The sequence below is a fragment of the Burkholderia semiarida genome, assembly GCF_029268935.1.
GTDB classification, from domain to species: Bacteria; Pseudomonadota; Gammaproteobacteria; order Burkholderiales; family Burkholderiaceae; genus Burkholderia; species Burkholderia semiarida.
In genome coordinates this window covers 573806-628715 of sequence record NZ_JAHLCL010000005.1, presented here as the reverse complement: position 1 = coordinate 628715, position 54910 = coordinate 573806, and the positions used below count along the sequence as shown (strand labels likewise).

The 54910-nt window shown below is 66.5% G+C and carries 57 protein-coding genes (2 of these 57 cut by a window edge); 35 read left to right on the top strand and 22 right to left on the bottom strand.

Features of this window, described 5'->3' with window-relative positions; genetic code table 11:
• The 5 genes from uca to KPB06_RS09595 form a co-directional block, all read left to right on the top strand.
• Positions 1 to 185, top strand: partial view of an urea carboxylase gene (uca, locus tag KPB06_RS09615; RefSeq protein ID WP_275905512.1) — the final stretch only. Its footprint begins 3436 nt before the window's first position; 185 of the gene's 3621 nt are visible here — the last part of the coding sequence; the start codon falls outside the window, past its left edge; its stop codon occupies positions 183 to 185.
• Positions 182 to 2053 (top strand): allophanate hydrolase, encoded by a 1872-nt coding sequence (gene atzF, locus KPB06_RS09610; RefSeq protein WP_089466212.1) that lies wholly within the window; start codon positions 182 to 184, stop codon positions 2051 to 2053. Before uca ends, atzF begins: the two co-directional genes overlap by 4 nt.
• 64 nt (positions 2054 to 2117) lie before the next feature.
• Complete coding sequence (locus KPB06_RS09605) at positions 2118 to 3092, top strand: ABC transporter permease (protein ID WP_226226034.1); 975 nt, start codon at positions 2118 to 2120, stop codon at positions 3090 to 3092.
• Between the two features lie 45 nt (positions 3093 to 3137).
• Positions 3138 to 4049 (top strand): ABC transporter ATP-binding protein, encoded by a 912-nt coding sequence (locus KPB06_RS09600; RefSeq protein WP_226226033.1) that lies wholly within the window; start codon positions 3138 to 3140, stop codon positions 4047 to 4049.
• Between the two features lie 159 nt (positions 4050 to 4208).
• Complete coding sequence (locus KPB06_RS09595; RefSeq protein ID WP_060010626.1) at positions 4209 to 4946, top strand: transporter substrate-binding domain-containing protein; 738 nt, start codon at positions 4209 to 4211, stop codon at positions 4944 to 4946.
• Between the two features lie 50 nt (positions 4947 to 4996).
• Here KPB06_RS09595 and KPB06_RS09590 read toward each other — a convergent pair whose 3' ends face one another.
• Entirely contained in the window at positions 4997 to 5929 is a 933-nt protein-coding gene (locus KPB06_RS09590) for a LysR family transcriptional regulator (RefSeq protein ID WP_104012676.1), read from the bottom strand.
• Positions 5930 to 6138: 209 nt separating this feature from the next.
• On the opposite strand from KPB06_RS09590, the gene KPB06_RS09585 reads away from it, so the two are divergent.
• Positions 6139 to 7005, top strand: a complete 867-nt coding sequence (locus tag KPB06_RS09585) for an NmrA family NAD(P)-binding protein (protein WP_059577522.1) — start codon at positions 6139 to 6141, stop codon at positions 7003 to 7005.
• A gap of 218 nt (positions 7006 to 7223) precedes the next feature.
• Here KPB06_RS09585 and KPB06_RS09580 read toward each other — a convergent pair whose 3' ends face one another.
• Positions 7224 to 8141, bottom strand: coding sequence for a LysR family transcriptional regulator (locus tag KPB06_RS09580; protein WP_059577525.1), 918 nt, complete (start codon positions 8139 to 8141; stop codon positions 7224 to 7226).
• 139 nt (positions 8142 to 8280) lie between these two features.
• On the opposite strand from KPB06_RS09580, the gene KPB06_RS09575 reads away from it, so the two are divergent.
• Positions 8281 to 9045, top strand: a complete 765-nt coding sequence (locus KPB06_RS09575) for an SDR family NAD(P)-dependent oxidoreductase (protein WP_060010618.1) — start codon at positions 8281 to 8283, stop codon at positions 9043 to 9045.
• 68 nt (positions 9046 to 9113) lie between these two features.
• On the opposite strand, the gene KPB06_RS09570 is transcribed toward KPB06_RS09575, so the two are convergent.
• The 6 genes from KPB06_RS09570 to KPB06_RS09545 form a co-directional block, all read right to left on the bottom strand.
• Positions 9114 to 10346: an MFS transporter gene (locus tag KPB06_RS09570; RefSeq protein WP_060010614.1), complete on the bottom strand. Its 1233-nt coding sequence runs from the start codon at positions 10344 to 10346 to the stop codon at positions 9114 to 9116.
• 340 nt (positions 10347 to 10686) lie between these two features.
• Positions 10687 to 11520, bottom strand: a complete 834-nt coding sequence (gene aroE, locus KPB06_RS09565) for a shikimate dehydrogenase (RefSeq protein WP_089466209.1) — start codon at positions 11518 to 11520, stop codon at positions 10687 to 10689.
• Positions 11517 to 12740: a CaiB/BaiF CoA transferase family protein gene (locus KPB06_RS09560; protein ID WP_060010608.1), complete on the bottom strand. Its 1224-nt coding sequence runs from the start codon at positions 12738 to 12740 to the stop codon at positions 11517 to 11519. Before KPB06_RS09560 ends, aroE begins: the two co-directional genes overlap by 4 nt.
• Complete coding sequence (locus KPB06_RS09555) at positions 12740 to 13198, bottom strand: MaoC family dehydratase (RefSeq protein ID WP_059577540.1); 459 nt, start codon at positions 13196 to 13198, stop codon at positions 12740 to 12742. The genes KPB06_RS09560 and KPB06_RS09555 overlap by 1 nt, the downstream gene beginning before the upstream one ends.
• Positions 13199 to 13200: 2 nt before the next feature.
• The gene (locus tag KPB06_RS09550; protein WP_059577543.1) at positions 13201 to 13593 is read right to left on the bottom strand and encodes a VOC family protein; all 393 of its coding nucleotides are present in this window, start codon (positions 13591 to 13593) and stop codon (positions 13201 to 13203) included.
• Positions 13590 to 14540 (bottom strand): ketopantoate reductase family protein, encoded by a 951-nt coding sequence (locus tag KPB06_RS09545; RefSeq protein WP_089466208.1) that lies wholly within the window; start codon positions 14538 to 14540, stop codon positions 13590 to 13592. The genes KPB06_RS09550 and KPB06_RS09545 overlap by 4 nt, the downstream gene beginning before the upstream one ends.
• A gap of 81 nt (positions 14541 to 14621) precedes the next feature.
• On the opposite strand from KPB06_RS09545, the gene KPB06_RS09540 reads away from it, so the two are divergent.
• Positions 14622 to 15542, top strand: coding sequence for a LysR family transcriptional regulator (locus tag KPB06_RS09540; protein ID WP_059577547.1), 921 nt, complete (start codon positions 14622 to 14624; stop codon positions 15540 to 15542).
• A gap of 119 nt (positions 15543 to 15661) precedes the next feature.
• On the opposite strand, the gene KPB06_RS09535 is transcribed toward KPB06_RS09540, so the two are convergent.
• Both KPB06_RS09535 and KPB06_RS09530 read right to left on the bottom strand, forming a co-directional pair.
• On the bottom strand, positions 15662 to 16183 hold the full coding sequence (locus KPB06_RS09535; RefSeq protein ID WP_089466207.1) for a DUF2867 domain-containing protein: 522 nt from the start codon (positions 16181 to 16183) through the stop codon (positions 15662 to 15664).
• A 148-nt stretch (positions 16184 to 16331) separates the two neighbouring features.
• On the bottom strand, positions 16332 to 16913 hold the full coding sequence (locus KPB06_RS09530) for a TetR/AcrR family transcriptional regulator (protein ID WP_455429282.1): 582 nt from the start codon (positions 16911 to 16913) through the stop codon (positions 16332 to 16334).
• A gap of 255 nt (positions 16914 to 17168) precedes the next feature.
• Between KPB06_RS09530 and KPB06_RS09525 the strand changes: the two genes are divergently transcribed.
• The 3 genes from KPB06_RS09525 to KPB06_RS09515 all read left to right on the top strand — a co-directional run bounded on the left by KPB06_RS09525 (position 17169) and on the right by KPB06_RS09515 (position 19430).
• Positions 17169 to 18272 carry an alpha/beta fold hydrolase gene (locus KPB06_RS09525; protein WP_089466206.1) on the top strand — a complete coding sequence of 368 codons (1104 nt, stop codon included), beginning with the start codon at positions 17169 to 17171 and terminating at the stop codon, positions 18270 to 18272.
• A gap of 451 nt (positions 18273 to 18723) precedes the next feature.
• A complete protein-coding gene (locus tag KPB06_RS09520; protein ID WP_006485974.1) occupies positions 18724 to 18927 on the top strand; it encodes a cold-shock protein in 204 nt (67 codons plus the stop codon).
• A 278-nt stretch (positions 18928 to 19205) separates the two neighbouring features.
• On the top strand, positions 19206 to 19430 hold the full coding sequence (locus KPB06_RS09515; RefSeq protein WP_059577552.1) for a hypothetical protein: 225 nt from the start codon (positions 19206 to 19208) through the stop codon (positions 19428 to 19430).
• A gap of 183 nt (positions 19431 to 19613) precedes the next feature.
• Here KPB06_RS09515 and KPB06_RS09510 read toward each other — a convergent pair whose 3' ends face one another.
• Entirely contained in the window at positions 19614 to 20534 is a 921-nt protein-coding gene (locus KPB06_RS09510; protein WP_275905514.1) for a LysR family transcriptional regulator, read from the bottom strand.
• Between the two features lie 96 nt (positions 20535 to 20630).
• On the opposite strand from KPB06_RS09510, the gene KPB06_RS09505 reads away from it, so the two are divergent.
• Genes KPB06_RS09505 through KPB06_RS09495 form a run of 3 tightly spaced genes read left to right on the top strand, consistent with a single transcriptional unit; the run spans position 20631 to position 22927 of the window.
• Positions 20631 to 21245 (top strand): NIPSNAP family protein, encoded by a 615-nt coding sequence (locus KPB06_RS09505; protein ID WP_059577558.1) that lies wholly within the window; start codon positions 20631 to 20633, stop codon positions 21243 to 21245.
• A gap of 30 nt (positions 21246 to 21275) precedes the next feature.
• Complete coding sequence (locus KPB06_RS09500) at positions 21276 to 21725, top strand: hypothetical protein (RefSeq protein WP_143328784.1); 450 nt, start codon at positions 21276 to 21278, stop codon at positions 21723 to 21725.
• Positions 21722 to 22927 carry an MFS transporter gene (locus KPB06_RS09495; protein ID WP_089466204.1) on the top strand — a complete coding sequence of 402 codons (1206 nt, stop codon included), beginning with the start codon at positions 21722 to 21724 and terminating at the stop codon, positions 22925 to 22927. Before KPB06_RS09500 ends, KPB06_RS09495 begins: the two co-directional genes overlap by 4 nt.
• A gap of 8 nt (positions 22928 to 22935) precedes the next feature.
• Here KPB06_RS09495 and KPB06_RS09490 read toward each other — a convergent pair whose 3' ends face one another.
• Positions 22936 to 23829: a LysR substrate-binding domain-containing protein gene (locus tag KPB06_RS09490; RefSeq protein ID WP_059577565.1), complete on the bottom strand. Its 894-nt coding sequence runs from the start codon at positions 23827 to 23829 to the stop codon at positions 22936 to 22938.
• Between the two features lie 95 nt (positions 23830 to 23924).
• Between KPB06_RS09490 and KPB06_RS09485 the strand changes: the two genes are divergently transcribed.
• The 5 genes from KPB06_RS09485 (at position 23925) to fumC (ending at position 29832) form a co-directional block, all read left to right on the top strand.
• Entirely contained in the window at positions 23925 to 25121 is a 1197-nt protein-coding gene (locus KPB06_RS09485) for an MFS transporter (RefSeq protein ID WP_089466203.1), read from the top strand.
• Between the two features lie 37 nt (positions 25122 to 25158).
• On the top strand, positions 25159 to 25980 hold the full coding sequence (locus KPB06_RS09480) for a hypothetical protein (protein WP_059577571.1): 822 nt from the start codon (positions 25159 to 25161) through the stop codon (positions 25978 to 25980).
• A 126-nt stretch (positions 25981 to 26106) separates the two neighbouring features.
• Positions 26107 to 27336 (top strand): pyridoxal phosphate-dependent aminotransferase, encoded by a 1230-nt coding sequence (locus tag KPB06_RS09475; RefSeq protein WP_059577574.1) that lies wholly within the window; start codon positions 26107 to 26109, stop codon positions 27334 to 27336.
• A gap of 118 nt (positions 27337 to 27454) precedes the next feature.
• Positions 27455 to 28285 carry a hypothetical protein gene (locus KPB06_RS09470; RefSeq protein WP_059577576.1) on the top strand — a complete coding sequence of 277 codons (831 nt, stop codon included), beginning with the start codon at positions 27455 to 27457 and terminating at the stop codon, positions 28283 to 28285.
• A gap of 161 nt (positions 28286 to 28446) precedes the next feature.
• Complete coding sequence (fumC, locus tag KPB06_RS09465) at positions 28447 to 29832, top strand: class II fumarate hydratase (RefSeq protein ID WP_059577580.1); 1386 nt, start codon at positions 28447 to 28449, stop codon at positions 29830 to 29832.
• Between the two features lie 175 nt (positions 29833 to 30007).
• Here the strand turns inward: fumC and KPB06_RS09460 are convergent, their stop codons facing one another.
• Complete coding sequence (locus KPB06_RS09460; protein WP_059577583.1) at positions 30008 to 31258, bottom strand: ATP-grasp domain-containing protein; 1251 nt, start codon at positions 31256 to 31258, stop codon at positions 30008 to 30010.
• Between the two features lie 28 nt (positions 31259 to 31286).
• Positions 31287 to 32231, bottom strand: a complete 945-nt coding sequence (locus KPB06_RS09455; RefSeq protein WP_059577586.1) for a hypothetical protein — start codon at positions 32229 to 32231, stop codon at positions 31287 to 31289.
• 162 nt (positions 32232 to 32393) lie between these two features.
• Between KPB06_RS09455 and KPB06_RS09450 the strand changes: the two genes are divergently transcribed.
• Complete coding sequence (locus tag KPB06_RS09450) at positions 32394 to 33269, top strand: LysR family transcriptional regulator (RefSeq protein WP_059577589.1); 876 nt, start codon at positions 32394 to 32396, stop codon at positions 33267 to 33269.
• 18 nt (positions 33270 to 33287) lie between these two features.
• On the opposite strand, the gene KPB06_RS09445 is transcribed toward KPB06_RS09450, so the two are convergent.
• Positions 33288 to 34556 (bottom strand): ATP-grasp domain-containing protein, encoded by a 1269-nt coding sequence (locus tag KPB06_RS09445; protein ID WP_059577592.1) that lies wholly within the window; start codon positions 34554 to 34556, stop codon positions 33288 to 33290.
• Between the two features lie 55 nt (positions 34557 to 34611).
• Positions 34612 to 36060 carry an MFS transporter gene (locus KPB06_RS09440; protein WP_059577595.1) on the bottom strand — a complete coding sequence of 483 codons (1449 nt, stop codon included), beginning with the start codon at positions 36058 to 36060 and terminating at the stop codon, positions 34612 to 34614.
• 406 nt (positions 36061 to 36466) lie between these two features.
• Here KPB06_RS09440 and KPB06_RS09435 point away from each other — a divergent pair, with 406 nt between their 5' ends.
• Positions 36467 to 37588, top strand: coding sequence for a TauD/TfdA family dioxygenase (locus tag KPB06_RS09435; RefSeq protein ID WP_059577598.1), 1122 nt, complete (start codon positions 36467 to 36469; stop codon positions 37586 to 37588).
• A gap of 96 nt (positions 37589 to 37684) precedes the next feature.
• On the top strand, positions 37685 to 38635 hold the full coding sequence (locus KPB06_RS09430) for an ABC transporter substrate-binding protein (protein ID WP_059577601.1): 951 nt from the start codon (positions 37685 to 37687) through the stop codon (positions 38633 to 38635).
• 107 nt (positions 38636 to 38742) lie between these two features.
• On the opposite strand, the gene KPB06_RS09425 is transcribed toward KPB06_RS09430, so the two are convergent.
• The 6 genes from KPB06_RS09425 to KPB06_RS09400 all read right to left on the bottom strand — a co-directional run bounded on the left by KPB06_RS09425 (position 38743) and on the right by KPB06_RS09400 (position 44223).
• Positions 38743 to 39282 (bottom strand): AidA/PixA family protein, encoded by a 540-nt coding sequence (locus KPB06_RS09425; RefSeq protein ID WP_059577604.1) that lies wholly within the window; start codon positions 39280 to 39282, stop codon positions 38743 to 38745.
• A gap of 65 nt (positions 39283 to 39347) precedes the next feature.
• A complete protein-coding gene (locus tag KPB06_RS09420) occupies positions 39348 to 39851 on the bottom strand; it encodes an inclusion body family protein (protein ID WP_059577607.1) in 504 nt (167 codons plus the stop codon).
• A 292-nt stretch (positions 39852 to 40143) separates the two neighbouring features.
• On the bottom strand, positions 40144 to 40527 hold the full coding sequence (locus KPB06_RS09415; RefSeq protein WP_089466248.1) for a GtrA family protein: 384 nt from the start codon (positions 40525 to 40527) through the stop codon (positions 40144 to 40146).
• A 13-nt stretch (positions 40528 to 40540) separates the two neighbouring features.
• Complete coding sequence (locus tag KPB06_RS09410) at positions 40541 to 41584, bottom strand: glycosyltransferase family 2 protein (protein WP_089466202.1); 1044 nt, start codon at positions 41582 to 41584, stop codon at positions 40541 to 40543.
• A 24-nt stretch (positions 41585 to 41608) separates the two neighbouring features.
• Positions 41609 to 42988: a glycosyltransferase family 87 protein gene (locus KPB06_RS09405; protein ID WP_089466201.1), complete on the bottom strand. Its 1380-nt coding sequence runs from the start codon at positions 42986 to 42988 to the stop codon at positions 41609 to 41611.
• On the bottom strand, positions 42985 to 44223 hold the full coding sequence (locus tag KPB06_RS09400) for a glycosyltransferase family 87 protein (RefSeq protein ID WP_226094177.1): 1239 nt from the start codon (positions 44221 to 44223) through the stop codon (positions 42985 to 42987). Before KPB06_RS09400 ends, KPB06_RS09405 begins: the two co-directional genes overlap by 4 nt.
• 1052 nt (positions 44224 to 45275) lie before the next feature.
• Between KPB06_RS09400 and KPB06_RS09395 the strand changes: the two genes are divergently transcribed.
• The 13 genes from KPB06_RS09395 to KPB06_RS09335 all read left to right on the top strand — a co-directional run.
• Positions 45276 to 45467 (top strand): Flp family type IVb pilin, encoded by a 192-nt coding sequence (locus KPB06_RS09395; protein WP_006483618.1) that lies wholly within the window; start codon positions 45276 to 45278, stop codon positions 45465 to 45467.
• 149 nt (positions 45468 to 45616) lie between these two features.
• Positions 45617 to 45808: a Flp family type IVb pilin gene (locus KPB06_RS09390; RefSeq protein WP_059577621.1), complete on the top strand. Its 192-nt coding sequence runs from the start codon at positions 45617 to 45619 to the stop codon at positions 45806 to 45808.
• An 82-nt stretch (positions 45809 to 45890) separates the two neighbouring features.
• The gene (locus tag KPB06_RS09385; protein ID WP_060313811.1) at positions 45891 to 46097 is read left to right on the top strand and encodes a Flp family type IVb pilin; all 207 of its coding nucleotides are present in this window, start codon (positions 45891 to 45893) and stop codon (positions 46095 to 46097) included.
• A gap of 28 nt (positions 46098 to 46125) precedes the next feature.
• Positions 46126 to 46665 (top strand): A24 family peptidase, encoded by a 540-nt coding sequence (locus KPB06_RS09380; protein WP_089466199.1) that lies wholly within the window; start codon positions 46126 to 46128, stop codon positions 46663 to 46665.
• A 32-nt stretch (positions 46666 to 46697) separates the two neighbouring features.
• The gene (locus KPB06_RS09375) at positions 46698 to 48098 is read left to right on the top strand and encodes an ATPase (protein WP_089466198.1); all 1401 of its coding nucleotides are present in this window, start codon (positions 46698 to 46700) and stop codon (positions 48096 to 48098) included.
• Positions 48099 to 48133: 35 nt separating this feature from the next.
• Positions 48134 to 48973 (top strand): Flp pilus assembly protein CpaB, encoded by an 840-nt coding sequence (cpaB, locus tag KPB06_RS09370; protein WP_059577632.1) that lies wholly within the window; start codon positions 48134 to 48136, stop codon positions 48971 to 48973.
• A 104-nt stretch (positions 48974 to 49077) separates the two neighbouring features.
• Entirely contained in the window at positions 49078 to 51006 is a 1929-nt protein-coding gene (locus tag KPB06_RS09365; protein ID WP_059577633.1) for a type II and III secretion system protein family protein, read from the top strand.
• Between the two features lie 20 nt (positions 51007 to 51026).
• Complete coding sequence (locus tag KPB06_RS09360) at positions 51027 to 51323, top strand: hypothetical protein (protein WP_059577636.1); 297 nt, start codon at positions 51027 to 51029, stop codon at positions 51321 to 51323.
• Between the two features lie 25 nt (positions 51324 to 51348).
• Positions 51349 to 52620, top strand: coding sequence for a pilus assembly protein TadG-related protein (locus KPB06_RS09355; protein ID WP_059577638.1), 1272 nt, complete (start codon positions 51349 to 51351; stop codon positions 52618 to 52620).
• A 13-nt stretch (positions 52621 to 52633) separates the two neighbouring features.
• Positions 52634 to 53167: a TadE/TadG family type IV pilus assembly protein gene (locus tag KPB06_RS09350; protein ID WP_059577642.1), complete on the top strand. Its 534-nt coding sequence runs from the start codon at positions 52634 to 52636 to the stop codon at positions 53165 to 53167.
• Positions 53164 to 53607, top strand: a complete 444-nt coding sequence (locus KPB06_RS09345; protein WP_059577645.1) for a TadE/TadG family type IV pilus assembly protein — start codon at positions 53164 to 53166, stop codon at positions 53605 to 53607. Before KPB06_RS09350 ends, KPB06_RS09345 begins: the two co-directional genes overlap by 4 nt.
• A 22-nt stretch (positions 53608 to 53629) precedes the next feature.
• Complete coding sequence (locus KPB06_RS09340) at positions 53630 to 54838, top strand: CpaE/TadZ family protein (RefSeq protein ID WP_059577648.1); 1209 nt, start codon at positions 53630 to 53632, stop codon at positions 54836 to 54838.
• 18 nt (positions 54839 to 54856) lie between these two features.
• Positions 54857 to 54910 carry the start of a TadA family conjugal transfer-associated ATPase gene (locus tag KPB06_RS09335; RefSeq protein WP_059577652.1) on the top strand. 1314 nt of this gene lie beyond the right edge of the window, so the window shows 54 of its 1368 coding nt (coding positions 1-54); it begins with the start codon at positions 54857 to 54859; its stop codon lies off the right edge, out of view.

Here is a 54910-nt window from a genome sequence, read left to right as displayed (position 1 = left end):
AAGCCGGCGAGCGCGTGACCGAAGGGCAGGTCGTCGCGATCGTCGAGTCGATGAAGATGGAGGTGGCGGTGACGGCAACGGAAGACGGCACGATCGAAACGATCGATTGCGCGCCTGGCGCGGCGGTGGTGGCCGGCCAGCGGCTGATGGTGATGAAGGCGGGCGCCGCCGAGGAGGTCGCATGAGTACGACGGAACGCTCGATCCTGCCCGGGCTGCACTCGATTGCCGCGCTGCGCGCACGCTACGCGGCGGGCGGCCTGACGCCGCATGCGCTCGTCGACGCGATCGCCGCGCACTTCGACGCGGGCGACCCGCACCATGCGTGGATCCGGCCGCTGACGCGCGACGAGATGATGCCGTATGCCGACGCACTGGCCGGGCGCGACATCGCGTCGTTGCCGCTCTACGGCGTGCCGTTCGCGGTCAAGGACAACATCGACGTCGCCGGCATCCCGACGACGGCGGGCTGCCCCGCCTACGCATATACGCCCGAACGCAGCGCGCCCGTGGTCGAGCGGCTGATCGCGGCCGGCGCGATTCCCGTCGGCAAGACGAATCTCGACCAGTTCGCGACCGGGCTCTCGGGGCAGCGCTCGCCATACGGCGCGTGCCGCAATGCGCTCGACCCGCGCTACGCGTCGGGTGGCTCGAGTTCCGGCTCGGCCGTGGCCGTCGCGCTCGGCGTCGCGACGTTCTCGCTCGGCACCGACACGGCGGGCTCCGGGCGCGTACCCGCCGCATTTCATGGGCTCGTCGGGCTCAAGCCGACCCGGGGCGTGCTCAGCACGCTCGGCGTGGTGCCGGCCTGCCGGTCGCTCGATTGCGTGTCGGTGTTCGCCCGCTCGGCGGACGACGCGCGCACCGTGTTCGCCGCCGCGCATGGCGTGACGGAAGGCGATCCTTACGGGCGCGCCTGGCAGCCGCTGCTGGGCGCGGACGGCTTGCGCGCGCAGCCGGCGCGGCCGCTCGCGCAATTGCGTTTCGGTACGCCACGTGCCGATCAGCTCGAATTCTTCGGCGACGCATCGTATCGCGCGGCATGGGGTGCGGCGCTGGAACGGCTGCGCGCGACCGGCGCGCGGATCGTCGAGATCGACTTCGGCCCATTCCTGGCCGCCGCGCGGCTGCTGTACGAAGGCCCGTGGGTCGCCGAGCGGCTCGCCGCGATCGGCCCGTTCGCCGCGCGCGAGCCCGATGCGCTGCATCCGGTGATTCGCGAGATCCTCGGCGGCGCGTCGCGCTTCAGCGCCGCCGATGCGTTCGCCGCATTCGACCGGCTTGCGGCGCTGCGCGTCGATGCGGCCCGCGCGTGGGACGGCCTCGACGCGATCGTGATGCCGACCTCGGCGACGACCGCGACCGTCGATGCGCTCGAAGCCGATCCGATCGCGATCAATTCACGCTTTGGCTATTACACGAACTTCGTGAACCTGCTCGACCTGTCGGCGATCGCGGTGCCGGCAGGCACGTGCGCGACCGGGCCGCATGCGGGCTTGCCGTTCGGCATCACGTTCGTCGGTCGCGCGCACGACGATGCGCGGCTGCTCGATCTCGCGCAGGCATGGGGCGACGGCGTGGCGGCGGGCGGCGACGTACGGCCGCCTGCGGCCGCGATGCCGCCGGGCGTCGCATCGGCGGGTGTCGTGCGGGTGGCCGTCGTCGGCGCGCATCTGCGCGGCGAACCGTTGAATGGGCAGCTCACGCAGCGCGGCGCGCGCTTCGTCGCCGCGACCACGACCGCGCCGGCCTATCGTCTCTATGCGCTGTCCGCCGACGCAAGCGGCGGCGTCGCCAAACCGGGGCTCGTGCGCGTGCCGGACGGCGGCGCGCCGATCGCGGTCGAAATCTGGGAGATGCCGGTCGACGCGTACGGCAGCTTCGTCGCCGGTATTGCGGCGCCGCTCGGCATCGGCACGTTGACGCTCGCCGACGGTTCGCCCGTGCAGGGCTTCCTGTGCGAGAACGTGGCGCTCGACGAAGCGCAGGACATCACGCGGTTCGGCGGCTGGCGGGCGTACCGCGCGCAGGCCGCGAGCGACGCACGGCAATGACCGCACGGTCGCGCGATGCCGCGGCATTCGCGCGACCGGCACCCGAAACGATACGGAGATTCCGATGACAACGACCCGCAACACGACCGGCTGGCTCGCCGTGCGGCGCGAGCTGACGACGCGCGGCAAATGGACGCTCGGGCTGGCGTCCTTCCTGCTGCCGTTCGCCGTCTGGTGCCTGATCAGCTATGTCCCGTTCGTCTGGCATCCGCAAATGCGCATCACGAATCCGGGCAGCGTCGACTATTTCCAGGCCGGCATGCAGATCGATCGCGACGTGTTCGACGACGAGCTCGCGCATGCGCGTGCGGCGCACGCAGCCGTGCCCGAGGGCGAGCGCGCGAATCCGGTCTACCTGCCGGCGCCGCACCAGGTATTGCGCGCGTTCTACACGGCGTTCACGACACCGCCCGCGTCGCGCGACGGCGTGTGGCTGCACGAAAGCCTGTGGCACAGCATCCGCATCATCTTCTGGGGCTTCGTGATTTCGTCGGCGATCGGCGTGCCGCTCGGCATCGTCTGCGGCACCTTCAGTGCGCTCGCGCGGCTGCAGGAGCCGTTCCTGGAGTTCTTCCGCTACCTGCCGGCGCCCGCGTTCGGCGCGCTGATGGTCGCGATCCTGGGCATCTACGACGCGCCGAAGATCGCGATCATCGTGATCGGCACGCTGTTCCAACAGGTGCTGATCATCGCGAACACCACGCGCAAGCTCGAATACGGGCTGTTCGAGGCCGCGATGACGCTCGGCACGAAGAAACTGAAGCTGCTGACGCACGTCGTGATTCCGGGCGTGCTGCCCGATCTGTATCGCGATCAGCGGATCCTGCTCGGCTGGGCGTGGACTTACCTGATCGTCGCCGAGCTCGTCGGCACGAGTTCGGGCATCACGTGGTACATCAGCCAGCAGGCGCGTTACCAGCATTTCGACAACGTGTATGCGGCGATCCTGATGATCGGGATCATCGGCCTCGGCACCGATATCGTGCTCGCGCTGCTCGGCGGCCGGCTCTTTCCGTGGGACCGCACGCTGAAAGCGTGAGCGCCGCCCGCACGTATCCATCGACCGATTTCAGCAGAGGGCATCATGCAGAACCCGCAAGCCGTCCCCGATTACCTGATTCAATCCGACGCGGTGCGCGAGCGCTTCGCGCGACTGAAGGCCCGCGACGTGATACTCGACGTGCGGCACATCGGCAAGCGTTTCACGACACCGCAGGGCGAGTGTGTCGCGCTCGACGACATCAGTTTCCGCACGCATCGGCGCGAGTTCGTGTGCGTGATCGGCCCGTCCGGTTGCGGCAAATCGACGTTGATCCGGATCCTCGCCGGGCTCGACGCGCAGACGAGCGGCGACGTGCTGCTGGACGGCAAACCGGTGGACGGGCCGGGCGCCGATCGCGGGATGGTGTTCCAGGGCTATACGCTGTTTCCGTGGCTCACGGTGAAGAAGAACGTGATGTTCGGCCTGCGAATGAACGGCAGCAGCAGCGGCGTGGCCGAGCGCGAGGCGCTGCAGTGGCTCGATCTCGTCGGGTTGACGCGTTTTGCGGACGTGTATCCGCACCAGTTGTCGGGCGGGATGAAGCAGCGCGTGGCGATTGCCCGTGCGCTCGCGAACCGTCCGCGCATCCTGCTGATGGACGAACCGTTCGGCGCGCTGGACGCCCAGACGCGGGCGAGGATGCAGACGCACCTGCTCGACATCTGGCGCAACATCGACGTGACGATCCTGTTCATCACGCACGACCTCGACGAGGCGATCTTTCTGGCCGACCGGATCCTGGTGCTGAAGGCGAACCCCGGCGGCGTGCAGGAACTGATCGAGGTGCCGGTGCCGCGGCCGCGCGATTACTCGCAGGTCAATACGCCCGAGTTCATCGCGACGAAGGCGCGGCTCGAAGCGCTGATTCATCCGAAGGAGGCCGCGACGGCCGAAGACGACGGCATCAAGCCGCACATGATCCGGATGACGGACGTGGCGGACAACGTCGAATAGCGTGGAGCCAGTTCATTCTGGAACGCCTGACGGTCTCGCCAAAATAATGTCGTCAATTTGCTTACACCCGAATTAATTTTGTCCGCTCTTCGTGGATCTCGACTTCCCACGGTAAGCTGATGAACTCCTGATCGATTCTTCGGCCTGCAGGACAATGCGATGAAGGTAACCATTGCGTACATCGAGGAACCGCCGTTCGGCTGGACCGAAGCGGACGGCACCGCCATGGGTGCCGATCTGGAGCTCGCGGCGACGATCCTGCGACAGATCGGCGTTACCCGGATCGAGTATTGCCCGACGACGTTCAGCGAATTGCTACCCGGCGTCGCATCGGGTCACTGGGACATGAACGTGCCGCTGTTCGTGACGCCGCAGCGCGCCGATACCGTCGCGTTCAGCGTGCCGGTGTGGGGCATCGAGGACGGCTTTCTGGTGCGTCCCGGCAACCCGAAAGCGCTCACGAGCTATGCGTCGATCGCCGAACGTCCCGATGCGCGCCTCGGCATCATTGCCGGACAGGTCCAGCAGGATTCCGCGATGGCGTCAGGCGTGAGTCGGCGGCAAATCGTCGTGTTCGAACAGCAAGCCGACGCGATCGCGGCCGTTCTCTCCGGCGTGATCGACGCCTATGCGAGCACGGCGCTGGGGAATCGAATCGTTGCGAGCCGGATAGGCAGCGCGATGATCGAGGCCGTCGCGCACGAGCCGGGCGTCAACGGCGCACGGCGAGCGCCTCCGCTCGGCGCGTTTTCATTCAACCGGGAAAACCGGCGTCTTCTCGACACGTTTGATCGGCAACTTCGTGCCTATCTCGGCTCGCCGGACCATCGCGCCCGCATGGCGAGATTCGGACTGACCGCGCGCGAGATCGATCCTGCCCTCGCGCAGACAGTGTAGCTGGCGCTCGCCGGCGGGCCGCCGCGCGCTCGCGAGCCGGCGCCGGAGCACTAGCGCGTGCCGACGCCCCCGTGCATGCTCGACAGTTCGACCAGAAAATCCAGGAACGCGCGGGTCTTGGCCGGCACGTGATGCCGGGACGGGTAGTACGCGTATAACGGATACCGCTCGTCCGCCCATTCGGGAAAGAGATTGATCAACCGGCCGTCGGCGATCAGCGGCTCGGCACCGAGCAGCAGCATCTGCGCGATGCCGGAACCGGCGACGCATGCGTTGAGCAGGGCGCCTGGATCGTTGACCGTGAGGCGTCCGCGGGTGTCGACCACGATGCGTTTGCGCTTGCGATGGAATTCCCACGCGAACGGCTTGCCTGTTTCCGGGTTCCGAAATTCGAGGCAGCGGTGGTTGCGGTTTTCGAGGTCCTCGGGTTTTTCCGGCCGCCCCCGGCGCGCGATGTACGCGGGCGCCGCGACCGTCACGACGCCGGTATCGAGCAGCTTTCTCGCGATCAGGCTGGATGCCCGCGGTTCGCCGAATCGCACGGCGAGGTCGAAGCCGTCCATGACGAGGTCGCCCAGGCTGTCTCGCGCCATGAGTTCGATTTCGAGTTCGGGATGGGCGTCCATGAACGCATCGAGCCGTTGCCCGAGAATGGCGCGATAGACGACGGGATCCAGATTGATGCGCAGCTTGCCGCGCACCGCGGACGCGCCACCCGCGGCCGCCGCGGCGGCTTCCTCCAGCCCGGCGAGATGGGGCATGACCTGCTCGTAAAAGCGGCGGCCCTCTTCGGTCAGCGACACCGACCGCGTCGTGCGGTTGAACAGCCGGATATTCAATTTTCTTTCCAGCCGCGCAATCGCTCGACTGACGCCCGGCGGCGTCATGCCTATCACGTCGGCGGCGGCCGCGAACGTCCCGGCATCGACCACGGCGGCGAACACGCTGATGCCGCCGGACAGTTTCTCGCTACTGGATCTCATGGTTGCTCGAATGAATACGGTTGGCGGATCGCGAGCGACCCGCGGAAGGCCGGCACGCCCACGCCGCATGATGCCCATTGCCGGGCGTGCGCATCGATCATGCCGAATTGATGACGCGTTGTCACTAATATGATGCCATCCATGTCGTTTTGTTTCGGCCGGCGTTTGTCCACAATGCGACCCACGCATTCACACATGGAGAACGAGCAATGTATGCAATCACTGGAATCACCGGCAAGGTCGGCGGCGCGCTGGCCCGTGAGCTGCTGGCCTCGGGTCGGCCCGTGCGCGCGGTCGTGCGCGATGCGACGCGGGCCGCGGCGTGGGCGGCGCGCGGGTGCGAGATGGCGACCGCTTTCATGGAAGACGCTTCGTCGCTCGCCGCCGCGTTCGCCGGCGCGACGGGCGTTTTCATCCTGCTGCCGCCGGTGTTCGATCCGGCGCCCGGGTTTCCCGAAGCGCGGAAGGTGATCGAAGCCGTGTCCGCCGCGCTGCTGAAGGCGCGCCCCGAAAGGGTCGTGTGCCTGTCGACGATCGGCGCGCAGGCTGATGAGCCCAATCTGCTCACGCAACTCACGCTGATGGAGCAGACGCTGCGCGAGCTGCCGATGCCGGTGACGTTCCTGCGGCCCGGCTGGTTCATGGAGAACGCCGCGTGGGATGTCGCGTCCGCGCGCGACGATGGCGTCGTCGCCAGCTACCTGCAGCCGCTCGACAAGCCCGTGCCGATGGTCGCCACCGCGGACGTCGGCCGCGTGGCGGCGGACCTGCTCCAGCAGACGTGGCGCGGGGTGCGTGTCGTCGAGCTCGAAGGGCCGCGCCGGGTGAGCCCCGACGATCTTGCACAGGCCTTCGCTCGCGTTTTGGGTCGGGACGTGCGCGCGGAGGCCGTCGACAGGCGAACGTGGGAAGCGCTGTTTCGCGCGCAGGGCATGCAGCACCCGCTCCCGCGCATGCGCATGCTGGACGGTTTCAACGAAGGCTGGCTCGATTTCGAAAGTGATCCTGACGAAATCCTGCGTGGCCGCGTCGCGCTGGACACGGTGCTGGGCGAACTGGTGTCGCGTACGGTCTGACGCATCGGATGGCCGGCGAGACGGGCGGGGTTGCGGTTCGCCGAACGCCTCGGCCCGGACGCCACGTCGTCGCGATCATGTGCGACACGGGCGTGAAGTATCTGAAGTCGTTCGCGCAGACGGTCGGCCGACGGCCTTCTCTGGGGGCCGTAGCGGTCGATCGGTCGAACCTGATCAAGTCCTTGAAGATCAGGTATCCCCAGCGTTTTCCGCGCGCGTCACGTTGGCCATCGCCAGACTGGATTGCCCAGATGTTCGGCTATGTAGTCGGACAATGCCGTCACCTTCGCGGGGCGCGCCCGTGCCGACGGCGTAACGAAATAAAGCCCACCCTTCGTCAGCGACCAGTCGGTGAGAATGGCTTCGAGACGGCCATCGGCCAGATAGTCGTAGGCGATGAACTCCGGCAGCTCGGCGATCGCGAGACCATCGAGCAGCGTCGGCAACAGCGCATCGGCGTTGGTGACGCGTAGCGGGCCCGTCGGCATGACCGACTCCTCGTCGCCCGCGTCGTTCGTGAAACGCCAGACGGCACTACGCGCACGATAGGCGTACGAGAGGCAGGGGCGATCCGCGAGTTCGCGCGGATGCGCGGGTTTTCCTTCGCGACGCAAATATTCCGGCGACGCCACCACGAATTGCGTGACTGCGCACAACCGCCGCGCGACCAGCGACGAATCCGGCAGCGCGGCGATACGCAATGCGGCGTCGAATCCATCGGCGATCAGATCGACCGACGCATCCGATAAATGCAGGTCGATCGACACTTCCGGATACGCGCGAAAGAAGCCCGGCAGCAATGGCGCGACCCAGCGCAGCCCGAACGACATCGGCACGGTCAGGCGCACCAGCCCGCGGGGCTGCACCGACATTTCGCGCGCCGAGCTTTCCGCCTCCTCGGCCTGGCGATAGATCTCGCCGGCTTTCTCGCTGATCGTCCGGCCGAACTCGGTCAGCGAGAGCTGGCGCGACGTCCGATTGAACAACCGCGCGCCGAGCCGGTCTTCCAGGCGGGCCACGCCGCGCGAGACGGTGGCGACCGACACCCCGGTCGCGCGCGCCGCAGCCGCAAACGACCCGTGCTCGGCCACCTTCGCGAACATCGCGAGCCCTTCGAAGTCGGGTAGGTACGCCATTGCGCCTCATCCTTGCATTTATGCAACGTTTGATTGCGATCAATTCTATTTCGAAAAGATCAGGCCGTCGATATTCTCCTCACATCGCACTACGCGACACCTGACGCAAACACCACTGATCAACGAAAGGAGCAATACCATGGCACGCAAGCTCGACAACAAGATCGCACTCGTCACCGGCGCCACCAGCGGCATCGGCCTCGCCACCGCCCAGCGCTTCGCGGCTGACGGCGCGCACGTCTATCTCACGGGCCGCCGCCAGGCCGAGCTCGATGCCGCCGTGGAAGGGATTCGCGCAGCCGGCGGCCACGCGACCGGCGTGCGTTCCGATTCCACGAAACTCGGCGAACTCGACGCGCTGTATGCGCAAATCAAGGAAGAGCACGGGCGCCTGGACGTGTTGTTCGTGAACGCCGGCGGCGGTTCGATGCTGCCGCTCGGCAGCATCACCGAGGCGCATTACGACGAAACGTTCGATCGCAACGTAAAGGGCGTGCTGTTCACCGTGCAGAAGGCGCTGCCGCTGCTTGCCGAGGGTGCATCGGTGATTCTGACCGGCTCGACGGCGGGCAGCGCGGGTACCGCTGCGTTCAGCGTGTATTCGGCTTCGAAGGCGGCGGTGCGCGCGTTTGCGCGCAGCTGGATTCTCGACCTCAAGGAGCGCCGCATTCGTGTGAACACGATCAGCCCCGGCGCGACCCGCACGCCCGGCCTGCTTGATCTTGCCGGTGACGATGCGGCTCAGCGGCAGGGGTTGGCCGATTATCTGGCGGCCCAGATTCCGATGGGACGCCTCGGCGAGCCGGGCGAGATCGCGAGCGCGGCGCTGTTCCTCGCTTCAGACGATGCGAGCTTCGTGAACGGCATCGAATTGTTCGTCGATGGCGGGCAGCAACAGATCTGAGCGTGGCTGATCGACGCGACGTCGGGCAGGCGTTCGCGTCGCTTCGCCCGCCGACTGCCCGAAGCAACTCATCGACCATCCACCGCGCGTGCCGGAGCCGTTGCCGCGCCCAACTTCGCGCCACCGATTTTCGGCAACCACGCAAACGCGATCGTGACCAGCGTGACGCCGACGACGAGCATCGGCACCACCATCGGCCACGCGCCCGACTGATAGCGCGGATCGGTGAAAACCGCCGCCGTCTGTCCCACGCTGAAAGCGAAGAACATCATGATGAAGCCGGACCAGGATACCGCGCGGCCGGCAAGATGAGGCAGGCCGCTCACCGCCCCTGCCTGCCCGCATGGCTGATGGATCCCGTGGCCGAGACAATACACGCCGTGCCCGACGAGCAGCGGCCAGATGCTGCCGGGAAGCAGCACACACCCCAACGCCTGGATCACCGCGCCGGAAAGACTCAGCGTCGCGCCCTGGCGCACCGTTCGGAGCATGCTTTGACGTCGGAGCAACTGGCGGCAGCCGTAGGTGCTCAGGACATAGACGAGCGTCCCGCTCGCCGGTATCCAGCCGTATCGCTGGGGCGAGATGCCGAGATACCGGATGTAGACCGTCGGAGACAGCAGCAGAAAACAGAACATGCCGGTGTACGTCGACGCGGCCAGCAGCGTCCATACCCTGAACGGGGCATCGCTGAATATCTCGCGCACGTCCCCGGTCGAATTCCGGCGCGGCGCGATACTGGCGGCGCTCTCCTCGAAGCCGTACCAGCACATGACGAGCAAGCCGAACGCATACAGGCTCATCCCCGCGAGTACCCATCGCCAGCCGGCGTGCTGCGTGACATACGCACCGACAATCGGGGCAAGGAACGCCATCATCCCCATTCCCATGAAACCGCGCGCCATCACGTACGGGCCGTCGCCCGCCGAGTACCGGTCGCGTACCGCCGCACGGGCGCATACCAGGATCGCGGCCATCGCAAAGCCCTGCATCGCACGTGCGGCCACCAGCATCGGGGCGGTTGATGCGAGCGCCGCCGCCAGTGCGGTCAGCGCATAGAGCGCCAGGCCGGTCAGCAAGACGGGGCGGCGGCCGAACCGGTCGGAAAGACTGCCCATCGGCAATTGTCCGATACCGAATATCAACGCGAAAACCGTGAGGCTGACGCTGGCCGAGCCCAGCGTTGCAGCGATTTCCGGTAGCGCCGGCAGGTAACTGTCGGTCGCCACCGGCTGGGCCGCCAGCAGCAGCGGCAACATGAGCGCGAAGTTCAGGCGAGCGGGGCGCGTGGTGTCCGGCATGACGGTGTTCGGCAGGGTATCGGGTGAGCGGTGAAGGCAGCGGCAAGGCAAGGGCGCCCGGCGTGTGAGCACTGCGGCGGCAAGCTGAAAAAATGCGGGGTGGAAGCGGTGCCGAACACGCCGGCGCATCGATCGCCGGCTGGCCGCGCAATGATGCTGGCATGGGCTTGCGTGCGACGCGCAACCGATCGTATTCGGCAATTGCCGACCGGTTGCGCGTTCGCTCGCCGCAGGTCGTTCACCGGGGAGGCGCCGGGCCTGCCGTCTCGCGCCTGCCGAGGCTGTCGCGATCGATGCCGTCGCGCATCGGGATCGCCTGCATGCCGATCCCATTGCCGGTTCAGTCGAACGGCACGGCCAGCCGATCGATCACCGCGCTGGTCTCGGGGCGCACGCCGCGCCACCATGCGAACGCTTCGGCCGCCTGTTCGACCAGCATGCCGACGCCGTCCGCGATCCCGTGCACGCCGGCGTTTTTCGCGAGCCGGAGGAACGGCGTGAGACGCTTGCCATAGGCGAGTTCGTAGGCGGTTCCCTTCGGACTGAACACGCTCGGCGGGACAGGCGGCAGGTCGCCGGTCAGGCTGGCCGACGTCGCATTGACGACCAGGTCGAAACGTCCCATCCGCGCGAGGTCCGCGTAGCTGCCGGCAACCAGCGGGCCTCGCCCGGCGACCTGCGCGGCCAGTGCGCGCGCCTTGTCGACGTCGCGATTCGCGATCACGAGTTCCGCCGGGCCGGCTTCGAGGAACGGCAACAGCGCGCCGCGCGCCGCGCCGCCGGCACCGAGCACCAGCACGCGCTTGCCGGCCATCGGCAGATTGAGGTTCGCTTCGATATCGCGAACCAGCCCGATTCCGTCGAAGTTGTCCGCCAGGATGCGGCCGCCGTCGAACTTCAGCGCATTGGCCGCGCCCGCGAGCCGCGCACGCTCGCTGCGTTCGTCCGACATCGCGAACGCGTCGAGCTTGAACGGCGCGGTGACGTTGATACCTTTGCCGCCGCCCTCGAAAAACGCACGTACCGCGGCAGCAAAGGCGCCTGCCGGCTCGAGCGGGCCCTCGATCGCCGTATAGCGGAGGTCCTGCCGCGTCGCTTGCGCGAAGAGGCCGTGAATCAGCGGAGATTTCGTGTGTCCGATCGGATTGCCGATCACCGCGTATTGGTCGGTCATGATTGGCTCGCTTTCGAATAGAGGACGCCGTCGGCCTGCATCGCGTCGATTTCGGCCGCATCGAACCCGAGGGAACGCGCGACTTCCGCGTTGTGCTGCCCGAGATCGGGCGCGACGTCGCGAATCGTCGTATCGCAATCGGAGAACCGGAACGGCAAGTTGGGCAGGCGCAGCGTCCCGTAGCGTGGATGCTGTTGCTCGACGACCATGCCTCGGGCCTGGATCTGCGGATCGTTCAACACCTCGTCGATGCGCTGCACCTTCGCGCAGGGCACGTCGATGCCGTCCAGCAGGTCCAGTACCGACGCGACGGAACGCGCGGCCACCCACGGCTCGACCACCGACAGGATTTCCGCGCGGTGCGCGTTGCGCCCGGTGCTGTCGTGAAACCGCGTGTCGGCGCCGAAATCCGCGGGGCCGCCGTGCGCCGCGATCAACTCGGCGAAGCGCTTCCACGCATCATCCACCTGCGCGGCGATCACGAGATCGCCGTCCGCGGCGCGGAACACGCCGTAGAGTGTCGACGTCGGCATGTCGTGCCCGGTCTGCTCGGGCAGCACGCCTTTCAGCGTGTAGCACTGCACCGCATACTCGTGCATCGACACCAGCGTGTCGTACAGCGCCATGTCGACGTGTTGCCCGCGGCCGCTCTTCACGCGCCCCAGCAGCGCGGCGTTGATCGCCGCGACCGCATGAATGCCGGTGTACATGTCCCCGAGCGAAATGCGCAGCAGCGGCGGGCGCTCGCCCGGCGTGCCGACCATCTGCATGATCCCGCTCTTCGCTTCGGCGATCAGCCCGAAGCCCGCGCGATGCGCATCGGGGCCGGTGTGACCGTACGCCGAAATCGAGCAGTAGACGAGGCCCGGATTGCGCGCCGACAGTTCGGCATAGCCGAGCCCGAGCTTGTCCAGCGCACCCGGACGATAGTTCTCGATGAAGACGTCGGCGGAGTCGCACAGCCGCTGCATGAACGCCTTGCCGCGCGCGTCCTTCATGTTCACGCTCACGCCGCGCTTGCCCATGTTGAGCTGCAGGAAGTAGCCGCTTTGCTGGTCGTCGAGCACGGTTGCGTGCTGTCGCCCGGCGTCGCCGGTGCCGGGACGCTCGACCTTGATGACTTCGGCGCCGAGCGCCGCGAGACAGCGCCCGACATACGGGCCGGCGAGGAAATGGCTGTAGTCGACGACGCGAATGCCTTCGAGGGGACGGGCCTGCATCACGGTGCCTCCGGACGGCGCGGCACCATCAGACGATGTTCGCCGCGTTGAACGACCTGCCCGTCCTGATTGATCAGCTCCGACGGCAGCACGACGATGCCCCAGTCCGGGCGGCTCTTGCTGGCCCGCATCGAGCCGACGCGGAACGTCACGTGCAGCACGTCGCCGACCTTGATCGGCAGCAGGAAATCCCAGGTCCAGCCGAGCGACATGCCCGGCAGGAAGCGATAGTCGCTCTGCGTTTTCAGGCCGTCGGCGATGGATAGCCCGAACAGCCCGTGCGCGACGAGGCAGCCGAAATGGCTCGCGTTCGCGTATGCCTCGTCCACGTGAACGGGCGTATGGTCGCCGGTGAGGTCGGCATACGCGAGAATGCGCTCCTTGGTCACCCGGTAGGTCGGGCTCGTGCACGTGTCGCCCTCGCGCGCGTCGTCCCAGTATTTTTCGACGATCGTCATGGTCATGCCTCCGCGCGCGGGTTGATCGCCAGCGCCTGCGCGACGCAGCAAGCCGGCCGGGCCTGAATCAGCTCGACGGCGAGCCCGTCGGGCAGGCGAATCCAGTTGCGCCCCTGCGGCATCTCGGTCACGTCGAACCGCCGCGCCGCGGCCAGCGCGGCCTCCAGGTCCTCGCACATCACGCCGAGATGGGCGAGCCGGCCTTCCGGGCCGTCATGTTCCGGCGCGTGGATGAACTGCAGGCCGCCGAGCGTCCAGTACTGCCGCGGTGCGTCGAGCGTGCCGTCCACTTCGCGCAGCGTCATGCCGAGGACTTCCTCGAAGAAACGGATGTGCCAGCGGATGTCCTTCACCCAGATCGCAACGTGTTCGAGATAGGCTTTCGTGGCGCTCATGCGGCTGCCTCCTCGCGTTGGCGATCGGCCATCGCGCGCTCCAGCCCCTTGATGCAGGCGACGAGCGTGGCATTGACCGGGGTCGGCACGCCGTGGCGCTGCCCGGCGCGCACGACCGAACCGTTGATGAAATCGATCTCGGTGATCGAGCCTTTCTCCAGACTTTGCAGCATCGAGGTCTTGAAGGCTGCCGGCAGCCCCTCGGCGGCGAGCGTCCACGCTTGTTCGGGATCGGTCATCGACAGCCTGACGCCGGCCGCCTGCGCCGCCGCAATGGCCTCGGCCACGGCCGCGAGCGACGTCGCCTTGAGCAGCGGCTCGTCGTAAAGCTGCCCGTAGGTGAGGCCGGTGAGGCCGGTCAGCGCGCCGGTCGCGACATTCACCAGCAGCTTGTCCCACATCGTGCCGACGATGTTGTCGCTGATCGTCGTCGCGAGGCCGGCGGTATCGAACGCGGCGGCGATCGCCTGCACGCGCGGCGTGATGCGTCCGTCGAGTTCACCGATGTAGGTGTGCTTGCCGATCACGCCGGATTCGATATGGCCCGGCCCGCGCAGCACGCCGCCGACGTAGGTCTTGCCCGCGAGCACGCGTTCGCGGCCGACGGCGTCGCTCAGGATGTCCTCGTGCCCGAGGCCGTTCTGCAGCGACAGCACGACGGTATCGGGCCCCACCAGCGACTGCGCGCCGCGGATGGCGGCATCGGTGTGAAACGACTTGACCAGGACCACCACCAGGTCGGCCACACCGACTTCGGCGGCCTGCGTCGTCGCATGGACGCGTACCAGGCGCGTGCCGCGGGCGTCGTCGACCCGCAGGCCGTCGCGACGCATCGCGTCGACGTGCGCGGGCGAACGGTCGATCAACCAGGTCTCGTGACCGCCTTCGGTGAGGGTGGCGCCGATCGCACAGCCCAGCGCGCCAGCACCCAGAATCGCAATTTTCAATGGTGTCTCCTTGACGTATGGCCTCACGATAGGAGCCGCCGCTCATGTCGACAATGCAATGGATACAATAGCGTCATTGCGATGGACAATAATGCGACGATGCCCGCCGATCTGCCGGACCTGAAGCTGCTTCAGCTATTCGATCTCCTGTACGACGTGCGCAGCGTCACGCGCGTCGCCGAGCAGCTCGGCCAGAGCCAGCCGACCGTCAGCATCTGGCTCGGGCACTTGCGCGAACACCTGCACGATCCGCTCTTCATCCGCACGCCCGGCGGCATGGCGCCGACACCGCAAGCCGACGCGCTGATCGGGCCATGCCGGGAAATCCTCGAATCGCTGCGACGCTTCACGGCGTGGGAGATCGCATTCGATCCGGCGACCGCGCAGCGACGCTTTCGCATCTGCATGACCGACGCGAGCCACGTGACGCTGCTGCCGCGGCTGCTGGCCCATGTCCGCGCGCAGGCGCCGGGCGTCCGGCTGGAAGCCGCACGGATCGACGGCAATACGGAGCGGGCGCTCGAATCCGGCGAAGCCGATCTCGCGATCGGCTACGTGCCGTGGCTTGGCGGTGGTATTTACCAGCAGAAGCTGTATGACCAGGACTGGATTTGTCTGGTGAACCGGCATCACCCGCGGATTCGCGGCCGGCTTGGGGTAAAGCAGTATCGTTCGGAGGGGCATGTCGCCATTACGGCGGGAACGGGGGCGCAACTGCTCGAACAGGCGCTGCGGCAGGCGCGCATCGAGCGGGACGTGGTGCTGGAATTGCCGGGCTTTCTGGGGTTGGGGGCGATCGTGCAGACGACCGACCTGATCACGACGCTACCGCGTCATATCGGCGAGACGCTGGCACAGGCCAACGATCTGGCGGTTCATGCGTGCCCGATTCCCGTCGAAGGCTTCGCGGTACGGCAGCACTGGCACGCGCGCTATCACCACGAGGCCGGCAACCGGTGGCTGCGCGGCGTCGTGATTCGACTGTTCGGTGCTTCGCATTGATCCGCGGCTTCGGCGTCGCGAGGGAGGCCGGTCGTTCAGACCACCGGCAAATGAAAACGCCGTGGCGATCGTCGATGTCGCCGTGACGGCGCCTGCGGCGGCGCCGGGCTTTCCGGCGGCTATCGGCGCGGCCATCCGAGCGCCTGCGCCTGGTCGAGCGAGGATCGCACGACGAGGCGATGGAAAGGCGCGATGACGCCGAGATAAACCCGGCCCAACGGACGATTGTAGAAAACGAGGGTGGTGAGCGTCAGTCGCCGGGGCAGGCCATCGGATGCGGGCTGCACGAGCACCGACACACGGAAATCGAGATGCGCGTCGTCCTCGCCCAGAATGATTTCGTCGTCGTGTCGTTCGAACACGCGAAAAATGCTGATTCGGTCGCCGTTCGCGGCTTTCAAATCGGCCGTTCCTTTCAGGCCGAACGGCCACACGATCAGGTCCCGGATGCGTAGCAGCGGCGCGATCCACTTGGGTTGCCCGGTAAAGATGTGTCGGGCGAGAGACGCCGCGTCGTTGCAGGCGGTGGCCGGCAAGGCCACCGAAAATGCGTCGGCGAAATCCGCCGAGCCGTATGAGCGGCTCAGCCTCGAGCGCGCCGGGAGGCCGACCTGTTCGGTTTTCTTCGAATGCGTCTGCATGCCAGTTTCCCCACCGTTCACGTTGCCCGGTTACCGCTGCGCCATTCGAGCGAACGCAGTCGACAGCATTCGCGGTATCTCGGCAACGGGCGATGCCCCGTGATCGGCGGAAGTCACGGACGACTCGTCACGGGAACATCGGGCCGGATCACGCGTCGGCAGCGCCCCACCTTTGGCCGCTGACCTCCGCCAGCGCGTCGAATACGGCCGGCGAGCGCTCCAGGCGGGCGATCGTACGGGCACCTTCGAGCGCGGCGACCAGCGCGGCCGCGGCTGACGATGCGCGTGCGGAAGCGAAACCGCACCCGCGGAAATGCGCCGCAATGACCTCGGTCGAATCGGCAAACCCACGCGCGACCCGCTGGGTGAGTTCGGCGTCGAGCGCGGGCAGTTCGTTCGCCAGGTTTTGCATCAGGCACCCGTACTGGAAATCGGTGGCGACCATTTCGGCGGCAAATGTGCTGAGGATCCGGCGAACAAAATTCAGCGCATGACCGGTCGTCTCAGCCGAGATGTTCCGCAAGACGGCAATTCGATTCGTGACGTAATGATCGATGGCTTCCTCCGCGAGTTGCGCCTTGCCGCGTGGGAAGTGGAAGTAGAACGATCCTTTGGGGGCGCCGCTTTCTTCGAGGATCTGGGTCAGTCCGGTCGCGGTGTAGCCCTGGATGCGAAACAGCCGTTCCGCCGTGGCAATCGCGCGAGCGCGAGCGTCAGTCTTGCGTGTCATGCGGCAAACGTACCACGTTTCGCTTGACCGGGCTATGGCGATCGCCATACTATGGTGATCACCATATTCCGGAGCGCCACGATGCCCGTCGACAACAGCAAGCCATCGGCGCCGCGACGAGCCGTCCTCGCGATGGGCGCGGCCGGCCTGGTTGCCGCGTGGCTTCGGCCTGCCCGCGCAAACCCGACAGGAGAAAGCGATTTGGCCATGCCGACCTACGCCGCAGGAACGCTTCCCAACGGGGTGCGCTCGCGCATGATTCACGGGGTGAACGGCCTCGATGTCCATATTCTCGAAGCCGGTCATGAAAGCGCCGGCCGGCCGCTCGCGTTGCTTCTGCACGGTTTTCCGGATCTGGCCTACGGCTGGCGGCATCTGATGCCCATCCTGGCCGACGCGGGATACCACGTCGTCGCACCCGACCAGCGGGGGTATGGACGCACCACCGGCTGGGCGAACGACTATGACGCCCCGCTCGGGCCCTTCGGCCTCCTCAACATGGCGCGCGACGCCCTCGGACTGGTTTCGGCGTTGGGGTATCGGCATACGTCGATGCTGGCAGGACACGACCTCGGCTCGCCCGTGGCCGCGTATTGTGCGCTGGCGCGGCCTGACGTCTTTCCGTCGGTGGTGCTGATGAGCGCACCGTTCCCCGGCCCGCCCGCGCTTCCGTTCGACACCGCGCGAAACGCGACATCGTCGGCTCGCCCGAACAGTGAAAGCGGGAAGCTGGCTGCGGCGCTTGCCGCGCTCGATCCGCCGAGAGCGTATTACCAGCAATACCTGAGCACACGGAACGCCAACCGGGACATGTGGCATCCACCCCAAGGTTTGTCCGCGTTTCTTCGTGCATTTTTCCATGTGAAGAGCGCCGACTGGCCGGGGAACAAGCCGCATCCGCTCAAGGCGCTCACCGCCGCGGAGCTTGCGCAAATGCCCACGTATTACGTGATGGATCTCGGCAAGACGATGCCCGAAACCGTCGCGCCATTCCAGCCGTCCGCCGCGGAAGCCCTTGCCTGCAAGTGGCTGACCGACGCGGAACTGGGCGTGTACACGGCGGAGTACGGCCGCACCGGGTTTCAGGGTGCGCTTCAGGCTTATCGTGTGCTGTCGGATCCCGACCTGAACGCGGAGTTGCGCCTGTTTTCGGGCAGAACGATCGACGTTCCGTCGCTCTTCATTGGCGGCAAGCGCGATTGGGGCACCTATTCGGCGCCGGGCGCGCTCGATCTGATGCGAACGAAGGCGGCGACGAGCATGCGCGGCATCGAACTGATCGACGGCGCAGGTCACTGGATCCAGCAGGAGCAACCGGAGAAACTCGGCGAACGCCTGCTCGCGTTCGCGAAGGAGTGAAGCAGGCGGGCGGTGCTGGTTCAGGGCTGACGGCAGCCTCCGGCTGCCTTCGATTGGGGCGTCGCGCTCCGATGAGTCGAGCCGCATGCGCGCGACGATCGAAGCACGCTCTGGACCGAGAACGTTCCTCGTCCAATCTTATGGACTGCTTCGGATCTCGTCATGGCGACTCGGGGTCGGAGCGCTTCTCTTTCGACGCTGGCCCATGCGCGAGGCGACGTAGTGCATCTCCCGGTCTCGTCCTCCAAGCGACTATCCGGTACACAGTTACAAGATAACGATTGACGTGGCGGTTGCTGGCCGTTAGTGTATGCACCGAAGTCCAAGAAGTCCGATTGCTGTTCATCAATTGCTCGCTCCTCCCGGCGGTATTCGTTGTCCTCTCCCTCCTTGACGCTTCAAGCGCTCTTCAACAGAGCAAATTTTCGTATTTTTTTCTCAAGGAATCTTCATGGATACCGGTATCGTCAAGTGGTTCAACGACAGCAAAGGCTTTGGCTTCATTACTCCGGACAACGGCGGTGACGACCTGTTCGCGCACTTCTCCGAAATCCGCGCCGACGGCTTCAAGACGCTGGCTGAAAACCAAAAAGTGAGCTTCGAAACGAAGCAAGGCCCGAAGGGTCTGCAAGCGGCCAACATCAAGCCGCTGTAAAGTTTGAAGGGCCCGGCCTTCCGCGACGGACGCCGGGTCGCAGCGACATCCCCACGGAGCTTCGTCTCCTCAAGTTGGCGCGATTGCCTGCAACTGCATCGATTGGGTTAGCAGCTTGCCAAGCGCCACACGTCTCGTTGCACTTCATTCCCCTCCGGCCGCAACGCCTTATTTCCGCTTTCCGACTGCGTCAGATTCGGTCCGCAATGGCTTTGGAATCGGCGTACCCGTGTGCCGGTCGCACGGCCCGCACGCACTCGAACATCATTAAAATTAAAATGCACGACAAACGAATTCAACAATACAACGGCTATGCCGTCCAACCCTCGACGCATCGCTTGCCCGACGGGAGCTTTTCATCCAACCTGCTGCTCGAACGCGTCGACAGCATGCACGACGAAGGCCGCTACCAGTTCTATTCGCTCGATTACTTCGCGAGCGAGGCACAGGCGCTCGCGCATTCGGCACGCTGGGCACGCCACTGGGTCGATACGCGCGGCTAAGGGCAACGCCCGGCAGACGCGAGCGGCGGCGCGATCCGATTCGAGCAGCATCGCCTCGGCGCTATTGCCTCGCGGGCCGGTGTGGATGAACGCTCGCGGTGGGCGAGAACGGAAACGCACATCGGATCGAAATCGCGAGGTGCCGATGCAATACGGCGCCTTTCGCGATCGGCCGCAGCCGGATCAGATCCCGTGGACCGTTTCGGCGCCGAACCGGTCCACCACGAATTCAGTAAAGCTACGAAGCTTCGGTGATTGCTGCCTCTCTTGCAGATACAGCAGATTCATCGACCTTTCGGGGGCGGCGAAGTCCGGCATGATCTCGATGAGGCGCTTGTCGCGAATGTCCTCGCGTATCAACATGGAAGGAAGCATCGCGATACCCAGCCCTCTCAATGCCGCCCGGCGCAACGCTTCCGCATTGTCGATTTTCAGTCTGCTGTCCACGGCGACGCTCATCGGTCCATCCGGACCTTCCAGCATCCATTGAGTTTGTGCCGCGTGCCACGCCGATCGAGGCGGATACGCGTACGTCAGGCAGTGATGTTCGCCAAGCGCGTTCGGCGTGGTGGGCGCGCCATGTGCGTGAACGTAAGCGGGCGACGCGCACAGCACCAGCCGATAGGACGCCAACGGACGCGCCACGACATCGGGGTTGGCGATCGCGCCGATGCGAATGGCTGCCTCGAAACCTTCGTCGAACAGATCGGCGAGCGAGTCGGTGGCGACGATATCGAGCTTGATCTCCGGGTAGCGCTGGTAATAGTCCGCGAGCGCGGGAATCAGGCACTCGTTCGTAAACACGACGGGCGCGGTCACGCGCAAACGCCCGCGTGGCTGCTGGAGATGATCGAGCGCGAGCCGTTCCGTGTCGTCGACCAGACCGAGGATTTCGACGCATCGCTCGTAGTAAGCGTGGCCGAACGCGCTGACTTTCTGCTTGCGGGTCGTGCGGTGAACGAGGACCGCGCCGAGCCGGGTTTCCAAGGCCTGTAGGTAATTGCCGACCATGGTCGGCGACAGACCGGACGCTTGCGCGGCCGCTGTCAGGCTACCCGTTTCCACGATGCGGACGAATACGGCCATCGCCTTGAGGAGATCCATTGCGCAATGGTACTGGATTCTGTTTCAAGGTGATGCGCGTTTATCGGCCATCGCTTTGGAAATACATTGCGACATGCAAGCGAAAGGAGGGCAGAAATGCTGTACGAACTCACGACGTTGTCGTGTCCGCTGCTGGACCAGGATACGGTGTCCCACCGTGCGCATCGGTGGGTATCGAATGCCGACGCGCAAGGAAGACTGCTTGGCGCGTGGCGCACGGAAATTGGCGAGCTATCGCGGATCGTCGTGCTGCGCGGCTTCGGGACGAGGGATGAATTGCAGCATGAACGCGATCGGGCATTGCATGCCGAGCGACCTTTCGGGATTGAAAGCGCATCCGTTCGATTGGACATGGAAAGCTATGCGCTGTTTCCTTTTCTGCCCGACATCGAACCGGGCGCATTGGGCGGCTTCTACGAGATTCGCCGCTACTGGCTGAAAGCCGGCGGAATTGCGCCGACCCTTTCCGCGTGGGAACGTGCGGTGGGCCCGGCCAAAGCCTATACGTCGCATCTCGTTTGCAACATGTATGCGCTCGATGGGCCGCCGCGCATCACGCACATCTGGGGATTCCCGAGTCTGGAAGCACGCATGGCGTTGCGAAAGCAACACTATGCAGCGGGCCTGTGGCCGCCGGCAGGGGGGCCGGAGCAGATCGAAAGGGCGACGTCGACGATCGGCCTGCCGGAGGCGTGGTCGCCGTTGCGTTGAAGGCGCCGTGGGTGCCAGATGCGGTAAGCAATGCAAAGCGATATCCACGGAGACGGCATCGAGAAGCCATGTTGCGACGCGCCGGACGAAACGCCGCAACGGAAACCGCTTCAACTCGTCCTTTCACATCTCTTCCTTGATCACGCCCGTCATCGCGATGACGTTCATGCGTTGCGCTCGCAAACATGCGTTGCACCGCCCGCGCTGGATGTCGCGTGTTTTCAGTGCGCCAAATCGGTCATCGGCCCGTTCAACATTTACGCATCGAGAAATCGCTCGACCATGACCACGACCATGCGTCCGGCGAAATTTTCGGCGGGATGCCAGAATGTCGTCCTGGTCTATCATTCACGATTTGCCACGCGCGGTCGGTCACAGTGCGCGATCAGCGAGTACCTCGATATCAGGTCGCTGTTCAAGCCGTTGACCAAGAGTGGCGGCGAACCGCAACCGACAGTCGGCACACCATCACCGAAATGAGCGATTTGAAACACGCAGTCTCTCTCGAGACCCCGAATGGCCCCGATTCCTCCCGTCGCCGCTCGCTGATCGCCGCTTGCGGCGCACACGCCGTGCACGACGGGTTGACCGACGTCATTTACGTGCTGCTGCCGATCTGGCAGGCGCAGTTCGCGATCAATTACGCGCAGATCGGCTTGTTGCGCGGGCTCTATTCCGGCGTGATGGCGGGTTTTCAGTTGCTCGCCAGCCGGGCAGCGCGGCGCTGGGGCCGGGAGCGCTTGCTGGTGGCCGGGACGGCCCTCGCGGGCATGGCCTACCTGATCGCGGGGCAGGCCGGCGGGCTGACGGTACTATTGATCGCGCTGGTACTGGGCGGACTGGGCGCCAGCACGCAGCATCCGCTCGCATCGTCGATGGTCACCGATTCCTACGAGGCGGGCGGAGGCGTGAAGGAGGCGCTGGCTCAATACAACTTCTCCGGCGACATCGGCAAGACGCTGATACCCGGCCTGATCGGCCTGCTGTTGACGGTCGTGACGTGGCGAACCGGCGCCACGCTGATCGGCGTGCTGGGCGTGGTTTCAGCGGGCCTGCTGTGGTGGCTGATTCCGTCGAGCGACTCGTCGCGGGCGGCGCGCGACAAGACGCCGAAAACGCCCGCGGGCAGCGGTTCGGCCGGCGGCTTGCACGCGCTGCTCGCGACCGGCACCCTCGACAGCGCCGTGCGGATGGGCTTTCTGACGTTCCTGCCGTTCCTCCTCAAAAGCAAAGGGGCCGGCACTGCCGGTATCGGTCTCGCGCTGACGTTGCTGTTCGTGGGCGGCGCGTTCGGCAAGCTGTTCTGCGGCTATCTGGGCGCGCGCATCGGGATGATGAAGACGGTGTGGCTCACGGAGTCCGCCACGTCGCTGTTGATCGTGCTCGCCGTGTTCTCGCCGCTCTTCGCGATGATGGCGATGCTCCCGCTGCTTGGATTGGCGCTGAACGGAACATCGTCCGTGCTCTACGGTGTCGTGCCGGAGCTGGCCGGCGTCGGCAAGCGCGAGCAGGCGTTCGCGTTGTTCTATACGGGCACGATCGGCGGCGGCGCGCTGTCGCCGGTTCTGTTCGGCCGTCTGGGCGACGTCGCGGGCGTCCCGACCGCGCTGCTGGCGCTGGCCTCGGTCCTGCTGCTGACACTGCCGTTATCGTGGTACGTGCAGAAGGGCCTGGAAGCATAGCGCCTGTCCTAGCCGGCTGCGACCGACCTCGCGAACTCGATGAACTGCTCGACGCAGGTTGACGAAAACGGTTCGGACCACGTGACGACCAATTCGAGAACATGCGGCGTCGCCAGCGGCACGTAAGCGACACCCGAGCGTTGCAACGTCGACGTGAAGCTGGGCACGATGGCGACGCCGCGTTCCGCTGCCACCAGCGACACCAGCGTCGTGATCTGCGACGCGGTAGGCCCGATCCGCGGCGCAACGCCCTCGCGGGCGCACAGATCGTCGAGCGCCGCGTTCAGCGCGGAACCGTAGCCCGCGGGGAACGTGACGAAGTTCTCGTTGACGAGTTCACGGAACTCGATCGTCGCCTTGCCCGCGTATCGACTCTGGGCCGGAACCGCGGCGACGAGCGGCTCGATCGACACGACGAGGGACCCGATGCGCGCTTCCGACGTCTTTGCCGCGGCCCAACCGAATCCGACGTCCAGCGTGCCGGCGGCGATCTGCTGGCGTTGACTCGCGGTCGATACTTCCCGAAACGCCAACTCGACTTCCGGCATGCTGCGGCTCGCATGGCGGATGATGTCCGAAAACGCGTCGGACATCGGAATGGAGCTCGCATAGCCGATCACGACACGGCCGACCATGCCTTGCGCCATCTTGCGCGCCGTTGCCTCCGCCTCGTCGACGGCATGAATGACGCTCCTCGCGTGTTCGAGAAACAGCGCGCCTGCCGGCGTGAGCTGGACCGCGCGCGTCGATCGTTCGAACAGCCGGATACCGAGGTCGGTTTCCAGCGCGGCGATATGGCGCGTCAAAGGCGGCTGGGCAATACGCAAACGCAACGCCGCGCGTCCGAAGTGCAATTCGTCGGCGACGGTCACGAAATAGCGGAGGCGGCGTAGGTCGAGCATTTTTGTCGTTTCGGTATCAATGGCCACGAAAACAGTATTGGCGCGCGTGTCGCCCACTCGTCAGACTGTCACACAAACCAGACAGGGCGTCACCAGTGGGCAACAGAACCATTCGATCCGCATTTTTCCTGTGCGGGTTTGCGGCTTTTCTCAATCTTTATTCGACTCAGGGCATTCTGCACGAACTTGCCGCGGCATTTGACGTGAGCCCGGAACAAGCCGGCCAGGGCGTCAGCGCCACCACCTTGGCGGTCGCCATTATCGCTCCGTTCGTCGGCGCGCTGGCCGCCCGCTTCGATCGCCGAACGGTCATTTCGTGCGCCGCCGTCGCGTGTGCGCTTCCCGTTCTCTGGTCTGCGCACGCGGCGAGCTTTTCATCGTTCCTCGCCGCCCGCTTTGCCGCGGGCGTGCTGATGCCGTTCATCTTCGCGATCTCGATCGCGTGCATCGGCGAGGTCTTCAGCCACGACGCGGCGACGGAGGTCAGTGCGCTCTTCGTCGCCGGCACGACACTCGGCGGATTCGCCGGGCGTTTCGTGACGAATAGCCTGACGTCCGCGTTCGGCTGGCGCCACGCGCTCGACGTCATCGCGTTCCTGTGTCTGGCAACGGGCCTCGCGATCCATGCCTGCCTGCCGGCGGCCGGCGCCGCGCGTCCGGACGACGAAGGTGCGTCGGCATCTCGCTGGACGCTCTTGACGCGCGGCCCGCTGCTCGCGTCGTTCCTGGTCGGCGCATGCGTGCTTGCATCGCAGGTCGCGACGTTCACCTTCGTCGGACTGCGGCTGGCCCGTGCGCCATTTGGCTTCGATACGGTCGAGATCGGCGCGATCTATGCGGTATTTCTCGTCGCGGTCGTCGTCACGCCGCTCGCGGGCCGCGTCGCGGCGCAACGCGGCCCGCGCGATCTCGCCCTTGCGGCGACCGGGCTCGCGATCGTCGGTGCATTGCTGACGGTGTCGAGCAGCGTCATCGCGATCCTGATCGGGCTCGCGCTCAGTTCCACCGCGGTGTTCGTCGAGCAGGCGTCGGCCAACGCGTTCATCTCGCGGGTGGCGCGGGGTGCAAGATCGACGGCGATCGGCATTTACCTTTCCTTCTATTACTTCGGCGGGAGTCTCGGCTCGGTCCTGCCCGTTCCCGCGTGGAATCGCTGGGGCTGGGTGGGCTGCGTCGCATTCGTCGTCGGTGCACAGGCGCTCGCAGGCGCGCTCGTGTTTTTCTTCTGGCGCGGGATGCCTCCCGCCAGCGCAGGCAGACCGCGCTCACCCGAAGTGCGGCTGACCCGGTAGTTCGCTTCAAATCACATCTAGAACCGGAGAGAAAAGGATGGAAACGTTTCAATCGCAAGCGGGGTTGCTCGATATCGTCACGCCTGTGCTTAACGGGATGAAAGGCGGCGTCCTGAAGGAGGCGCTCGTTGCGGCCTTCTCGGCCGAGGAGGAGGCGCTTCGGGACATCGAAGGTGCATTCCGCCGGTTGACGGAGCGCGGCTATTCGGCGCCGGCTCTTCGCACCTTTTTCGCCAGCTGGTCGAAGACCAACAATTCCGCGGCGAGCGTCTCCGGCCTTGCAAACCGGATCACGCTGCTGGCGCGCTCCGACGCCGGTTCGGCGGCGTCGAACCAGCTTCATGACGTATGCGCGAGCCTGCAGCGCATCACCGACGAGGATCTCGGCGCGCTGGGCGGCGTGCTCCATGCCGATCTCTTCTATACGATGGCGACGGCTGCGTGCGGTGACGACACGTGGCTGCTGAAGTCCGCTTGCCTTCCGTCCGCGCAGGCATTCAAGGACTGGACGGATCGTCAGCGGCTGAAGGAACGGGATATCCTCCTCGGCCTGCTTACCACGCTGGTTCACGAGGTTTACACGCACGGTGAAGTCGAGTTCATCCACGATCTCTACAAATCCTGGTTCCACACGCACGTCGGCATTCCGGCCGATCGCGTGCGCCACATCGTCGCGTGGGTCACCGTGCATACCGGCGGGACCGAGAGCAATCACTTCGGGCACGCCGTACAGGCGGTCAACGCGTTCGCCGACGCAATGCAGGTAACGATCGACGCATCGGCCGCGACGACGCTGTTCCAGGACTACCTGCGTCGCAAGGCGACCGTCATGCGCGAGTGCGCGCAAGCGCTCGTCTGACGCAGTGCGGGGTCGGCCCAGGTGCCGACCTGCCGGATTCAGTTCGCACAACTGATTACCGAGGCGAAGCCCACGACCGGCTCGCCTTGCCGTGGCTCCATTTCATTGGTTTTCGCCTACGACGACATGAATACACGCGACATCCCGCAAATCGAGTTGCCGTTGTCGGACCGTGCGCGCAGCGTTACCGCACCGGGCACGTCGAGCATGCGCAGCAAAGCAAACGCATTGAAGGACCGTGGCGTCAAGGTCATCAATTTCGCTGCCGGAGAACTTTCTTTCGATGCATGCCCGCCCATGAAGGCGGGCGCGATCGATGCGGTGGAAAGCAGGCGCAATCGTTATACGCCGCCGATCGGATTGCCACAACTCCGAGAAAAGCTCGCGGAAAGCGTGAGCCGGCGATGCGGGGCGATGTTCACGGCAGACGAGATCGCCGTCACGGCGGGCGCGAAGCAGGCGCTCTTCAATGCGTCGATGGTCCTGCTGAACCCCGGTGACGAAGTGATCGTTCCGACTCCCTATTGGGAGACCTTTCCGACCCAGATCCGGCTCGCCGGTGCGACGGCCGTCTGCGTCGACACGCAGGCCGATCAGTACCGACTGACCTGGCGTTCGGTCGAGGGCGCGCTGACGGACAGAACCCGAATGATCGTGATCAACACGCCCAACAACCCGACGGGAACGGTCTATCAGCGCGAGCAGTTGCTTGGAATCGCAAAGCTCGCGTTCGACCGCCAAATCTGGGTGGTGTTCGACGAGTGCTATCGGCATCTCGTCAGGCATCCGCACGAGCATCACAACATCCTGTCGCTTTTCGAGCCGCTCAGGCGACAGACGGTCCTCGTCGACTCGTTTTCGAAAAGCCAGGCCGTGACTGGCTGGCGCGTCGGCTACGCGTGTGCGCCGGCGCACGTGATAGCCGCGATGCACAATCTGCAGGGGCATACGACGTCGAATCCCAGTAGCCTGTCGCAGTACGCGGCGCTGAGCACGATCACGTCCGGTTCCGACGCATTCATCGCGGAGATCAACCGGTTCCTCGAGCAGCAACTGACCACGGCACGCACGTTTCTGGACCGGATCGCGGGCGTCGCCTATGCCCCGCCGGAAGGCGCGTTCTACCTGTTCGTCGATGTCTCGGAAAAGTTGGGCCGCCATTACCGCGGGCAGCGGATCCGCGACGTCGACCATCTCGCCGAACTGCTATTGACGGAAGCGCACGTCGCTGTCGTTCCGGGCGCCGGCTGCGGCGATTCAAACTGCATCCGGATCTCCTATGCAATCGAACATGAAGAATTGATCGAGGGCCTGCTTCGCCTCGGCCGGTTCGTGGCGGAGATCGACGTCGATTGAACCCGACGGTTGGCGCCGCCACACGGCCCGATCGGCTTGTCGAGTAGCGCCGACATTGGGGGCGCCGATCGTGCAAGCCTCATCACGATCGACACATTCATCAATCGAGGAGGAAGACATGGAGCATTCGACGCACGCTTTCATCGATTACGTCAACGACGCACTGATCGACGTGGAGGACAGGCGGCTCGTCGACGCGCTGCTGACCGGCTTCGAAAATAATCGCGACAGGTTGCGCGAATACCGGAAGACCTATGAAGGCATCACGTCGGGAAAATGGACCACCGACTCGCTTTGTACCTTTTTTTGCGGATGGCGCAGCCCGGATGGCGCCGCCCATGCCGTATCGAGCATCATCGTGCGTCTCCTGCAGGAATCAGAGTCGCTCGATGGCGAACGGAACAAGGTGAAGATGCTGACAGCCGCGCGACACTGCGGCGAGATCATCGTCGAGGATATCGGCCTCGGCGAGCTGCACGGACATCCACACCATTCGAAGCTGTATCACCGGATGGCAACCGCCATCTGCGGTTCGGACAACTGGCGCCTGCAGGACCGGTTTCTCGATCCCGTCACGAAGGAATTCTCTGCATGGGTCGGACAGAAGCGCCCGCTCGCACCGGACCTGATCGAGGCCATCGAGATGATGGCGATGACCGAGCTGTTCAATACGGGCGAATACAACCTGATGACGCCGATGTGGAAGAAATGGATCCGCGAGTCCTTCTCGGTCACGGCGACCGAGGTCAACCGGATCGCATCGTTTCTGAGCGTGCATTGCGGAAGCGTCGAAGCGCGGCATTTCAGGCACGCGGCCGACGCGCTGACGCTTTATGCGGAAGCGTCGAACCAGGAGATCAACTATCGCCGTATCGGCATGCTGTCCGACGAGTACGTGATCCGGGCATGCGAGCACCTTGGAAAGATGGCATCGGTGCTCCGCGCGTAACGGGCCAGGGAAACGAGCCGGCGGGCCGCATCCCGGCGCGATAGGCGAGGCCGGAGCGGGAAGCCGCCAGTGCCTGCCGGCGAATGCATTCGCATCCTGCTTCGCCAGATGAATGAGTCCAACGCTCGCCGCGGCGAGCGACTGAATCGAGGTCAACAAACATGCGTATCGAATCGGATTCGATGGGTTCCATCCAGGTCCCGTCGGAAAAATACTGGGGTGCACAAACCGAGCGTTCCATCATGAATTTCCCGATCGGCCAATCCCGCTTCAAGTGGGGAAGATCGATCATCCATGCAATGGGCATCCTGAAGAAGGCCGCGGCGCTGGCGAATCTCAAGCTCGGCGAATTGCCGGAGGCGATCGCCATCCCGATCTCGGAGGCGGCGGACGAAGTGATCTCCGGGGCGCTCGACGATCATTTTCCGCTGGTGGTGTTTCAGACGGGCTCGGGCACGCAGTCGAACATGAATGTCAACGAGGTCATCTCCAATCGCGCAATCGAAATGAAGGGCGGGGTGCTCGGCAGCAAGACGCCGATTCATCCGAACGATCACGTCAATCGCGGCCAGTCGTCGAACGACACGTTTCCGACTGCGATGTATATCGCGGTCGTCACGGAACTGTTCGACACGTTGTTTCCGAGCGTGATGGCATTGCGCGATACGTTGCTGGAGAAATCCGAGCGGTATTTCGACGTCGTGAAGGTCGGGCGCACGCACTTGCAGGACGCGACGCCGATCACGTTCGGGCAGGAGATCGGCGGCTGGGTGAAGCAGATCGACTATTCGCTCGCGTCGATTCGGACCAACCTGACTGGGCTGTACGATCTCGCGATCGGCGGCACGGCCGTGGGCACGGGGCTGAACGCGCATCCGCTGTTTGGTGACACGTGCGCGGCCATCATCGGTGAACTCACGGGGCATCCGTTCCGGTCGTCGGCCAACAAGTTCTTTGCGTTGTCCGCGCACGACGCGCTCGTCAGCACGTCCGCGGCGATCCGAACGCTCGCGATGGCACTGCTGAAGATCGCCAACGATGTTCGCTGGCTGGCAAGCGGGCCGCGCTGCGGGATCGGCGAGATTCATATTCCCGAGAACGAGCCAGGCTCGTCGATCATGCCGGGGAAGGTCAATCCGACGCAATGCGAAGCGCTCACGATGGTTTGCACGCAGGTATTCGGCAACGATGCGACCGTCGCATTCGCCGGGAGCCAGGGAAATTTCCAGCTCAACGTGTACAAACCGGTGATGGTCCACAACGTGCTGGAGAGCATCACGCTGCTCGCCGACGCGTGTCGCGCGTTCAACGTGCATTGCGCGGTCGGCATCGAGCCCAATCTGCAGCAGATGGACGAGAACCTCGAAAAGAATCTGATGCTGGTCACCGCGCTCAATCGTCACATTGGCTACGACAACGCAGCGATCGTCGCGAAGACGGCTCACCGCGAAGGGAAATCGCTGAGGGAAGTCGCGAATGCGCTGGGATTCGTCGCACCGGAGGATTTCGACCGATACGTCGTGCCGCTCGACATGACGCGATCCTGAAAGGGTATCGACGAGGGGACCGATCGCTGTTTGCTCTATGTCGAGGCCGGTTCGGACGGGGGCATGATTCACGGCCGCACGAGCCGCGATGCCTCGGCATCGATGGAATCGTCGATCTGGTGCCGGGCACGCGATGAACGCCCACAATCGTTCTGGAGAGGGCCTGGCGCATGCGTCAGGCCATTTCTCCAGTTGAAGGCTTCAAATCAGGAGAGGGAGCTGTCGCCAGCGTCGGCTCCACGACGGCGCCGTGCTCAGCCGTCGAGCCAGCGTCGTCCTCAGCACCGCGTACCGCCGGCAACGCAACCCGCACATAAAGAAATGCGCGCCGTTCGCGATCGGGCAGCACTTGCGGCCCGTAGCTGATCCTTACCGCCCCGTCGTCGATCTCGCCGGCCTGCGCAAAGCGCCACGCACCGGGATCGCTGTCGAGCAGGAATTCGGCGCGCGCATACGCGTGCGGCTCGAACAACTCGGGAATCGTCACCGTTTTTCCGTCGAGCCTGTCGAGCAATGCTTCGACCACGTTGAAGCCGTAGCCGTCGCGCACGATGTCGCAGATGAAGCTGCCCGCGATGCGCGGATTCAGTTCGATCACGTGCGGCACGCCGTCGTGCACGATGCAGTCGAGATGCACGGGCCCCCACGTGAGCCCGGCGGCGGCGGTCGCGCGCGTGCCGACGTCGATCAGCGCGCGCAGCGTGTTGGCGTCGAGATCGAGTTCGGACGTATACCCGCGTTCGAGAAAACCCGCGCCATGCCGCTTGAGCTTGCGCAGTGCGCCGACGTAGCGGCCGTCGAAATACTCGACGCAGTATTCGCTGCCCTCCAGGAATTCCTCGATGACGATCCGCTCGGTCGCAAGCGATCGTGCATCGGCCTGCACGGCGGCGAGCGCATCGAGCTGCGCGCGCACGGCGGCGATGTCCTCGCAGCGGCGCACGCCGTCGCTCGCGGAGCCTTCCGACGGTTTGACGACGACCGGAAAGCGCAACGGGGCGGCGGCCGCCGCGAGCGCCGCCGGCGCGGCCAGCGTACCCGACACGAACTGCGCGGCCGGGATGCCGTGCGCGGCGAGCAACGCCTTCTGGTTCGACTTCGACACCGCGTGCGCGACGTGCCGCGCATCGGGGCCGGGCAGCCCGAGCGCATCGGCAACCCATGCGGCGGTGCGCGCATAGGTGTCGTGCGCGGTCGTCACGCGCAGCGTGTCGAGTTCGTCCGGAAAGCGTGCGCGCAGCCAACCGGCGAGCTGGTCGGCGTCGGGCGCGAGGTTGACCGTCTCGACGCCCGCGGGAAACACGCCGTCGAGACGATGGCCGGGCGCGGTGACGACGGTCACGGCCACCTGGCGCGCGAGGGCGGCGCGCACCAGCGCGACGCTGCTGCCGGTGGCGCGTGCGCCGATCACGATGAGTCGCTTCATGGTGAATCCTTGATCGAGGACGGGAGAGCTAGCGTGCGCGCCGGCGCAGGTGCTGCGCTTCGAGGCGGGGCAGCAGATGCTGAACGACGCGCGGCAACGTATAGATCGGCAACTGCGCGCACGCGAACACGAGCGCCATGGTCGGCGTGGCGGCCAGTCCGAGCGCGGCCCACATCAGCCCGACGTTGCGATTGGCGACGATCAATGCGACGTTCAGGCGCGTGCGGACATCGCCGGGCGTGAGCCCGTACGCGACGATCTGGAAACCGGCGTTGACGGCGAACGCGAGGGCGATCGCCGTCAATGCGCGGTGCGGCGCGTCGATGATCGACTGCTGCATGCCGGCCATCGTGCCGAGCGCGAAGATCAGCAGCGCGACGACGACGATCGCGTCGATCGGCGTCGCATGGCGCGCGAGTCGCGCGCCGGCAAAGCGCCGCACGAGCAGCGCGACGCCCTCGGCGCTGCCGATCAGTAGCGCGAGCCGCAGCGCGAGGCTCGACGGCGAGATCGACACCACGGCGTCGTGACTGAACCAGGCCGTCAGCAGCGGCGCGGTCAGCGGCACGAACACCATCGACGCGAGGGTCGCGACGAGCGCGACACTGGCGTCGAGCGACAGCATCCGCGCGATCGTCGACGTGCCGCTCGATGGCGGCGCGCAGTACGCGATCACCAGCGCGACGACCCAGTCGTACGGCAAACCCGCGAGCCGCGCGGCGACGCCGAGCGCGATCGGGCACGCGATCATCGTCAGCGCGGGCAGCAGTAGCGACACGGCGGGGCGCCGCGCGACCGCGCGCACGGCGCTCGGCTCGACGCGCAGCAGCGTGCCGAGCACGAACAGGAACACGGTAACGGGCATCAGCGGCCGCGCGAGCGCCGCGAGCGGCGGCACCAGCAGCCCGAGGCCGACGCCGCACGCGAGCACGGTCGGGCCGCGCCGCACCAGCGCGGCAATCAGTGCGCGCACGGACGAACCTCGGGCCGGCGGCGAACGGGAGTGAAGCCGAAGCGGGCAGCGAATGGCATGCGGATTCCTCGGAAGGGGCCAGCACGGAATACGCGCTAGGCTAATCCGGATGGTGGGCGAAGTAAAATGATATAAACTGAATCGGTAACAAGAGAAACTGATATGAACATCCCATTGCTCGAAACTTTCCGGGCCGTCGTGCAGGAAGGCAGCGCGTTGCGCGCGGCCGAACGGCTCGGCTGCACGCAGTCGAACGTCACGGCGCGGCTGCGTCAGCTCGAGGAATCGCTCGACGCACCGCTGTTCGACCGCCATGGCAAGCGGCTGGTGCTGAACGATGCCGGGCGCCGGCTGATGCCGTATTGCGACCGCATCCTGCGTCTCGTCGACGAAGCGACGCAGGTGGTGCGCGAAACGCCGGTTGCCCGTAGCTTCCGGCTCGGATCGATGGAAAGCACGGCCGCCACGCGGCTGCCTGCGCTGGCCGCCGCGCTGAAGGAGCGCGACCCGGCGCTCGGCCTCGCGGTGCAGATCGGCAGCGAGCCCGATCTGGCGGATGCGCTGCTGCGCGGCCGGATCGACGCGGCGCTCACCGCACGCGCGGTCGTGCGGCCCGGGCTGCGTTACGAGCCCGCGTTCGCGGAGGACATGGTGCTGGTGAGCGCCGCGACCGTCACGCGCCGGCAACTGCTGGCCGACAACGCGGTGCGCCTGCTCGCGTTTCACGACGGCTGCCCGTACCGCGCGGTCGCGGAGCACTGGCTGAAGGCGCGCGGCGTCGCGATCGAATCGGTGTCGTCGTTCGGCACGTTCGGCGCGATCCTCGGCTGCGTGGCGGCCGGGATGGGCGTCGCGATCCTGCCGAAGCGGATCACGACCGAGCACGTGGCGCGCAAGGAACTGCGCGCGCATGCATTCGACGATCTCGACAGCGTGACGACCTACCTCGTCACGCCCGACGAAACGCCCGCGCTGCCGGAACTCGACGCGTTGCGCGCGGTGCTCGGCCGGCAGGCCGGTGCGCTGCTCGCGCGCTGACACGGGCACGCCGCGACCCTAGACCGGCGCGACCGCGCCTTCGTCCGCGAAGAAATCGGCCTCGATTTCGCGAATCCGCCGGCAATCCTCGAGCAGCCGTTCGAAGGTCGGGCTATACAGGCCGACCGTGCCGAGCGCCGTTTGCAGGTCGGTGGTCACGCGCAGCGTGTCGCCGACCTTGATCCACTGCTTGAGCCCGACGAACGACGGCAGCGCCTGAATCGCCTGCCACGTGAAATCCTGCCGCAGCACGCCGTTGCGCGACGACAGCAGCAGCACGTGACCGCAGTACCCGCGAAAATCCGTCGGCGCGGCGACGTCGCCGAACAGCCGCTCCGGATGCAGCACTGCTTCGACGGTGGCCGATACGTGATTCTCGCCGCTGACCGCGCTCGTCAGCCGCGGATCGAGACTGCCGTGCAGCCGCGCGTTCAGCTCGACGATGGTCGGGCCGTCGGCCGTATCGAACAGCTCGAGGTGGGTCGGCCCGAAGCGCACGTCCAGCGCATCGAGCACGTCGGCCGCGTAGTCGAGCAGCGGTGCGTAGCGCGGGTCGGCATGGTTCAGCACCAGCATCTTGTCGAGCCGCGGCGCGTGCGTGCGGTCGCGATGCACTTCCCACAGGCTGACCACGCGATGGCGGCCTTCGAACGACACCGAATCGACGATGTATTCCTGCCCCTCGGAATAGCTTTGGATCACGATGTCGTCGTTCGGCTGGTTGTACAGCGAACGGGTGTTCAGCACGTCGCGCGCGGCGGCCTCGACCTGCTCGAGCGTTCGGCAGATCTTCACGCCGGCCACGCCCGCGCTGCGCGCCGGCTTCACGACGAGCGGCAGTGTGCGCTGCGCGCGCGCCCAATCGAGCGCTTCATCGACCGACGTGCTGTGGAAGTGCGCCGGCGCGCGCAGCCCGGCCTGGCGAATGCGTTCGTTCATCGCGAACTTGTCGCGTCGCGCGGCGGAGGTGGCGAGCGGGTTGCGATACGGCACGTCGAGCCGCTCGGCCAGCGTGTCGGCCAGCTCGAGCGCCGCGTCGAGGCCATGCAGCACCGCGCCGATCCGCAGGTCGCCCAGTTGCGCGAGCGTCGCGTCGATGTCGCCGCGATGCTGGACCTGCCGGATGTAGTCGGACGGCACGAACTGGTCGCGGTAGATGGCCGGCAGATCGGGGTCGCTGATCACGTGCGCGCAACGGATGCCGTATGCGCGAAACGCAGGGGCCAGGTAGGCGGCGGTCGACGCGCCGTCGACGATCAGGACGGTATCGATGAAGCGATGCTGCATGGATTCCTCTCGCTCGGATGGAAAATCGGTTGAAGGAGTGCGTGCGGCAAGGTGCTCAGGCCCGCGTGCCGGTATCGCGGGCGTCGCGAGGCCAGCGCACGGCCAGCACGACGCAGAGTGCGACGAGCACGGCCGCGACGGCGAACGCGCGCGCCGCGCCGGCCACGATCGCCGCGCCCTGGCCGGCGACCAGCGCGCCGAGCGCCGCGACGCCGATCGCGGCGCCGACCTGACGTGCGGTATTGAGGATCGCGGACGCGGTGGCCGAGCGGCCGGCCTCGACGCTGCCGAGCATCGTCGACGTCAGCGCGGGAATCGCGATGCCGCCGCCGATCGCCATCGCCGCGAGCCCCGGCGCCAGCAGCGCGTACGGCGTGTGCGCGGCGAGCGTCCGCCACAGCCACACGTAGCCGGCGAGCGACACGGCGAGGCCGACGATGACGGTCGCGCGGAATCCGTGGCGGACCGCGAGCCGCGCGCTCGCGATGTTGGCGAGCATGATGATCGTGAGCGGCGCGAGCGCGAGCCCCGATTCGGTTGCCGTGAAGCCGCGCGCGTTCTGGAAATAGAGGCTGAGCGAGAAGATCAGCCCGTAGAACGCCGCATTCGTGATCGCGCCGATCGCGAGCACGCCCGGCACGCGCGCGATCCGGAAGAACGCGAGTTGCAGCATCGGCGCGGCCACGCGCCGTTCGATCGCGATGAACGACGCGCCGAGCGCGACCGACGCGATCAGCGCGCCGGCCGCGTAAGGGTCGCCGATCCCGTGCGCCCCGGCCCGGATGATGCCGCCCGTCAGCAGCCCGAGCACGAGCACCGCGACGAGCTGGCCGACCGGATCGAACAGCCGCGTGCGCGCGGCGGCCGAATCCTGCACGTGGCGCAGCGTGAGCCACAGCCCGAACGCGCAGATCGGCAGGTTGATGAAGAAGATCGCGCGCCAGCCGAGCGAATCGATCAGCAGGCCGCCGAGCGTCGGCCCCGCCGCGCTGATCGCGCCGCCCGTCGCGCTCCACCACGCGACGGCCTTCACGCGTGCGGCGGCATCGTTGGCGCACGCATGCGTGATGAGCGCGAGCGACGTGGGCAGGATCATCGCGGCGCCGACGCCTTGCGCGACCCGCGCGACAACCAGTGCCGCCAGCGACGGCGCGAGCGCGCAGCCGAGCGATGCGAGCAGGAACAGCGCAAGGCCGTACGCGAACAGCCGGCGGCTGCCGAAGCGGTCGGCCAGCGTGCCCGACGTCAGCAGCAGCGCGGCGAACGACAGCGTGTAAGCATCGACGATCCACTGCAGCCCGTGGACGCTCGATCCGAACGCGTGGCCGAGGCTCGGAATCGCGACGTTGACGACGGTCACGTCGAGCTGGACGATCGCGAAGCCGAGGCTCGCGGCCGCGACGGTCGGGAAGATGGCGCGCAGCGACGTGCGCGGCGAACCGGTGGTGGCGGTGGCGGTCAGCGCGCGGTCGACGCGGTCGAGCGCCGGGGCACGGTCGCTCATCGCGGCTCCCGGTGCGTGCGGGACGTGTGGATGGTGCGGGACGGCAGGCGGTATCGATTCATCTGGCAGGTTTCCGTATGGCGCATCAAGGGAGCCGGCTGCCCGTCGGGCGCCAGCCGCGGCGTCGAATCCGACAGAAAACTAGCATCGACCCATTGGCGAATACAAATAATAAGCAACGATTTTTTAACAAGTATTCGTGTTAAGGGTCGGCACAAAACGCGGTGAACCGGTTCCGTCCGCATTGCTGAACTTATATCGATAATTTTTGTTTGCAATCGAATTAATATCATTTCGAAATGCAATGACGGTCTCCTAGTCTTGTCGAGCGCTTCGCCCCGAGGACGGCGGCGCGCGGCGGCGATGCCATGCCGCTCTTCGAACCAGATCTTTATACGAGAGACCTATGACCTATCTCGCAGATGCACGCATCGCCTTGACGGCAGCGGAATCCGCTCACATCCGCACGACGCTCGGCGCGCTGGATTACGACCCGGCCGGCGGCGCAGGCTATATCAGCGCAGTTCGCAAGCTGGCCTACAACGCGTTTCCCGACCGGATCGTCGACGCATTCGACCGGGCGAAGGCGCCGACGGCGGACGCGCACGGCTCGATCGAGATCGACAACCTGCCGATCGACGACGGCGTGACGGGCAGCCCGCGATTCGAGGAAACCGGCCGTTCGTTCAAGGCCGGCGTGCTCAGCGAGAACGTGCTGGTCGCGTTGAGCACGCTCGCCGGCGAGCCGTACTCGATCGCGCACGAAGGGCGCGAGCTGGTGAACAACCTGACGCCGCACAAGGCGACCGCGCGCGACTACACGGGCCTCGGCTCCGAGGTCGAGCTCGACTTCCATATCGAGAACGCCGCGCAGGCGCACATGCCGGAAGGCGACACGTCGCCGTTCGCGCTGCTGCTGCTGGGCGTGCGCAGCGAGGCCGGCGGCGGCCCGTACACGCGGCTCGCCGATGCGCGCCGCGCGCTGCAACTGCTGTCGCCGGACGATATCGCGCAACTCTACGACGAGCACTACATCATCCGCGTGCCGTACCGGTGGCGCGGCGCGACGCCCACGCCGCGCGACAACACCGACCTGAGCGCGGTGCTGTCGGGGCCGCTCGACGCGCCGCGCGTGACGGTCGCGTTCTATCCGGACATGGTGCTGGCCGTCAACCCGCGCGCGCAGGAAGCGCTGGCCAACCTGTATCGCGCGGTGCGCGAGGTGTCGTTCGGCGTGCAGGTGTCACCGGGCAAGCTGGTGCTGATCAACAACCATTTCACGCTGCATTCGCGCGACCGCTTCGATCCGCAGTACGACGAGAACGACCGCGCGTTCCGCTGGGTACAGCGCGTGTTCGTCGCGCGCAGCCTGTGGAATTTCCGTGCGTTCACGCCGCTGCAGGCACGCGTGTTCGACCCGAAGGCGGTGTATGCGGGCGAGTCGGCGCACGCGAGGCCTCCGTCGCCCGTCGTGCAACCGGTGCCGCGGCGTGCGGCCGCGGTCGAACTGGACGCAACGCCTGCGTGACCGAGCCGGCGGGGCAGCGACTGGCTTCGGACGTTGCCGGCCCGCTGCCCGCGCCTGCTTCGCGCATCCCCGAATAAAAACAGGATTCCACAAGACATGAGAAGAAACGCTTTTCCCGTCGCACGCATCGCACGCCTCGCCCGCGTGCTGGCCGCCGCGCTGATCGCCGCGAACGCCGTCGCGGTACACGCCGCGTCGTTCGACTTGAGTCCCGAGCAGCCGGCACGGCAGCGCGGCGCGGTGAATCCGGCGGTCGAGCAGGCGCTGCCGGCCGGCTTCCGGTTCGCCGAGGCGAACACGCTGACGATCGGCATCGCGCCGAACCTGCCGCCGCTCAGCACCTATGCGACCGACGCGCGCACGGTGGTCGGCTTCGATCCCGATCTCGCGCAACTGATCGCGGACAGCATCGGCCGCAAGCTGAAGATCGTGCCGCTCGCGTGGGCCGACTGGCCGCTCGCGCTGCAGTCCGGCAAGGTCGATGCGGTGATCTCGAACGTGACGGTGACCGAGCAGCGCAAGGAGAAGTTCGACTTCTCGACCTACCGGAAGGATCAGCTCGGCTTCTACGTGAAGACCGGCAGCAAGCTTGCCGCGATCCGCGAACCGAAGGATGTCGCGGGGCTGCGCGTCGTGACCGATTCGGGCACGAACCAGGAAAAGATCCTGCTCGAATGGAATCGGCAGAACGTCGCGCGCGGCCTCGCGCCGGTCGAGATCCAGTATTACGCGGATGCGGCCGAGCGCTGGGTCGCGCTGCAGTCGGGCCGGGTCGACACGATCTTCAGCGTGAACTCGATGCTCGCGTACCAGGCGTCGCTGCGCGGCGATGCAAAGCTGATCGGCACCGTGAGCGGCGGCTGGCCGCGCACCGCGGATATCGCGATCACGACCCGCAAGGGCAGCGGCCTCGCCGAGCCGCTGACGCTCGCGATCAATGCGCTGATCGCGAACGGCAGCTACCGGAAGGCGCTCGACCACTGGCGGCTGGATGCCGAGGCGATCGACCGGTCGCAGACCAATCCGCCGGGGCTGCCGCGCACCTGAGTACGGCACGCGGCGGGGCGCACGTGAGCGTCGTCGTAGCCGTCCTCCGCCCCGATTGCGTTGAAGTCGGTATTCACCGGCAACGTGAAACGGCCGTCGCGATCCGGCTACGGTGTGGCGCCGGGCTGTTTCGTGTCCGGCCCGCTGCCGGCGATCTCGATCGTCGTTTCCCAGCGGAAATAGCCCGATACGGCGCCGTCGCGATCGAGCACCGCGAAATCGGCCGTGCACGTGGTGGCGCCCGGGGCCAGCACCTCGCCGCGCCAGAAATGGTCCTTCATCGGCTGGCACGACGGATGCAGCAGGTCGTCGCCGTTCGGCACCGCCGTGGCGGCGTCGCGGATCTCCGCTTCGATCGGCGTGACGATGCCGGCGTCCTTCAGCGCGAACCGGACGAACAGCACGGTCACCTCCGCGCGCAGCGCCAGCGCGGTTTCGCGCAGATGAAGCCGGTCGCCCGGCGACAGGCCGGCAAAGAGCCGGTTGTCGTGGTGGCTGACCTGCCCGGCGTCGCCGGGGCTCAACACGTAGATGTGCCGGTCGTCGATCACGGTGGGCGCGTCGGCGTCCCGGCTCGCATCGGGATAGGCCGCCAGCAGCGTGACGGCGTCGACGATCGCGAGCGCATCGCAACGTACACCAGACATGAGCACGTCCTCCGCAACAAGGGGGCGGGACGGGCGGCCGTCGTGCGGTCGCCCGCGTGCCGCGATCAGTTATGGATCGAGATGAACGGATCCCACGAGAAGCAGCCCTGGCTCTGGCAATTGCGATCGATGATCTGGAACAGGAAATGGTAGGTCACGCGGCCGACCTTCAGGCATTCGGACGACCAGTAGTAGTTCGCGACCTTCTGGCACGTCGGCACTTCGGGCTTGCTGGTGTTCGGCACCGGAATCGACGCCTCCGCGACGCGCGGCGTCGGCGTCGAGATCAGGTCGTTGCCGACGTTGCCGATGAACTTGTAGAACACCACCTGGTTCTCGAAGCCCAGCGACAGGCTCGTTTCGCGCCAGCGGATCAGGTCGCCGACCTGCGCCTTCAGGTCGAGCTCGCCGCCCGCCTGGCCGGAGATGACGTTGTCCTGGTTGGTCACCATATAGACATAGTGCCAGTCGATCAGCGTTGGCGCCGCCGGATTCTTGCTGGGATTCGGATATTTTTTGAGAATGGTTTCGGTATCGAACGAAACGAGCACATCGGTAACGCGTGACATAGAAGCTCCCGTTTGAAGTAATGGGACTTATCGTTGCGCGAATTGCTTCGTGCGGCCACCATCGCCTTGTGCAGCAAGGCTTTTCACCGATATCGACACGTGCGGAAGCGACGGCGAATGCAGATTATCCCGTTTGATTGCTTGTGGAAGCTGTAAAAGTAAACAGGTCGATAAAATGATTTATCGGGTTAATTTTAAAATCGGAATCAATCGATTCGATGCGTGACACAAATATCGCGACATTGAATCTGTTAATTGATTGGCCGATGGTTGGCGGGGCCGGGAAGGGGGCTTACCGATACGTCCAGAGCCGGTGCAGCACGAACGTCGTCGGCGGGATCAGCAGCGCGATCGCGACGACGCTCGTCGCGCGCGACGCATCCAGCGCCTCGGCGGCGCGCGCGAGCAGCAGTGTTTCGACGAACCCGGCGAGCGTGACCGCGAGAAAGCGCGCGGCGTTGCGGGTGCGTACCGTCGACGAGAAGCTCCACAGCGTATTCGCCAGATACGAGAACACGGTGGCGCAGAGGAACGCGACCGCATTCGCGGTCACCGGCGTCGCATCGCGCAGCGCGAACAGCGCTGTCGCGACCAGCGTGTGAATCGCGGTCGAGCAGAGCCCGGACACGCCAAAGCGCACGAGCCGCGTGCGCTCGGCCTGGAGCAGGCCGATCATGGCGCCGGTGCGTTCAGCGCGCGCCGATGCGCGGCCGGGCCGGCTGCACGCGCCGGCGTGCGGGCTGACGGCGTGCATCGCGCGCGACCGGCAGTTCGATCACCTTGCCGTGCGCCTGGTAGCGGCGGCGGATCAGGTAGACGGGCCGTTGCTTCGATTCGTCGTAGATGCGCCCGACGTATTCGCCGACGACGCCGATCCCGATCAGCTCGATGCCGCCGATGAACAGCGTGACCGAGATCAGCGACGCGTAGCCGAGCACCGGATTGCCGAGCAGCAGCGTGCGCAGGATGATGAACGCGCCGTACACGAACGCGAGCGCCGCGATGCCGATGCCGATGTAGGTCCAGCTGCGCAGCGGCACGGTGCTGAAGCTGGTGATGCCTTCGAGCGCGAAATTCCACAGCTTCCAGCCGGAGAATTTCGAGTGCCCGGCGCTGCGCGGATCGCGCTGATATTCGACGATCACGGTCTTGTAGCCGACCCACGCGAACAGCCCTTTCATGAAGCGGTGCCGCTCGGGCAGGTTGCGCAGCGCGTTCACGACCTTGCGGTCCATCAGCCGGAAATCGCCGACGTTCTCCGGCAGCTTCACGTCCGACAGCAGGTTGTGCACGCGATAGTAGATCGCGGCGGCGGTGCGCTTCGCGAACGAATCGCACGCGCGGTTGCTGCGCTTGGCCGCGACGACCTCCGCGCCGTCGCGCCAGTGTTCGATCATCACCGGAATCAGGCTCGGTGGGTCCTGCAGGTCGGCGTCGAGCGGGATCACCGCATCGCCGGCCGCTTCGTCGAGGCCGGCCGTCAGCGCGGCCTCCTTGCCGAAGTTGCGGGTCAGATCGATCACGCGCACGCGCCGCTCGGCCGCGCCGATCCGGACCAGGCGTTCCAGCGTGTCGTCGCGGCTGCCGTCGTTCACGCAGACGATCTCGAAGCGGATCGCGTCGATCGCGCTCAGCAACGGAATCACGACGTCGAAGAAGCGCTCGACGGCTTCGCCTTCGTTGTAGAACGGCACGACCAGCGAGACGAGCGGCGTGTAGATGGATTCCCGCATGATGATTCCCCTTGTGATGTCGCTTTACCTGCCGGCGCCGAGCGACGGGCGGCCGGTGCGGCGCATGCCGTGCGCCGGGCGGTGGTGTGGCCGGAGCGGGTGGGTGAACCCGGTCTCGGTCGAGGTGTCGCGCGCGTCGGGCATCGACGGCACGTCGCGTCTTTCCCGGGCGATCCGGCTGACGAGCAGCGCGAGCGACGCGAGCGTCGCGAGCGGCATGAACTGGAACGACAGGTGCGGCACGATCGCGAGGCCCGCGAGCGGCATCGGCCACAGCAGCATCAGCCATTCGCGGTCGAAGCGCCGCCAGCCGCGCGTCGACGCATAGCGTGCGTACCACGCGATCACGATGCCGTACCACGTCAGGTCGTAGTCGTACAGATAGGGGCTGACGAGCAGGCATGCGCACGCGAGGGTCGCGGCGCGCAGGGCATACGAGCACGCGCCGCGCCACGCGTAGACGACGGCGACCGCGGCAACCGCCGCCGACAGCAGTTGAAGGCCGCGCGCGACGAGCGCGGGCCAGCCGGCCATCGTCGCGAGCGCGAATGCGGTCGGCATGCGAGCGAGCTTCGCGTGACCGGTGCCCACGATCGTGTAGACGTGGGCGATCAGGTGCGCGAACGCGATCCACGGGGCGACGCCGAACGCGAGCGTCGCGAGCAGGGCGCTGACGGCGATCGTCGCGGCCCATGCGGCCAGCGCGCGCCATTGGCCCGCGCACAGCAGCGCGAGCGGGAACAGCACCGCGAGCTGCGGCTTCATCGTCAGCAACCCGAAGCAGATCCCGGCGCAGACGGGGCGGCGTTTCAGCGCGAGCAGGCCGACGGCGGCAAGCGTCGCGGTGAAAAGGCTCGTCTGCCCGACGATCACCGTGAGGAACGCGCCGGGGAACGCGAGCGCGCACAGCCACGCGACGTCGCGCTGCACGGTCGCGCGCATCGCCGCGGCGAACAGCGCGATGCCGATGCCGAGCCACAGCACGAGCGCCAGCGTGTACGGCAGCCAGCCGAGCGGCGCCACGAGCAGCAGCATCGTCGGCGGATAGAGCCACGGCAGCGTGCCGTCCGCGAGCGTCATCGTCGGGACCGCGAGCTTCTGGACCGCGAACAGCGCCGAGTAATGCCACGCGTCGGCGCCGTGCCCGTGCGCGGCGAGCCATGCGGCGCTCCACACCGGCGAGAAATCCTGCGACAGCGGCTCCAGCGCGCCGCCGTGCGACAGGTGCACGCGGATCAGGTAAATGGCGATGAACAGCAGCTCCGTCAGCAGCACGGCGGCCGCATAGAGACGCACGCGATCGCGATTGAGCCAGTGCGGATGGCGGCGCGGGCCGGCGATCGGGAGTTCCGGGTGCAGATCGGCATTCGGGTGCGCGTGACGGGCGAACGACGGCGTCTTCATCGTGCGCTCCGCGACGCGAGCGCCGTGCGGCGCACGACGACGAACAGCACCGCGAGCAGCACGACCGGCCCGATCTGCGGCAGCTTCATCAGCCGGTTCAGCATTTCGAAGATCGGCAGCAGCCACGCGAGCACGAGAATGCCCTGGTCGCCGGGCAGCCAGCCTTCGTCGAGGCCGTGCGCGATCAGGCAGAAGAGCGCGATGCCGAGCCACGTCAGCTCGTAGTTCCACAGGTACGGCGTCGTCAGCAGCGTGGCGACGGCCAGCACCGCGCCGCGCAACCGCATGTCGCGCGTGCGGCGCCATACGTTGACAGCCGCGGCGAGCGCGACGAACGCGACCGCCGCCTGGGCGGCCAGCGCGGCCGCCACCGGCGCGCCCGCGAGCCGCAGCGCGGCGAACGGCGTCGGCGACGCGAGCCAGTACGACGCGAGCATGAAATGCTGCGCGCGTACCGTCGCCATCGCATGACTCAGCCCGTGCAGCGCGGCGGGGCCGGCCAGCGCGACGCCGGCCGCCGCGAACAGCGTCGCGCTGAGCGCCGCCGCCGCGAAGGTGCGCCACGCACGCGTCGCGATCAGCACGAACGGGAACACGACGGCGAGTTGCGGCTTGATCGCGAGCAGCCCGATCAGCACGCCGGCCAGGACCGGCCGCCTGCCGAGCAGATGCAGCGCGAGCGCGGCGAGGCCGGCGGTCAGGATGCTGTTCTGGCCGAACAGCGCGGACATGCACACCGCCGAATACGCGACGACGACGAGCGCCGCGGCGCGCGGCACGGGAAGATGCGCGCGCAGCCCCGACAAGCGCGAGACGGCGAACGCGTAGCATAAAAGACTGCCCGCGAAAAAGAGGAAGTAAGCGGGCAGGAAAGGCACGAGGGCAACCGGCGCGATGAACAGCAGCATCGTCGGCGGATAGAGCCAGGGAAGCGGCCGGTTTTGCAGATACGCACCGAAGTGCGCGAACTCGGCCTGCAGGAATGACGACGTGTCGTAGGCCGCCGCGGCATGGCCTTGCAACACGAGATGCGATGCGGTCCAGAAGACCGAGAAGTCGGTGCCCGGTCGGGCGGTGGCGTTCGACGTGAAGCCGTCGGTCACGACACCCCAGACGATCAGGAGCACGACGAAGAGCATCAGCATGATGCAGCTGTACGGAATGATCCGGTCGGCCGTCAGCCATTGAGCACAGCGTATGGCGCGATCGCGCGTTTCACGATTGGCTGTGTACATGATGCCCCGTCTGTGGTTTGGCCGCGTGGTCTGTCGCGGCCGTTCGATGTTGTCGTGCCTGCGGATCGAATCGCGCTGAATTGGCGTTGTCCGGTGAATTCATTGTTGAAGAAAAAATCGCGTGATGCAAACCGCGCACGGCCGGCCGACATTGAATGTGTTCAGCGATTCGGGTGAAAACCGCCGTTTCTGGTATGAGAAAACGCCGCCGCCGGCATTCGTGTTTCTGGCCTGAAACATTCCGCGATTTTTACCGGCCGGGCATGCCGCGGAACCCGCGACGCCCGGGCGCGCCGCCGCGTTCGGGAAAATCCCGAGAAAATTTTTTCGGACCTTTGTGCAGCGCGATGACGGGGTTTCATGCCGGCTACATGCGCCGGCGCCGCATATATCAAAGTTGAAACATTTCGGCGGCCGGGCGGTTGGCGGGAGGCCGGGTGGATCGCCGAAACCCTTGGTGCGTCTCGATTTCGCCCGGGATGGTCCGCTCTTTGCGTAAGCGTTGGCACGGCAGTCGACGATGTGACGAGCGGGCGGTTCGGGCAACAGGCAGCGGAACCGGCTCGCGAATCACCTGCGGAAAAAGTCGGGCCGGAGCGCGTCGGGGAACACGCAGCTCCCGTTCGATCCACCGCGGCAACCGTCGTCGAACGACCCGAGAGACCCGGTCGCTTCAGGGCAATAAGAAATCGGCATGGCAGTACATGGGGAATAAAAATGAAAGACCACAGCACATCGCGGATCGCAAGCCGCGTTAAAGACACATTGCGGCTTTGCCGGGAATTCATCTCCCGTTCAACCGGATTCCATGCGTCGGACGGCCGTCGTGCCGTTCAGTTCGATCGACCTGCCCGGTTCATCCGGCCGGTCGCACCGTACGCGCGTCTCTCATGCTCCGTCTCGCCGATACCCGTTCGCATGGACCGCGGTGGTCCGCCGCGTTTCCGCGACTGATCGTCGGCTTCCGATTTCCAGAGTAGTGCCGGTGGTGCCCACCCCCGACGTCATGACCGACGAAGGGTATTTCATAGCAGTCCGAAAGGAGAACGCTCATGTCAAGAATCATCGAAAAGATCGCGTGGTTCGTCCAGGATCAGGACGGTGTGACGGCCATTGAATACGGCCTGATCGCCGCGCTGATCGCGATCGGCATCGTCGCCGCGCTGGCGACGGTCGGTACGGATCTGAAGACCGTGTTCAGCACGATCGCCGCGGATCTGGACTCGGCGGTAGCAGGCATCTGATGGACGGTACGACGAACGGTTCGCCCGAATCGTCTGGATCGTTCGTCGGCGCCACACGGCATCAACGACATTCCTCGACGTATCGATGCACGGTCGTCCGACCAGCCGGTGCGCGAGGGTTTTGAAAGTCACCACGCAAGGAGAACATCATGTCCAAGTTCATTCAACAAGCCGGCCGTTTCATTCGCGACGAAGACGGCGTGACCGCCATCGAATACGGCCTGATCGCCGCACTGATCGCAGTCGGCATCATCCTCGCGCTGTCGACCATCGGGAAGGATCTGAAGACCGTGTTCAGCACGATCGCGGCCGACCTCGATTCGGCGGTTGCAGGCATCTGATGGAGCGTGCCGTGGACGGCTCGGCTGGTGCAGCGTTCGAGCCGTCCCCGGCGATTCCGTCAACCGGACACCGGAGACCATCATGAAAGCCATCGTGCGTGTCGCCCGTCGCTGGATCGCCGACGAACGAGGTGTGACGTCGATCGAGTATGCGTTGCTCGCGTCGATGTTCGCCATCGCGGTACTGGGCAGCGTCGTCACGCTGAAGGGTTCGCTCGGCGATGCGTACGAGATGATCGCCGCGGCCGTGAGCACCGCCGTGACCACCGCGCTGGCGATGGCTTCCTGATCCACCGATTCGACCCGCGAGGTTCGCCATGTTTCCCGTTGCGCCGCCTTATCCGGTTCCGTTGTGCGTCACGCTGCTCGCGATCGCCGCGGCCAGCACCGACATCGCGACCCGTCGCATTCCGAACCGTCTCGTGCTGCTCGGCCTGGCCGGCGCGCTGGTTGCGCAGTGCCTGTTGCACGGCGTGCCCGCGGGCGTGCTCGGTTGGCTCGCCGGCGCCGCGACCGGCTTCGGCCTGCTGCTGCCGTTCTACCTGCTGCGCGGCATGGCGGCGGGCGACGTGAAGCTGATGCTGGCGATCGGCGCATGGGTCGGCGCGGAAATGACGTTTTACATCGTGCTGGCCACGTTCCTGGCCGGCGGGATCGGCGCCGTCGCCTACGCGCTGCTGCGCGGGCGGATGCGCCGGATGTGGGCGAACGTGCGCACGCTGATCGTGCGGCGCTCGCAAGCGGCGCGCGCCGAGGCCGCCGACGGCCCGGTCGAGATCGCGTCGGTCGGCACGCTGCCGTATGGCGTCGCGATCGCGGCCGGCACGCTGGGCATGCTGTTCGCGTCGTGCGCATAGCGCGGCGGATCCGAAACGAGGACGCAACGATCATGAACACGAACCACACCGAACCGAGACGCGACGCGCAGGTGGCACGCCTGCCCGATCCGCTGCCGTCGCGGGAGGTCCACACGAAGCTGGGCGCGCAATTGCCGCCGGCGCCGCGCTCGCTCGCGGAAACCGGGTTGAGCATGGCGTTCGTCGCCGGCCTCGTGCTGAAGTCGACGCTGGTGCTCGGCCGCCCGTCGTACGGCGACCTGGTCGAGCGGCACTGCCTGCCGCTCGCGGTGCTCGACGACGTCTTTGCATTCCTGGTGCGCGAGCATCTCGTCGAGCTGACCCATCGCGGCGCGACCGATCTCGACGTGACGTTCCGCCTGACCGATGCGGGCCGCGTGCTCGCGCTCGAGGAGCGGGAACGCAGCGGCTACAGCGGTCCCGCGCCGGTCACGCTCGACGCGTATCTCGCGAGCGTGGCCGCGCATTCGGTGCGCAAACTGCACATCGGCCAGAGCGACGTGTGGGCCGCGTTCGAGGGCGTCGTGATCGACACGGCGGTGCTCGATGCGGCGGCCGCCGCGCTGAATGCGGGCCGGCCGCTGCTGATCTACGGCCCGGCCGGCAGCGGCAAGACCTTTCTCGCCGAGCGGCTCGGCTCGCTGATGCACGGCCGCGTGCCGGTGCCGCACGCGATCTGCGCGGCGGGCGAAGTGATCCAGGTCTACGACCCGCTCGTGCACGTCGATGCGCAAGCCGCGTGCGGCGGCCAGTCGGTCGATCGGCGCTGGCGTCTGTGCCGGCGGCCGGTCGTGATGTCGGGCGGCGAGCTGACGCTCGACGAACTCGACCTGCGTCGCGACGAAGCGGCCGGCTTCTACCAGGCGCCGCCGCACATGAAGGCGAACATGGGCATGTACGTCGTCGACGATCTCGGCCGCCAGCGCGTCGAGCCGCGCGACCTGCTCAACCGCTGGCTGCGTCCGCTCGATCGCGGCGTCGATTTCATGACGCTCGAATCCGGCAACCGCTTCGTGATGCCGTTCGACGTATGGCCGGTGTTCTCGAGCAACCTCGCGCCGGAGCAGTTCTGCGACGACGCGTTCATGCGCCGCCTGGGCTCGAAGCTGCACGTTGGCGCGATGTCGATCGACGACTACCGCGCGGTATACGACGCGGCCTGCGCGACGCTCGGGCTCGTCTCGGCGAGCGATGCGTTCGATTTCCTGCTGCATCGGCTGCATCTGCCGACCGGCAAGGCGTTTCTCGCGTGCTTTCCGGCGGACCTGCTGCGCCTCGTGGCCGCCGGCGCGCGTTACCGCGGCGATCCGCCCGAGGTGACGCACGACGCGCTGTACGACGCGTGGGCGAGTTATTTCGGCGCGGCGCCCGAACGGGACGGCGGCCATCCGCCGCCCATCGAGCGCGGAGGCCGTACGTTCGTTACCGGTTGAGCGGTTTCTTTCACGATTCGTCGAGGAGCATTGCCATGAAAAACAGTCGAGCGGTCATGATGCTGGTCGTCGCGATGATCGCGGGTCTTGCCGCGGTCGTATTCGCCTCCCACTGGCTGATGCAGACATCCACGAGCTCGGTCACGTCCGTCGCGGTGGCCACCACCGACCTCAACCTGGGCGAGCCGCTCGGGCCGAACCAGATCCACATGGTGAGCTGGCCGTCGGGCAGCGTGCCCACCGGCGCGTTCACCGATACGAAGGCGCTCGAAGGGCGCGTCGTACGCACCAGCCTTGCGCGCGGCGAGCCGGTGATCGAGTCGAAGCTCGCGCCGGTCGGCACGAAGGGCGGGCTGTCCGCGGTGATCGCCGACGGCAGCCGCGCGATCACGGTGCGCGTGAACGACGTGGTCGGCGTCGCGGGTTTCGCGCTGCCCGGCAACTACGTCGACGTGATCGTCAACACGCAGGAACAGCAAGGCAAGACCGACGGGCAGAGCATCTCGAAGATCGTGCTCGAGCACATCCTCGTGCTCGCCGTCGCGCAGCAGGTCAGCCGCGACGACACGGCGCCGAAGGTGGTCAACGCGGTGACGCTGGAAGTCACGCCCGACCAGGCCGAACGGCTCGACCTCGCACGCAGCGTCGGCACGCTGTCGCTGGTGCTGCGCAACCAGGTCGACCAGAAGACGCTGGCCACCGGCGGCGCGACGAAGATGACGCTGCTCGGCAAGGCGCCCGCACCGGAAGCGCCGCCGGCGCCCGTCCATGCGCGGCCGGTGCGCGTGCACGTCGCGTCGCATGCGGCACCGGAAGTCCGGCGCGACTGCGTCGGTGTGCTGTCGGGCGTGAAGGGTAGCGTCGAATGTTTCTGAAGCAGATCGAACCAGCCAGATAAACAAACCGGCCGCCGGCAACGCGCGACGGCCTTGGAAGTCGATAACCGGCACGGCGCCGGTCTCTCGGGGGATCAGACGAAATGAAGATCAAACCGCAACGCACAGGTACCGGCCCACTGCGCACACGCGTCGCACGGGGCACGATGATGGCCGCGATCCTCTGTTCGGGATGGCTGACCGTATATGGCGCACTCGCCCAGGAAGGCATCGAATCGGCGGTGCTGACCAAGGGCGGCGCCAGCGCGCCGGCCGCGGTCGGCAAGGGGCCGATGCAGATGACGATCAGCATGTCGCCGGCGCCGGCCGCCGCGCCCGCCGCATCGGCGGGGCCGCTGCGCGGGCCGAACTGCGTCGGCGCCGTGCGCGAATCGACCAGCGTCGCGGTGCCGCTCGGCAAGTCGCTGCTGGTGCCGATGCCGGAGCCGGTCCGCAACCGGACGATCGGCAATCCGGCCGTCGCGCAGGCGACGATGGTGTCGCCGCAGACGCTGTACATCCTCGGGCTCGCGGTCGGCACGACCAACATGATCGTGCAGGGCAGGAGCGGTGCGTGCCGCGTGATCGACGTCGCGGTCGGCGCGGACGCAGGCGGCCTGCAGGCGTCGCTGCTGCAACTGATGCCGAACGAGCGCGACATTCACGTGTCGACGGCGGCCGGCACGATCGTGCTCGCCGGCACCGTGTCGAGCTCGCAGGCCGCGCAGCAGGCGGTGCAGATCGCCCACGCATACGGCGACAGCGCGGGCGATGCAGCGGGCGGCGGCAAGCAGGGCGGCGGCGTGCTCAACATGCTGAACGTCACGTCGCCGCAGCAGGTGATGCTCGAGGTGAAGGTGGCCGAGGTGTCGAAGACGCTGATCAACCAGATGGGCAGCGCGTTCAACATCCAGGGCGGGTTCGGTTCGTGGAGCGGCGCGCTGGTCAGCAACCTGCTCGCCGGTGTCGCGAGCGGCGCCATCTTCAACAAGGCGAACAACAAGCCGTTCAGCATCGCGGCCGACGCGCAGAACACCGACAACCTCGTCAAGATCCTCGCGGAGCCGAACCTCGTGACGATCAGCGGCCAGGAAGCGACGTTCCTCGCGGGCGGCAAGATCTTCATCCCGATCCCGCAGAGCAGCGGCAACGGCACGTCGTCGATCACGCTGCAGGAAGAGGAATTCGGCGTCGCGCTGAAGTTCACGCCGACGGTGCTGGCCAACGGCCGGATCAGCCTGAAGGTCGCGCCGGAAGTGTCGGAGCTGTCGCAGACGGGCGTCACGCTGAGCGCGACCAACATCGGCGGCACGTCGATCCTGCCGCTGATCACGACGCGGCGCGCATCGACGACGGTGCAGATGAGCGACGGCGAATCGTTCGCGATCGGCGGGCTGATCAAGGACAACGCGACTGGCGCGCTGAAGGCGATCCCCGGCGTCGGCGAAGTGCCGGTGCTCGGCGCGCTGTTTCGCAGCACGTCGTTCCAGCAGGACCGCACCGAGCTGATCTTCCTGATCACGCCGCACCTGGTGAAGCCGCTGCAGACCGCCGACGTCGCGCTGCCGACCGACAGCTTCTCGAAGCCGAACGAAATCGACGTGTATGCGACCGGCAACATGGAAGGCCGCCGCGGCGTGCGCAAGGCAGGCGCCCAGCCGATGCAGCCCGCGAACGATGCCGCCGCCGCGCCGCAGACACCGGCCCAGGGGCCCGCACCCGCTCCGGCGCCGAAATCGGAAGCCCCGGTCGCGCCGGCCGCGCTGCCCGCGCCGCGCGCGCCGCAAGCCGCCGTGCAGCCGCCGGCGCCGGCCGAGCCGCCGAAAGCGGCGCCGGTCGCGGCCGCCGCGCCGCAGCCCGATGCGGCCACCGCGGCGCGTGTCGCGCGCATCGAAGCCGCCGCCGCGCGCCTCGCGGCAGCCGGCCCCGATACGCCAGCCCAGCCGGCGGGGCGCGCGAAGCACCGGATCGCCGCGGCGCCCAACGCGCAGATTGCGCGCGCCGGCGCGGAACCGCAGTCCACCGATCGTTGAAGCCATCCAAGGGGAAGCTCATGAAATCCGCCTACCTCGTATTCGTGCGCCGCGCGGCGCTCGCCGTCCCGCTCGCGTTCGCGCTTGCCGGCTGCATGTCGTCGACGCCGGTGTGGGACAGCCGCTTCGGCGACTCCGTCCGCACCGTGATGCACGCCCAGATCATCGATCCGCATGCCGGCGAACATCCTTCGTCGGCATCGGGAGTCGACGGCAACGCCGCCGCGGCCGCGCTCGACAACTACGACAAGTCGTTCAAGCAGGCCGTGCCGCCCGCCAACGCATTCGTGATCGGCATCGGCAAGGCCACGCAGTAACGACACCACGCTCAGGGAGAACGCCATGAACCGCGCAGCCCGCTATCCGAAACTCACGCGTCGCAGCCCGCATCGCCAGCGCGGTGCCGTCGCGATCATCGTCGGCCTTTCGCTGGCGGTGATGATCGGGTTCGTCGGGCTCGCGCTGGATCTCGGCAAGCTGTACGTCACGCGCAGCGAACTGCAGAACAGCGCCGATGCCTGCGCGCTGTCGGCTGCGCGCGACCTGACCTCGGCGATCAGCCTGTCGGTGGCCGAAGCCGACGGCATCGCCGCCGGCCATCTGAATTTCGTGTTTTTCCAGAAGAAGTCGGTGCAGATGTCGACGAACGCGAACGTCACGTTCAGCGATTCGCTGACCAACCCGTTCCTGACCAAGAACGCGGTCACGAACCCGGCGAGCATCAAGTACGTGCAGTGCACCGCGACGCTGAGCAACATCGCGCACTGGTTCATCGAGGTGCTGAACGTGCTGCCGGGCACGAAGCTCGCGAATGCGGCGGAAGTGTCGGCGAGCGCGATCGCGACCGTCGGCGGCGGGCAGACGACCTGCGCGATTCCGGTGTTCGTGTGCCGCGGCCCGTCCGACCCGGCCTACAAGGTCGGCGACTGGATTTCGTCGCCGTCGGGGTCGTCGTCGACGTACGGGCCCGGCAACTTCGGCTGGGCGGCGCTCGACGGCTCGGCGAACGAGACGACGCTCGCGAGCGAACTGTCGGGCAATACCTGCAACATCACAAGCCCGCCCGATCTGGCCACCACGGGCATGAAGGCGGCGTCGCAGCGTGCATGGAATACGCGCTTCGGCATCTACACGAACGGCGCGAACGGCTCGAGCGGCCAGCCCGACTTCACCGGCTACGCGTATGTCGGCCCGAATTACGGGCCGCCGGGAACGCCGGGCATCAAGGGTGATGCATACACGCAGTTCGTGGCCGACCGCGCGAGCTTCAAGCCTTACCAGGGCGACGGCGCGCCACCGTCGGGCAGCGGCATCGCCACCAACGGCACGGCGGCGGCGAGCAACTACGCGACCTACGGCAGCGACCGCCGCCTCGCGCTCGCGCCGGAAGGCGACTGTTCGGCGCTGAAGGGCACCAGCGGCAAGGTGCACGTCACGCAATGGGATTGCGTGTTGATGCTCGATCCGCTCCCGTTCAGCGCCGGCAGCGGCGCCGTCGTCGCGCACCTCGAATACCTCGGCTCGTCGGTGTCGGGCAACAACCCGTGCGCGACGCACGGCTTGCCCGGTAGCGGCAGTGCATCGGGCACGCAGGTGCCGATGCTCGTTCAATAGCGGAGAGACGATCATGAAGAAGCCACCGATTCGTCGTTCGCGCACCCGCGGCGTCGTCGCCGTCGAGTTCGCGCTCGTGCTGATGCCGATGATCATGCTCGCGACGGGCGTGGCCGAATTCGGCCGCGCGATCTACCAGTACGAGACGCTGACCAAGGCCACGCGCGATGCGGCACGCTACCTGTCGGTCTGGCTGCCGACCGACAGCGCGTATCCGGTGTCGCAGGCGCAGTGCCTCGTCGTCTACGGCAGCACGACGTGCGGCACGTCGGGCACCGAGCTCGTGCCCGGGCTCACGACGTCGATGGTCACGATCTGCGACGCACAGCGCACGACCGGCTGCAGCGATGCGTCGGACCCGTCGCAGTTCGCGAACCTGCCGACCTACGATTCGAACAACAACGCGCCGAGCGGCACGGCCACGGGCGCGATCAACGTCGTCGAAGTGAAGATCTCGGGCTACCGGTACCAGCCGATCCCTGCGTTCCCCGGGCTGCCGTCGATCACCTTCGGCAACATCGTCACCGTGATGAGGCAGGTGTCATGAATGCGCGCCATTTCCCGCTGTCACGCCGGCGCACGCAGCGCGGCGTCGCGATCGTCGAATTCGCGCTGATCGCGTCGGTGCTGATCATGCTGCTGATCGGCATCTTCGAGTTCGGCCGCGTGCTGTTCTACTGGAATACCGCGAGCGAGGCCGTGCGCCTCGGCGCGCGCACCGCGGTGGTGTGCGACGTGAACGCCGCGGGCGTCGTGAAGCGCGTGCGATCGCTGCTGCCGCTGCTGTCGAACGCGAACGTGTCGGTGAACTACACGCCGTCGAGTTGCGACATCAACACGTGCTCGTTCGTGACGGTGAGCGTCACGAACGTCACCGTCAAGACCATGATCCCGTTCATGAACGTCACGGTGAAAATGCCGCCGTTCACGACGACGCTGCCGCGCGAAAGCCTGAATTCCGCGACGGGCGGCTCCGCCTGCAACTAATCGAAAAGACGAGGCACACGACATGATCAACATCCTCGTAGCTTCCGACGATACCGCGCGGCTTTCGCAGATCGCGCGTCTCGTGGCCGACTGCGGACGCTATCGCACGACGCGCGCCACCGGCCGCCCGTCGCAGATCGAACATCGCACCGACGGGCTCGACGCGTTCGACATCCTGCTGATCGACGGCACGTCGCTCGAGCCGTCCGAGCTGTCGGCGATCGAGCGCATCTGCCGCGCGCATGCGGGCCTGACCTGCATCCTCGTGACGGCCGACGCATCGCCGCACGTGCTGCTCGATGCGATGCGGGCGGGCGCGCGCGACGTGCTGCAGTGGCCGCTCGATCCGCAGGCGCTCGGCAACGCACTCGGCCGGGCGGCCGCGCAAAGCACGCCGCGCGATACCGACGACACGCGCATCGTGTCGTTCATGTCGTGCAAGGGCGGGGCCGGCACGAGCTTCGCGGCCGGCAACGTCGCGTTCGAGATCGCCGAGGGCTTCAAGCGCCGCGTGCTGCTGATCGACCTGAACCAGCAGTTCGCCGACGCGGCGTTCCTCGTCAGCGACGAAGCCCCGCCGTCGACGCTGCCGCAGCTGTGCGCGCAGATCGAGCGGCTCGACAGCGCGTTTCTCGACGCGAGCGTCGCGCACGTGACGGACAACTTCCACGTGCTCGCGGGCGCGGGCGACCCGGTCAAGGCTGCCGAGATGCGCGAGGACGCGCTCGAATGGATACTCGGCGTCGCCGCGCCGCGCTACGACTTCGTGATCTTCGACGTCGGCGTCGCCATCAACCCGCTGTCGATGGTCGCGCTCGATCGCAGCGACCAGATCCAGATCGTGCTGCAGCCCGCGATGCCGCACGTGCGCGCCGGCCGCCGGCTGCTGGAGATTCTCGTGTCGCTCGGCTACTCGACCGACCAGATGCGGCTGATCGTGAACCGCACGACGCGAGCGAGCGAGCGCACCCGCACCGCGCTCGAGGAAGTGCTCGGCCTGCACGCGGCCTGCACGATTCCCGACGACGCCGACACCGTGCTCGAAGCGATCAACCAGGGCCATCCGGTGTCGCGGCTCGCGCGCGGCTCGGCGGTCGCGCGTGCGTTGCAGGGCTGCGCGAAGCAACTCGTCGACGGCGGAGTGCGCGCGGGACGCGGCGCGACGCACAGCGAACCGTTGATGTCCCGGCTGTTCGGTCGCAAGGCCACGCCGAAGCTCAAGTCGATGTAATTCTTTCGGGGAACCATCATGTCATTGCGCGAACAGATGTCGTTGCACCGGGCCCAGCCGCTGGCGGCGGGC

What these genes read in the sequence shown, in the direction of transcription:
- KPB06_RS09490 (WP_059577565.1), bottom strand. Translation starts at nt 23,829, where the DNA reads ATGCTCGACCTACGCCGCCTCCGCTATTTCGTGACCGTCGCCGACGAA.
- KPB06_RS09425 (WP_059577604.1), bottom strand. Translation starts at nt 39,282, where the DNA reads ATGTCTGGTGTACGTTGCGATGCGCTCGCGATCGTCGACGCCGTCACG.
- KPB06_RS09445 (WP_059577592.1), bottom strand. Translation starts at nt 34,556, where the DNA reads ATGCAGCATCGCTTCATCGATACCGTCCTGATCGTCGACGGCGCGTCG.
- KPB06_RS09580 (WP_059577525.1), bottom strand. Translation starts at nt 8,141, where the DNA reads ATGGCGTACCTACCCGACTTCGAAGGGCTCGCGATGTTCGCGAAGGTG.
- atzF (WP_089466212.1), top strand. Translation starts at nt 182, where the DNA reads ATGAGTACGACGGAACGCTCGATCCTGCCCGGGCTGCACTCGATTGCC.
- cpaB (WP_059577632.1), top strand. Translation starts at nt 48,134, where the DNA reads ATGAAAAACAGTCGAGCGGTCATGATGCTGGTCGTCGCGATGATCGCG.
- KPB06_RS09420 (WP_059577607.1), bottom strand. Translation starts at nt 39,851, where the DNA reads ATGTCACGCGTTACCGATGTGCTCGTTTCGTTCGATACCGAAACCATT.
- KPB06_RS09450 (WP_059577589.1), top strand. Translation starts at nt 32,394, where the DNA reads ATGAACATCCCATTGCTCGAAACTTTCCGGGCCGTCGTGCAGGAAGGC.
- KPB06_RS09480 (WP_059577571.1), top strand. Translation starts at nt 25,159, where the DNA reads ATGGAAACGTTTCAATCGCAAGCGGGGTTGCTCGATATCGTCACGCCT.
- KPB06_RS09570 (WP_060010614.1), bottom strand. Translation starts at nt 10,346, where the DNA reads ATGCCGGACACCACGCGCCCCGCTCGCCTGAACTTCGCGCTCATGTTG.
- fumC (WP_059577580.1), top strand. Translation starts at nt 28,447, where the DNA reads ATGCGTATCGAATCGGATTCGATGGGTTCCATCCAGGTCCCGTCGGAA.
- KPB06_RS09410 (WP_089466202.1), bottom strand. Translation starts at nt 41,584, where the DNA reads ATGCGGGAATCCATCTACACGCCGCTCGTCTCGCTGGTCGTGCCGTTC.
- KPB06_RS09505 (WP_059577558.1), top strand. Translation starts at nt 20,631, where the DNA reads ATGCTGTACGAACTCACGACGTTGTCGTGTCCGCTGCTGGACCAGGAT.
- KPB06_RS09380 (WP_089466199.1), top strand. Translation starts at nt 46,126, where the DNA reads ATGTTTCCCGTTGCGCCGCCTTATCCGGTTCCGTTGTGCGTCACGCTG.
- KPB06_RS09540 (WP_059577547.1), top strand. Translation starts at nt 14,622, where the DNA reads ATGGACAATAATGCGACGATGCCCGCCGATCTGCCGGACCTGAAGCTG.
- KPB06_RS09595 (WP_060010626.1), top strand. Translation starts at nt 4,209, where the DNA reads ATGAAGGTAACCATTGCGTACATCGAGGAACCGCCGTTCGGCTGGACC.
- KPB06_RS09385 (WP_060313811.1), top strand. Translation starts at nt 45,891, where the DNA reads ATGAAAGCCATCGTGCGTGTCGCCCGTCGCTGGATCGCCGACGAACGA.
- KPB06_RS09355 (WP_059577638.1), top strand. Translation starts at nt 51,349, where the DNA reads ATGAACCGCGCAGCCCGCTATCCGAAACTCACGCGTCGCAGCCCGCAT.
- KPB06_RS09340 (WP_059577648.1), top strand. Translation starts at nt 53,630, where the DNA reads ATGATCAACATCCTCGTAGCTTCCGACGATACCGCGCGGCTTTCGCAG.
- KPB06_RS09510 (WP_275905514.1), bottom strand. Translation starts at nt 20,534, where the DNA reads ATGGATCTCCTCAAGGCGATGGCCGTATTCGTCCGCATCGTGGAAACG.
- KPB06_RS09375 (WP_089466198.1), top strand. Translation starts at nt 46,698, where the DNA reads ATGAACACGAACCACACCGAACCGAGACGCGACGCGCAGGTGGCACGC.
- KPB06_RS09365 (WP_059577633.1), top strand. Translation starts at nt 49,078, where the DNA reads ATGAAGATCAAACCGCAACGCACAGGTACCGGCCCACTGCGCACACGC.
- KPB06_RS09585 (WP_059577522.1), top strand. Translation starts at nt 6,139, where the DNA reads ATGTATGCAATCACTGGAATCACCGGCAAGGTCGGCGGCGCGCTGGCC.
- KPB06_RS09550 (WP_059577543.1), bottom strand. Translation starts at nt 13,593, where the DNA reads ATGAGCGCCACGAAAGCCTATCTCGAACACGTTGCGATCTGGGTGAAG.
- KPB06_RS09435 (WP_059577598.1), top strand. Translation starts at nt 36,467, where the DNA reads ATGACCTATCTCGCAGATGCACGCATCGCCTTGACGGCAGCGGAATCC.
- KPB06_RS09345 (WP_059577645.1), top strand. Translation starts at nt 53,164, where the DNA reads ATGAATGCGCGCCATTTCCCGCTGTCACGCCGGCGCACGCAGCGCGGC.
- KPB06_RS09475 (WP_059577574.1), top strand. Translation starts at nt 26,107, where the DNA reads ATGAATACACGCGACATCCCGCAAATCGAGTTGCCGTTGTCGGACCGT.
- KPB06_RS09560 (WP_060010608.1), bottom strand. Translation starts at nt 12,740, where the DNA reads ATGCAGGCCCGTCCCCTCGAAGGCATTCGCGTCGTCGACTACAGCCAT.
- KPB06_RS09500 (WP_143328784.1), top strand. Translation starts at nt 21,276, where the DNA reads ATGCAAAGCGATATCCACGGAGACGGCATCGAGAAGCCATGTTGCGAC.
- KPB06_RS09415 (WP_089466248.1), bottom strand. Translation starts at nt 40,527, where the DNA reads ATGATCGGCCTGCTCCAGGCCGAGCGCACGCGGCTCGTGCGCTTTGGC.
- KPB06_RS09360 (WP_059577636.1), top strand. Translation starts at nt 51,027, where the DNA reads ATGAAATCCGCCTACCTCGTATTCGTGCGCCGCGCGGCGCTCGCCGTC.
- KPB06_RS09600 (WP_226226033.1), top strand. Translation starts at nt 3,138, where the DNA reads ATGCAGAACCCGCAAGCCGTCCCCGATTACCTGATTCAATCCGACGCG.
- KPB06_RS09495 (WP_089466204.1), top strand. Translation starts at nt 21,722, where the DNA reads ATGAGCGATTTGAAACACGCAGTCTCTCTCGAGACCCCGAATGGCCCC.
- KPB06_RS09520 (WP_006485974.1), top strand. Translation starts at nt 18,724, where the DNA reads ATGGATACCGGTATCGTCAAGTGGTTCAACGACAGCAAAGGCTTTGGC.
- KPB06_RS09390 (WP_059577621.1), top strand. Translation starts at nt 45,617, where the DNA reads ATGTCCAAGTTCATTCAACAAGCCGGCCGTTTCATTCGCGACGAAGAC.
- KPB06_RS09590 (WP_104012676.1), bottom strand. Translation starts at nt 5,929, where the DNA reads ATGAGATCCAGTAGCGAGAAACTGTCCGGCGGCATCAGCGTGTTCGCC.
- aroE (WP_089466209.1), bottom strand. Translation starts at nt 11,520, where the DNA reads ATGACCGACCAATACGCGGTGATCGGCAATCCGATCGGACACACGAAA.
- KPB06_RS09460 (WP_059577583.1), bottom strand. Translation starts at nt 31,258, where the DNA reads ATGAAGCGACTCATCGTGATCGGCGCACGCGCCACCGGCAGCAGCGTC.
- KPB06_RS09605 (WP_226226034.1), top strand. Translation starts at nt 2,118, where the DNA reads ATGACAACGACCCGCAACACGACCGGCTGGCTCGCCGTGCGGCGCGAG.
- KPB06_RS09430 (WP_059577601.1), top strand. Translation starts at nt 37,685, where the DNA reads ATGAGAAGAAACGCTTTTCCCGTCGCACGCATCGCACGCCTCGCCCGC.
- KPB06_RS09405 (WP_089466201.1), bottom strand. Translation starts at nt 42,988, where the DNA reads ATGAAGACGCCGTCGTTCGCCCGTCACGCGCACCCGAATGCCGATCTG.
- KPB06_RS09530 (WP_455429282.1), bottom strand. Translation starts at nt 16,913, where the DNA reads ATGACACGCAAGACTGACGCTCGCGCTCGCGCGATTGCCACGGCGGAA.
- KPB06_RS09535 (WP_089466207.1), bottom strand. Translation starts at nt 16,183, where the DNA reads ATGCAGACGCATTCGAAGAAAACCGAACAGGTCGGCCTCCCGGCGCGC.
- KPB06_RS09555 (WP_059577540.1), bottom strand. Translation starts at nt 13,198, where the DNA reads ATGACGATCGTCGAAAAATACTGGGACGACGCGCGCGAGGGCGACACG.
- KPB06_RS09440 (WP_059577595.1), bottom strand. Translation starts at nt 36,060, where the DNA reads ATGAGCGACCGTGCCCCGGCGCTCGACCGCGTCGACCGCGCGCTGACC.
- KPB06_RS09350 (WP_059577642.1), top strand. Translation starts at nt 52,634, where the DNA reads ATGAAGAAGCCACCGATTCGTCGTTCGCGCACCCGCGGCGTCGTCGCC.
- KPB06_RS09395 (WP_006483618.1), top strand. Translation starts at nt 45,276, where the DNA reads ATGTCAAGAATCATCGAAAAGATCGCGTGGTTCGTCCAGGATCAGGAC.
- KPB06_RS09400 (WP_226094177.1), bottom strand. Translation starts at nt 44,223, where the DNA reads ATGTACACAGCCAATCGTGAAACGCGCGATCGCGCCATACGCTGTGCT.
- KPB06_RS09470 (WP_059577576.1), top strand. Translation starts at nt 27,455, where the DNA reads ATGGAGCATTCGACGCACGCTTTCATCGATTACGTCAACGACGCACTG.
- KPB06_RS09525 (WP_089466206.1), top strand. Translation starts at nt 17,169, where the DNA reads ATGATTCACGGGGTGAACGGCCTCGATGTCCATATTCTCGAAGCCGGT.
- KPB06_RS09575 (WP_060010618.1), top strand. Translation starts at nt 8,281, where the DNA reads ATGGCACGCAAGCTCGACAACAAGATCGCACTCGTCACCGGCGCCACC.
- KPB06_RS09515 (WP_059577552.1), top strand. Translation starts at nt 19,206, where the DNA reads ATGCACGACAAACGAATTCAACAATACAACGGCTATGCCGTCCAACCC.